A 57,671-nucleotide genomic window follows, 5' to 3' on the forward strand; every position below is an offset into this window, starting at 1 on the left:
CCTTGGCAACCAAACAAGGACGGCGGTAATCGTAACTATGAAGGCTATTATTTCTTGCAGCGTTTGAATACAGTTATCAAGCTGGCTCATCCAGATGTCATGATGATTGCTGAAGAGAGCTCGTCCGAAACCAAGATTACGGGCATGAGAGAGATGGGCGGTTTGGGCTTTGACTTCAAGTGGAATATGGGCTGGATGAACGATATTCTCCGGTTCTACGAAGAAGACCCGATTTACCGCAAGTACGATTTTAATCTGGTGACCTTCAGCTTTATGTATGCTTTTTCTGAAAATTTCCTCTTGCCTTTCTCTCACGACGAAGTCGTTCACGGCAAGAAGAGCATGATGCATAAGATGTGGGGTGACCGCTACAATCAATTTGCTGGTCTCCGCAACCTCTTGACCTATCAAATCTGCCATCCAGGCAAGAAATTGCTCTTTATGGGTTCAGAATTTGGTCAATTCCTAGAGTGGAAGTCAGAAGAGCAGCTGGAATGGTCAAATCTGGACGATCATATGAACAAGCAGATGCAAACCTTCACTTCTGCCCTCAATGCCTTTTATCGAGATAATCGTCCGCTTTGGGAGATCGATTTGAGCTATGATGGTATCGAAATCATTGATGCCGACAATACCGATCAGAGTGTCCTTTCCTTTATCCGTAAGACGGAAAAAGGAGATATGCTGGTCTGTGTATTCAACATGGTGCCAGTAGAGCGCAAAAACTTTACCATTGGTGTGCCAGTGGCAGCTATTTATGAAGAAGTATGGAATACTGAATTAGAGAAATGGGGAGGTGTTTGGAAGGAACACAACGAAACAGTTCAGTCTCAAGAGGGACTATGGAAAGATTATCCGCAGACCTTGACCTTTACGCTACCAGCTTTGGGAGCAAGTATTTGGAAAATCAAGCGTCGTGTGAATGTTCGTAAAAATGCTAAAAAAGATTCCACAAAGGAGTAGGATATGAAGAATGAAATGCTAGCTTTGATTCTTGCCGGTGGGCAAGGAACTCGTCTTGGAAAGCTCACACAAAGTATTGCGAAACCAGCAGTACAGTTTGGTGGTCGTTATCGTATTATTGATTTCGCGCTGTCGAACTGTGCCAACTCTGGGATTAACAATGTCGGTGTGATTACCCAGTACCAACCACTTGCTTTGAACAGTCACATCGGGAACGGTTCAAGCTGGGGTTTGGATGGTATCAACACAGGTGTATCCATTCTTCAGCCTTACTCTGCCAGTGAAGGAAATCGTTGGTTTGAGGGAACAAGCCACGCTATTTTCCAAAATATTGACTATATCGATAGTATCAATCCTGAATATGTTTTAATCCTATCTGGAGATCATATCTACAAGATGGACTATGATGATATGCTCCAATCCCACAAGGATAACAGCGCTAGTTTGACGGTTGCAGTCTTGGATGTGCCTCTCAAGGAGGCCAGCCGTTTTGGCATCATGAATACCGACGCTAACAATCGGATCGTTGAGTTTGAAGAAAAACCAGAAAATCCTAAATCTACCAAGGCTTCTATGGGAATCTATATCTTTGACTGGCAACGTCTCCGCAATATGCTGATTGCTGCTGAAAAGAGCAATGTAGATATGTCCGACTTTGGTAAAAATGTTATCCCTAACTATCTTGAATCTGGCGAAAGTGTTTATGCTTATGAATTTAACGGCTACTGGAAAGACGTTGGTACGATTGAGTCACTTTGGGAAGCTAATATGGAATACATTAGTCCAGAAAATGCTTTAGACAGTCGTGATCGTCAGTGGAAAATTTACTCACGTAACTTGATTTCACCACCAAACTACCTTGGTGCAAATGCTCATGTTGAGGATTCTTTGGTAGTTGACGGCTGTTTTGTGGATGGAACTGTTAAGCATTCTATTCTTTCAACAGGCGCTCAAGTTCGTGAGGGTGCAGAAGTCACTGATTCTGTCATTATGAGTGGCGCTATTATTGGTCAGGGAGCTAAGATTAAACGTGCGATCATTGGTGAGGGTGCTGTTATTTCTGATGGTGTGGAGATTGACGGGACAGATGAAGTGCAAGTAGTCGGATATAATGAAAAAGTGGGGGTACCAACAGATGAAGATTGATAAATATTCAGCGATTTTAGGAAATACGGTCGGTTTCCACGACATGTCAACCTTAACAGAACATCGTCCAGTTGCCAGTTTGCCATTTGGTGGGAAATACCGCTTGATTGACTTTCCACTGTCTAGCCTTGCTAATGCTGGTGTTCGTAGCGTCTTTGGTATCTTCCAGCAAGACAATATAAGCTCTGTATTTGACCATATTCGTTCGGGTCGTGAGTGGGGCTTGTCTACACTTTTGAGCCACTACTATCTAGGCATTTACAATACTCGTGTAGAAAGCAGCACAGTTGGTAAGGAATATTATGAACAGTTACTGACTTATCTGAAGCGCTCAGGCTCTAACCAAACTGTAGCCCTGAACTGTGATGTGTTGATCAACATTGACCTTAATCAAGTCTTCCACTTGCATAACACAACCCAGCAACCGATGACAGTAGTTTACAAGAAATTGCCATCTAAAGATATTTCAGATGTGAATGCAGTTCTGCAAGTCAGCGAAACAGACCATGTCCTAGGACATAAGCTGCATAGTGATAGAGACGAGGGCGAGCTCTTCAATATGTCTACAGATATTTTTGTAGTAGATACGCCTTGGTTGATTGAAAAATTGGAAGAAGAAGCCCAAAAAGAATTCCCACAAAAACTACGCTATGTTCTTCGGGACTTGGCAGCTGAAGTTGGAGCTTTTGCTTACGAGTACACAGGCTATCTAGCAAATATCTACTCTGTTGGTTCATATTATAAAGCTAACCTTGACATGCTTGAACAGAAGAAATTCTATTCTCTCTTCTCGCCAAATCACAAGATTTATACAAAGGTGAAAAACGAAGAGCCGACTTACTATGCAACAGGATCGAAAGTAAATCGCTCTCAGTTTGCGTCAGGTAGTATTGTAGAAGGTGAAGTTGTAAACTCTGTTATTTCGCGGAATACAAGAATTTTAGCGGGCAGCAGTGTCAAAGACAGTCTCCTCTTCCCACGCGTTGTCGTTGGAAAAAATGCAGTGGTAGAATATGCAATTGTGGACAAGGGCGTTGAGATTGCTGAAGGAGTTGTCGTTCGAGGGACAGCTGAACATCCAGTTGTACTGAAGAAAGGTCAAAAAGTTACAGAGGACATCGTTTCATGAAAATTTTATTTGTAGCAGCAGAAGGGGCCCCTTTTTCCAAGACGGGTGGTTTGGGGGACGTTATCGGCGCCCTCCCCAAATCCTTGGTCAAAGCTGGTCATGAGGTTGGGGTTATTCTGCCATATTATGACATGACGGATGCTAAATTTGGTGATCAAGTTGAAGATCTCTTCTCCTTTGAAGTCAGTGTCGGTTGGCGTCGGGAGTATGTCGGTGTCAAAAAGATTGAGTTGGAAGGTGTGAACTTCTACTTTATCGATAATCAGCATTATTTCTTCCGTGGACATGTCTATGGTGATTTTGATGACGGCGAACGTTTTGCTTATTTCCAATTAGCAGCAATCGAGCTGATGGAGCGCATTGACTTTATTCCAGATGTTCTCCATGTGCACGATTACCATACAGCTATGATTCCTTTCTTGGTCAAGGAAAAATACCGCTGGATTCAGGCCTATAACAACATCAAGACAGTACTGACTATTCATAATTTAGAGTTTCAGGGACAATTTCCGGATAGCATGCTTTGGGAACTCTTTGGTGTCGGCTATGAACGTTATGCGGATGGCACTCTCCGTTGGAATGACTGCCTCAACTGGATGAAGGCGGGCATTCTCTATGCAGATCGCGTGACGACTGTTTCACCGAGCTATGCCAACGAAATTCGGACAGCTGAGTTTGGCTGCGGTCTGGATCAGATTCTTCGGATGGAGTCAGGCAAGCTGGTCGGTATTGTCAATGGTATCGATACAGATATCTACAATCCAGAAACAGATAAATTGCTAGCTTATCACTTTAATAAAGATGATTTGACCGGGAAATTGGAAAACAAACGAGCTCTTCAAGCAAAAGTCGGCTTGCCAGTTCGGGACGATGTTCCTGTCGTTGGTATCGTCTCTCGATTGACACGTCAAAAAGGTTTTGATTTGGTGGTGGAAGAGTTGCATAATCTGCTTCAGGAAGATGTACAAATTGTCCTTCTTGGAACAGGAGATCCTGCATTTGAACGTGCCTTCGCTTGGTTTGGCCAGGCTTATCCTGAAAAATTATCCGCTAATATCCTTTTTGATGTTACTTTGGCTCAGGAGATCTATGCAGCTAGTGATATTTTCCTCATGCCGAGTCGCTTTGAACCTTGCGGTCTGTCGCAGATGATGTCCATGCGTTACGGTACACTGCCACTGGTTCACGAGGTTGGTGGTCTCCGGGATACAGTTGAACCTTTCAATGTCTATAGTGGACAGGGAACAGGCTTTAGCTTCAATAACTTCTCTGGTTATTGGCTAACATGGACTTTCAAAGAAGCCCTCAATCTTTACTGGCATGACCAAGAAGCTTGGCGTAGTCTGCAAACTCAGGCTATGGAAAGAGATTTCTCTTGGGATACAGCTAGTCGAGCATACAGTGATTTATATGAGTCACTACTCTAGTATGTTGCATTAGAACAGCAATCCTCTCTTGTTTCTGACAAGAGAGGATTTGTCGGGTAAGTGGTCTTTCTCATGTTGACATCTTATCCAGACGGATGCTTTTCCCTAAAAGAAAGGAAGTTGATTCGTAAAAATGGAATTAAATAAAGAACAGTTTATCCGAGATTTCAAGGATACTTTGCACGAACGACAGCTGATTAAGATTGCGGATGCTACACCTGCCGAGCTTTTTCAAGCCCTCGCTAGTACCATTCGTAAATATATCACGCCACTGTGGCTGGAGCGCCGCAATAAACTCGTGGAACAGCAGCAAAAAACAGCCTACTATTTCTCAATTGAGTTTCTGCCGGGACGTATGCTGGAAACCAATCTGCTCAACTTAGGTATCCTTGATACGGTCAAGGAAAGCTTTGCTGAGTTAGGAGTTGACTTTGAGGATGTAAAAAATGCTGAGCACGACATGGCTTTGGGAAATGGGGGCCTTGGTCGCTTGGCAGCAGCTTTCATGGACTCGCTAGCTACAACGGGCTATCCAGGTTTTGGAAATGGGATTCGCTATCGCTACGGTCTTTTCAAGCAGAGAATCGTGAATGGCTATCAGGTGGAAATTCCAGATGATTGGTTTGGCAGTCTAGGGAATGTCTGGGAAACCCGTAAGGATCACGGCATTGTGGATGTCAAAATCTTTGGTAATGTCTACTTGCGTGCCAATGAAGAAGGCCGCATTGTGCCGGTTTATGAGAATTCTAAAACTTTGCGTGCTGTGCCTTACGATGTGCCGCAGATTGGCTTTGGCAATGACAATGTCAACAATCTCCGGCTTTGGGATGTTGAAATTCCAGAGGAGCATGAACTGGACTACCCGACCATTGAAGCTCGTCGCCGGGTGCAAGACATCACTGCTATTCTCTATCCCGACGACTCTAGCTACGAAGGAAAAGAGCTGCGCTTGATCCAGGAATACTTCATGACCAGTGCAGGTCTGCAGACCATTATCAAATCCTACCTCAAGCAAAGGCGTCCGCTCAAAGATATTCATGAGAAGGTCTCTGTCCATATCAACGATACCCACCCAGCTGTCGCGCCGGCTGAGTTTATGCGTCTCTTGGTGGATGAGTACGACCTGGAATGGGCAGATGCTTGGAATGCTACGGTTAAAACCATGAGCTATACCAACCATACCATTCTGTCTGAAGCCTTGGAAAAATGGGATGCAGAGCTCTTTAAGAATGTCCTGCCGCGGGTTTATCAGATTATCCTAGAAATTGACAACCGCTATGTAGCTGAAATGGCTGGACGCAGCCTTGATCCGCAAGTCATCGAAAACACTCGGATTGTCAAGGATAATCAAATCCACATGGCTCACTTGGCTATCATCGGTGGTCATTCAATCAATGGTGTTGCCAAACTCCACACCGAATTGCTCAAAGAAGACACCTTGCGTGATTTTTACAGCATTTACCCAGAGAAGTTTAATAACAAGACCAATGGCATTATCCAGCGCCGCTGGCTGCAAATTGCGGACCAGCCTCTGTCAGCTGAGATTGATAAGCTGATTGGTAAGGGCTGGAGAAGTGATATCCATGAGCTGCGTAAGCTTTTGGAATTCAAGGATGATCAGCAAGTGCTGGGCGATTTCTACCGAGTGAAGCAGGAAGCCAAGGCCCGTCTGGCTGACTTCATCAAGGAATCAACAGGAGTGGAAGTCTCTACAGAAGCCATCTTTGATGTGCAGGTAAAACGCCTCCACGCCTACAAACGTCAGCTGCTCAACCTACTTCATATCATCAAGCTTTACTGGGACCTCAAGGACAATCCTGACAAGGATATGGTGCCACGCGTCTTTATCTTCGGTGCCAAGGCTGCTCCTGGCTACCACTTTGCCAAGTCGGTTATCAAACTGATTAATGAAGTAGCCAATCTGGTCAACAAGGATGAAAGTCTGCAAGGCAAACTCAAGGTTGTTTTCCTAGAAAACTACCGGGTCAGCCTGGCTGAGCTCATCATTCCAGCTGCGGATGTATCAGAGCAGATTTCTCTGGCTTCCAAGGAGGCTTCTGGCACTTCCAACATGAAGTTCATGATGACAGGTGCCATTACCCTAGCTACACTGGACGGAGCCAATATCGAAATCAAGGACGAGGTGGGTGACGACAACATTGTCATATTCGGGATGGACAAGGACCAAGTTTACGAGCACTATGCCCGCCACGATTACTACTCACGAGGTGTCTATGAAAGCAATCCAGACATTCGTCGAGTGGTCGACACCTTCGTCAACGGTACCATTCCAAACGTCCGTGAAGAAGGATCTGAAATCTACGAAGCCCTCATCACCCACAATGATGAATACTTCCTCTTAGAAGACTTCCATGCTTATGTGGAAGCTCAAGAGAAGATTGATGCTCTCTATCGTGACAAAGAAAAATGGGCCCGCATGAGCCTGATTAACATCGCTACATCAGACAAGTTCACTTCAGATAATACCATTGAGCAATATGCCAAGGAAATCTGGAACTTGGAGAAGTAATACCCTTCAGAAAATATGAATACTGAGAGATTGGGGCTTAAGTCTCAGTCTCTTTTGCTATCCATCTACCATCTTATCTAGAAATATGCTATAGTAGAGAAAGTATGAGAATTAAACTTTTTAAAAAGCAGGGTAAGCAAGCATGAAAGACTACACGATTTTTTATCAACAATTAACGGATCCCTTTCGCAGTCGTCCTAGGATAGTGAAAGGGATGGCATATTTTAATAGGGGGATGACTGTTTTTATGCCCCTGGTGTATGGATTGGTCTTGATTGATGCCTTTCTGATGGAGAGTTGGAAGGGGCTACTTGCTTTTTTTCTCCTTCCAGCTATTGGATTTGGTCTCTTGTCAGCGATTCGTAAATGGCTGAATCAAGCACGGCCTTACGAAAAATGGTCTATTCAACCCTTGCTGGCCAAGGATACATCAGGCAAGTCCATGCCCAGTCGCCATGTCTTTTCGGCAACTGTCATTTCCATGTGCCTGCTCTACTTTTTTTGGCTGCCGGGGCTTCTCTGCCTCTTACTTTCGGCAGGGCTGGCTCTAGTGCGCGTGATTGGCGGAGTGCACTATCCAAAGGATGTAGTGATAGGATACCTTTGCGGCATTTGCTGGGGAGCTTTAATCTTTTTATTATAAATGTCTGGCGAGAGCCAGATTTTTCTTTGTAAAGTAAGTTGAGGAGTAGACAAAGTGCCCGAGTCTATATTATAATGTAAGCAGTACCAAACTTTTATCATCAAGGATTGCCTGATTTTGGAAGATGAAAAATATGTAAGGAGACTATTATGTCAGAACCGTTATTTCTAGAGTCTGTGATGCAGGAGAAGATTTGGGGCGGCACTAAGCTGCGTGATGTTTTTGGCTATGAAATCCCCAGCGACCATGTAGGGGAGTACTGGGCTATCTCGGCTCATCCCAATGGTGTGTCAACCGTCAAGAACGGACGATTTGCCGGCCAGAAGTTAGATGTTCTCTATGCCGAACACCGTGAGCTCTTTGGCAATCGTCCAGAGCCTGTCTTTCCGCTTTTGACGAAGATTTTGGATGCCAATGACTGGCTTAGCGTACAGGTCCATCCAGATGATGCCTATGGACTAGAGCACGAAGGGGAGCTTGGTAAGACTGAATGCTGGTATGTCATTGCTGCAGACGAAGGAGCAGAGATTATTTATGGTCACAATGCCAAGAGCAAGGAAGAGCTGCGTCAGCAAATCGAGAGCAAGGACTGGGATCATCTTTTGACCAAAATTCCGGTCAAGGCTGGTGACTTTTTCTATGTGCCAAGTGGCACCATGCATGCTATTGGCTCAGGGATTCTGATTTTGGAGACTCAGCAGTCTAGTGACACAACTTATCGGGTCTATGACTTTGATCGTAAGGACGATGCTGGCAATCTTCGTGAGTTGCATTTGGAGCAATCGATTGACGTTCTGACTATCGGTGAGCCAGCTAATAGCCGTCCCGTTACCATTCAGGCTGACGATTTGACTTCTACTCTTTTGGTAGCCAATGACTTCTTTGCTGTTTACAAGTGGGACATTGCTGGTTCTGTTGAATTTAAAAAGACAGTAGATTACAGCTTGTTCAGTATCTTGGAAGGTGCTGGTGAGTTGACAGTGGATGGACTAGTGTATCCAATCAAAAAAGGCTCTCATTTCATCCTGCCGAGCGATGTTACAGAATGGACCTTGTCTGGCGACTTGCAACTGATTGTCAGCCATCCATAGTGAAAAAACAAATGAGAGTGGGACAGAAATCGGTAATTCGTTAGAATTCGATTTCGTCGTCCCACCTCCGCACAGTTGAGTAGGGCTGTAAAAGCTGATGAAATCAGCGTAGTAGAGCCCACTCAACCACTGCGTCTTGCTCGACAATCCAAAGACAATTGAGAGGCTGGGACTTTTGTCCCAGCCTCATTTTTCTTTATTTTAGCAGAATGGACAGAGAAAATAGGCCTTTAGATGCAATCGGTGAAAAAGTCCGATAAATAAGGCATTTCATCATGGTTGCTTGAAGAATTTTTTTTTGAAAAATGGTACAATGAAATGGAATATTCAAAGGAGTCGAATATGGAACACAAAGAAAAAGATTTTAGTTTGTCCTGGTTTTTTAGATGGTTCTTGGACAATAAGGCCATCACCGTATTTTTGGTGACTTTACTCATTGGTTTGAACATTTTTATTCTTAGCAAAATTAGCTTTATTTTTACACCGGTGATTGAGTTTATTGGTGTCATTATGTTGCCAGTGATTTTAGCTGGGCTGCTTTACTATCTGCTTAATCCCATTGTCGACTGGATGGAAAAGCGCAAGATTAACCGTGTGGCTGGGATTACAATTGTCTTTGTCTTGATTGGTGTTTTGATTGTGTGGGGCTTGGCGGTCGCTATTCCTAACTTGCAGCATCAGGTAGTGAGTTTTTCAAAAAATGTTCCCGCCTATCTCAAGCAAGCCAATAAAATGATTGATGATGTTTTGACCAATCATATTTCAGACGATTTGAAGCCACAAATCGAGCAAGTTACGAATAAGCTTTCGACTCAGATTACTTCATGGGCCAGCAATTTTTCATCTAAGGCAGTCAATTGGGCTAGCAATCTGATTAGTACGGCTTCACAAATCATTGTGGCTATCATCATCATGCCTTTTATTCTTTTCTATTTGCTGCGCGATGGGAAAAATCTCAAAGGCTATGTGGTTCAGTTCTTGCCAACGAAATTCCGCGAGTCATTTGGTCAGGTCATGACAGATGTGAATACCCAGTTGGCTAATTATGTTCGTGGTCAGGTGACTGTAGCGATTATTGTGGCCTTTATGTTTATGATTCTTTTCAAGATCATCGGCTTGCGTTATGGTGTGACTTTAGCGGTTGTGGCAGGAGTTTTGAACTTGGTGCCTTATTTGGGAAGCTTCCTTGCTATGTTGCCGGCTTTGGTTCTTGGATTGATTGCTGGTCCGATCATGCTGTTGAAAGTCATTATCGTCTTTATTGTGGAGCAGACTATTGAGGGGCGCTTCGTGTCTCCATTGATCTTGGGAAGCCAATTAAGCATCCATCCGATTACGATTTTATTTGTTTTGCTGACTTCAGGAACCATGTTTGGTATCTGGGGCGTCTTGTTGGGAATTCCAGCTTATGCCTCAGCCAAGGTTGCTATCACAGCACTCTTTAAGTGGTACAAGAAGGTTAGCGGTTTGTATGAAGAAAGTGTTCAAGAATTAGGAGAAGGCAGTGAGTAAGAGTGAACAAATGTTAACAGCCCTGCAAAATCAAGATTTAGGGCAGGCTGAAAAGTATTTTGAAGAGGCCCTGAGCCAAGATTCCAATCAAGAGTTATTAGAATTAGCCGATTACTTAGAAAGTATCGGCTTTTTCCCTCAAGCCAAACGAATTTATGAAAAATTGGCTCCGCTTTTCCCCGAGTCCTATATCAGTCTGGCAACGATTGCTGCTGATGATGGTGACTTGGAAGAAGCTTTTGCTTATTTAGAGGAAATTGACTCAGAAAGTGAATGGTATGTGGCAGCTCTCTTGGCCAAGGCTGACCTTTATCAGCTAGAGGGATTGCCAGATGTGGCGCGGGAGAAATTGCTGGAAGCTGCCAAACTGTCGGACGAACCTTTGGTGACTTTTGGTTTAGCAGAAATTGAGTTTGAATTGGAAAATTTTGCCCAGGCCATTAAGGAATATGCCCAGCTAGATAATCGGTCTATCTACGAGCAGACAGGCGTGTCCACCTACCAGCGTATTGGCCTTTGCTATGCCAGTCTGGGGAAAATCGAAGCAGCCATTGAATTTTTGACAAAGGCTGTGGAGTTAGAGTATGACGAAGAGACGGTCTACGAATTAGCAGCTATCTTGTACGAACAAGAGGAGTACCAAAAAGCTAATTTGTACTTCAAGCAGCTGGATACGATTTCGCCAGATTTTGAAGGCTATGAGTATGCCTATGCGCAGTCTCTCCATGCGGAGCATAAGACTGAGGAAGCTTTGGCAATGGCAGAGCAAGGCTTGACCAAAAATCCTTTCGAGACTCGCCTCTTGCTTCTTGCTTCGCAACTATCTTACGAACTGCATGATGTGGAAAAATCTGAGCACTACTTGCTAGCAGCTCAGGAAAATGCAGATGATGTAGAGGAAATTGCTCTACGCCTGACCAATCTTTATCTGGAGCAGGAACGCTACGATGAGGTCTTAGCTTTTGAGGATCAGGAAGTGGATAATGTCTTAACCCACTGGAATCTGGCACGGGCTTATCAGGCCTTGGAAAATCTGGAGAAAGCTGGGGAGCTTTATCAGGAACTGGCAGTTGACTTGCAGGAAAATCCTGAATTTCTGGAAGAATTTGTTCATCTCTTGCGTGAATTAGGGCGTGTGGAAGAAGCGAAAATACAGGCTGGTAAATATTTGCGTTTGGTTCCAGATGATACTACTATGGCAGATTTGTACGAAAGTTTATAGAATTTTATTGAAAAAGCTCTTTTGTACTGCCTTTCGGGTATATTAGGAAGAAGGTTTTCTTACTGACACGATAGTTTGATTAAAGGAGGAGTAGAGATATTGTCCCAACTGAAACGAATCCAAGAAATGGAAGAGCATTTGAATAAATACGCTCAGGCTCTGGCTGCGGCTCAATCTGCTTTGGCTGAGCTGGAGGCTAGCCAGAAGAATTATATCCAGCTTCGAGATTATTACACCAGCCAGGTTTTCTTTGACGATTTGGAATTTTCCAATCGACTAGACTTTCCTGAGGATGTGACCTGTGGAGTTTTGAGCGAAGATGCTGTTTATGACCTCATGGGAGAGCACTTTGAGACGGCGTTGCAGCTGCTAGACCTATCCAGTGCCATGCTGAAAGAAAGGTAAAGGCCTAGGATGAAATAAAATGGCTTCTGTCGAAAGGATAGAGCATGGACAATGTCAACGAAAGGATCGGAAATGTGGGAAATCTAAAACAAAGGCCGACCAACCGTTGGCATTATTAAAGGAACACAAGATTTGCAGAAAGGCGGACCAGCATGCGCGACAACCATCTTCATACCTATTTTTCCTATGATTCTGAGGCGGATTTTTCTGACTATCTGGACCATTACGAGGGCGAGATTGTCACCACTGAGCACTATGACTTGTCCAATCCCTACCCTTACCAAGCTGCCTCGCCCCATGATGATGTGCCTGACTATGCGGCCTATTCGGCAAAAATAGCAGAGCTGAACCAGCAATATGGCAACCGCATCAAAAAGGGGATTGAAATTGGTTACTATGCTCCGCGTAAGGCTGATATCCTATCTTTCCTATCTGACAAGGAATACGACTTGAAACTCCTATCTGTTCACCACAATGGTAGTTTTGACTATCTGGAAGAGCCTGTCTTGCAGCTGGACAAGATGGAGTTAATTCCCCGCTACCTGAGAGAGTTAGAAGAGGCCATCGAGGCTGTGCCAGCAGATGTCTTAGCTCACTTTGACTATGGCTTTCGCAAATTCGACCTTACCGTGGAGGAGTTAAAAACTTTTGAATCAGAGCTGCGACAGCTTTTGCAAAAGATGATTGATCATGATCTGGCCTTTGAACTCAACTGCAAGTCTATGTATCTCTACGGTCATGAAGACCTCTATATCTACGCTCTTGGTCTTGTCAAGGAGCTTGGTGGTCAGCGCTTTTCAGTTGGCTCCGATGGCCACAAACTAGAACATTTTCGACTTAAGTTTGACCGAGTGGCTCAAATCCTCGTTGATGTCGGTATTGAGGAAAGTCAGCTGATTTAAGGCATCACGTGCGGATTCTAATTGTCCATTAAACGCTTTTTTTGAATTTCAATCAGAATGTGATATACTTAAGTGAATTAGAAAATACAAAAATTTGTTGATGTAGGAGAAAAAATGGCAGAGCCAGTGAAATTATTTCAGTATAATACCCTAGGAGCCTTGATGGCTGGACTTTATGGTGGGAGCATGACGATTGGGGAGCTCCTGAAATACGGCGATTTAGGGATTGGTACACTGGATTCCATTGATGGGGAATTGATCGTTCTTGATGGTAAGGCCTATCAGGCTAAGGGATCTGGTAATGTGCCTGAAGTTGTAGAAGTTTCAGATGATGTAACGGTACCCTACGCTGCGGTTGTTCCCCACCAAGCGGAGGTCATTTTCCGCCAGCGCTTCGAAATGACAGATGAAGAGCTGGAAAAGCGAATTGAATCCTATTACGATGGGGAAAATCTATTTCGCTCCATCAAGATTCATGGAGAATTTTCCCACATGCATGTGCGAATGATTCCAAAATCGACTTCAGAGAAGAAGTTTGCTGAAGTAGCCGTAAGTCAGCCTGAGTACCATGCGGATAATGTTTCTGGAACTATTGTTGGCTTTTGGACACCCGAAATTTTCCACGGTGTCAGTGTAGCCGGCTATCATCTTCACTTTATTTCAGACGACCATACCTTTGGTGGTCACGTTATGGACTTTGTTATCAAGGAAGGGATTGTGGAGCTAGGTGCTGTCGATCAGTTGGATCAACGTTTCCCAGTTCAAGACCGTAAGTTCCTCTTTGCAAAATTCAATGTCGATGAAGTAAGATCGGACATGGACAAGGTTGAGTAGTCAATTACTGTGACAATTGTCTACTTCTGATAAAAAAAGAGGCTAGGACTCTGCTGTCCCAACCTCTGAAAGATAACTAGATTTTTAAATTCAGTAAGTTTGAGGAGCCAAGGCTCCTCTTTTATTGTTCAATATCCGCCAAATCGATATTTTAGAAACGGATTAGTTTACATTTTCATGCTGTTAATTTTTTCTTCATCTGGTGTGACGCGCAGCGTTTTCTGCCCTGTATAGGTGACAAATCCCGGCTTGCCACCAGTTGGCTTGTTGAGTTTTCTGACTTCAATCATGTCCACTTGGACCAGATTGGAGAGTCTGGCCTTGGAGAAGTAGGCCGCTAGCTCGGCAGCGTCTGTCTTGACTTCATCGCTGGGCTGAAGATTACCGGTGATGACCACATGGCTACCCGGAATATCCTTGGCGTGGAACCAAAGCTCGTCCTTCTTAGCCATCTTAAAAGTCAGTTCGTCATTTTGTAGGTTGTTACGCCCAACGAGGATAATGGTTTGACCGTCAGTTGCCAGATATTTCTCCGGTTTCTGCCTTTTCTGGATTTTCTCTCTTTGGCGTCGGCGGATAAAGCCAGTCTGGATTAGTTCCTCCCGAATTTCTGCAATCTCAGTCAGGCTGGCCTGAGCAAGGGCAGTTTCCACGCTCTCTAGGTAGAGAATCGTATTCCTTGTCTCCTCAATTAAGCTGGTCAGGTGTTTGACGGCTTCCTTGAGCTTCTGGTAACGTTTGAAATAGCGCTGGGCATTTTGATTGGGGGTCAAAGCCTTGTCAAGTGCGATGATAATCTTCTCACCCGTGTAGTAATTGTCCAGTTCCACTTGGTCCTGGTCGTTGGGTACCTGATGGAGGAAGGTGGTCAAGAGTTCCCCCTTTTGACGGAATTCTTCTGCATTCTCCGTTGCTAGGAGTTCTTCCTCTTGCTTGCCCAGTTTTTTCCGGTTCTTTTCCAACTCATTTTCTACCCTGCGAATCAGTTCGCTGGCCTGCTGGTTGACCCGATCGCGCTCAGCCTTATCCTTATAGAAAGTATCCAAAAGCTCGGATAGCGTGGACATTTGGGTCTTGCTGTCGGAAAATAGCAGAGCAGAGAAGGATTTTTCGGTCAGGCTAGGTTGAGTCGGACTGGCAAAAAATGCTCGGAAAGTTTTGAGCTTGTCAGCTGTCAAACGGCCACTGAGCTCAGTAGCCGTATCCCGACCCAAGCCCTGAAAAATCTGCTGCAGGCGTTTGGGCTCTAAGTCCTCTGTCTGTAGGATTTGGAAGAGCTTTTCATCATCCACAGTGAAAGGATTGAGGCTACCTGTCTGAGGTGGTGCGACATAGGTTGAGCCTGGCAGGATGGTTCGATAGCTATTTTGTGAAAATCCGACGTGTTTGATTGCTTCAATAATCTTGCCACTAGCCTTGTCCAAGAGAATGATATTACTGTGCTTGCCCATGATTTCGATGACCAGAGTCACAGCCACGCTATCGCCGATTTCGTTCTTATTGGAGACGCTGATTTCCAAAATCCGGTCATTCTCCACTTGCTGGATCGCTTCAATGACAGCACCCTGTAGGTATTTGCGCATGACCATGATAAAGGTATTAGGCACTGCTGGATTTTCAAACGTGGTATCTGTCAGCTGGACGCGCCCAAAGACAGAGTGGGCTGATAAGAGCAGCTTGTGGCTTTTACGGTTGCTGCGAATCTGTAAAACTAGCTCCTGTTCAAAAGGTTGATTAATCTTTTGGATGCGGCCGCCCAGCAGTTCGCGGCGCAGCTCCTCTGTCATATGGTGTAAAAAAAATCCGTCGAAAGACATGCTTTTCTCCTTGAAAGTTGCTACAGAAGATTATAACAAAAAACCAAGCCAAAAGCTTCTAAAGTCTCATCAAAAAGAAATTTATTTTTTGTCAATGATTATCAATATAAATAAAAACCGAACATTTTATAAAAAATTTCAAAAAAGCCTTGACATCCCTTCAGGAAAAATTTACAATATAGGAAATTAGAAAAGTAGTAGATGCATTTGTTTTTAGCGAGCTTGTGGTTGGTGGAAATGAGCAGCAAATCTTTACGAAATTGGGCTAATTGATAAAATGAATTTGAAACAATAAGAATTCGGTGCGCACACCTTACAGTGCAGCTTGTTTGATGACAAGACAGAGATATGGGGAATATTAGCTATTTTCCATAATTGAGGTGGCACCGCGATTTACGCCCTCACACAGAATACCTGTGTGAGGTTTTTTGTTGCTTATTATAAAAAATAAGGAGAAATGTCCATGTTTAAACGATGGCGTCCCTAGGGATTGAATAGAAAAAATGAATAAAGAAATGGAGAAAAAATATGAAAAATAAACGTTTAATGACTATTTTAGGCCTCTTGGCTATTTTGGTAATCGGTGGAATGGCTTATTCCAGCTTGAGTGGAAAGAGCAACGGATCTAAGACTGACGACGATAGTAAAACAGTCAAGGTTGGTGTCTTGCAGTATGTCAGCCACCCTTCGCTGGATTTGATTTACAAGGGGATTCAGGACGGTCTAGCTGAGGAAGGCTATAAGGGCGATAAGATCAAGATTGACTTTATGAATGCTGAGGGAGATCAGAGCAAGGTTTCTACCATGAGTAAGCAGTTGGTGTCCAATGACAATGATGTGCTGATTGGGATTGCCACTCCATCTGCGCAAGGACTAGCTGCGGCTACTAAGGACAAGCCTATCGTCATGGGAGCTATCACAGATCCAGTCGGAGCAAACCTAGTGAAAAATCTGGAAAAGCCAGGTGGTAATATCACAGGTGTTTCTGACCACAATCCAGCTAAGCAACAACTAGAGTTGATTAAAAAATTAACGCCAAATGTGAAAACAATCGGTGCCCTATATTCTAGCAGTGAAGACAACTCCAAAGCTCAGGTAGAAGAGTTCAAAAAATTGGCTGAAGAGGCAGGCTTCAAGGTAGAGGAATATTCTGTTCCTTCAACCAATGAAATTGCTTCAACCATGAATGTCATGACTGGCAAGGTTGATGCTATATGGATTCCAATTGACAATACCATTGCGTCAGCATTTGCGACAGTTGTGTCCAGCAATAAAGAAGCTAAGAAACCGATTTATCCAAGTGCGACAGCCATGGTAGAAGAAGGCGGCCTTGCCTCTGTCGTTGTAGACCAGTATGACCTCGGTGTTGCGACAGGTAAAATGGCTGCTAAAGTCCTTAAAGGTGCCAAGCCTGCTGATACTGCAGTAGATATTTTTGATAAAGGTAAATCTGTTATCAATACTAAAAATGCCAAAGAACTCGGTATCACTGTACCAGAAGATGCTCTCAAAGAAGCAGGACAAGTGATTAAATAGAAAGAAAGGAAGTCTGTTGCTCAACGGACTTCTTTTTCTTCTTGTAAATTCTATAACTGAGCTTGCGAAATGTTTAGAAATCTGTTAGAATGAATTATAATTGAATAGCAATCCGCAAGACCAGTAACCTAGGGGAAGTTTGACAGGGAGGGGAGCCAGCGACTGAGAGCTCTCTAGATGAAAGCTAGGCGAATTCACTTGCTTTGGGGTTGGTAATTAAGGTCTGGCTTGCCAGATAAAAAACGGATGGTACCGCGTGTCAACGCTCCGCTTCGGTGTGAGTGAGACCGCGGTTTTTATTTTGGAGGAACTATGTCAACAATTGAAGAACGATTGCAGAGTCTGCGTGAGGAAACTTTAGCCCAATTGCAGACCATTACTCTGGAAAATGCTAAGGATATGCAGGAGCTGAAAGTATCTGTCCTAGGGAAAAAAGGAAGTCTGACTGAGATTCTCAAAGGAATGAAGGATGTTTCTGCTGAGATGCGCCCTATTATCGGGAAGCACGTCAATGAAGCACGAGATGTACTGAATGCAGCCTTTGAAGAAGCAGCTCAAATCTTGGAAGAACAGAAAGTCGCAGCCCAGTTGGCCAATGATGCCTTGGATGTGACCCTGCCAGGCCGTAAGATTCCAGCTGGAAATCGCCATATCTTGACCCAAACGAGTGAAGAAATTGAAGATATCTTTATCGGTATGGGCTATCAGGTTGTGGATGGTTTCGAGGTTGAGTCAGACTACTACAACTTTGAGCGCATGAACCTGCCTAAAGACCATCCTGCTCGAGATATGCAGGACACCTTCTACATCACAGAAGAGATCCTCTTACGTACTCACACTTCTCCTGTCCAGGCTCGTGCGATGGATGCCCATGACTTTAGCCAAGGGCCACTTAAGATGATCTCTCCGGGACGTGTTTTCCGTCGTGATACAGACGATGCGACTCACTCACACCAGTTTCACCAAATTGAAGGTCTGGTCGTAGGGGAAAACATCTCCATGGCTGACTTGCAGGGAACCTTGCAGCTGATTATTCAAAAAATGTTTGGCGCGGATCGTAAGATTCGTCTGCGTCCATCTTACTTCCCATTCACAGAGCCATCTGTCGAAGTGGATGTATCTTGCTTTAAGTGTGGTGGTGCCGGCTGTAATGTCTGCAAGAAGACTGGCTGGATCGAAATCATGGGAGCCGGAATGGTGCACCCAAGTGTCTTGGAAATGAGTGGCATCGATTCAGAGAAATATTCTGGCTTTGCCTTTGGTCTCGGTCAGGAGCGGGTGGCCATGCTTCGCTATGGTATCAACGATATTCGTGGCTTCTACCAAGGCGATGTGCGCTTTTCAGAGCAATTTAAGTAAGAAGCTTATAATAGAACTTGATTTGAACAAGTCCATCACGACAAGCCTGATTAGCAATGTCTGCAAGCTTGAAATGCGCGGAAATGGTGTTCATCAGTTTAGCTTCCTATGAGACAATTTTAGCTGGGAATATCGCTCACAGCTGCTTCTGAGAAAGGGGTGCCCTATGTTAGTTAGAGTTCAGCCAGAAGATCTGGATATTTTGCGGGACTTAGAAGTGCAGACCTACCAAGAAACTTTTGGTCCTTTCATTAAGCAGGAGGACTTGGAGCATTATTTTGCCCATGAGCTGGCGCATGAAAGGCTGGCGCGGGAGTTGGCTAATTCTGAGTCTGAGCATTATTTTGTACTGGACAAGGAGCAAAAGATCGCTGGTTTTCTCAAGTGTAACTGGGGTCAGGCTCAGACAGAGCAGGAGTTGGAAGATTCCTTTGAAATTCAACGGATTTATGTGCTTGCCTCCCATCAGGGCCTCGGCTTGGGCAAGGAAATGTTTGAATTTGCCCTAGAAGAAGCCCAAAAACGTGGCTTTAGCTGGGCTTGGCTAGGTGTTTGGGAAAGAAATTTTAAGGCGCAGAATTTTTACTTTAAATATGGCTTTGAAAGATTTAGCCAGCATGAATATATCACTGGTGACACAGTCGATATTGACTGGCTTTTGAGGAAGAAATTAAACTAAAAAGACGATAGTATCGCTACTTATTGGGCTTTTAGTGAAAACAGAAATTTATAGAGAGGAATCAAATACGACCGAAGAGACGAATAGACTGGTTTTGTCAATGAAGTCAGAGTTGGTTCTGGTCGGTCGTAAAATCATAAATATGTTAGTTAGTTATAAATGGTTAAAAGAACTGGTTGATTTGGATGTGACGAGCGCCGAACTGGCGGAGAAAATGTCCACAACCGGTATTGAAGTAGAAGGAGTCAGCTCGCCAGCTGAAGGTCTTTCGAAAATTGTTGTCGGAGAAGTTCTGAGCTGTGAGGATGTACCTGAAACTCACCTGCACCTCTGTCAAGTCAATGTTGGTGAAGACGAGCCTCGTCAGATTGTCTGTGGCGCACCGAATGTACGTGCTGGAATCAAGGTTATGGTGGCTGTACCAGGCGCTCGCATTGCGGATAATTATAAGATTAAAAAAGGGAAAATCCGTGGCTTGGAGTCACTGGGCATGATCTGCTCTCTCGGTGAGCTGGGCATTTCGGATTCTGTCGTGCCAAAGGAAATTGCGGATGGCATCCAAATTTTGCCAGATAGTGCTGTACCAGGAGATGAGGTTTTCCCTTATCTAGACCTGGACGATGAGATTATCGAGCTTTCTATCACGCCAAACCGGGCTGACGCTTTGTCTATGCGCGGAGTGGCGCACGAAGTAGCAGCTATCTATGATAAGCCTGTTCATTTCAAAGAATTTCCTTTGACTGAAGGGGATAAAGAGGCTGCGGCTAGCTTGTCTGTTGCCATTGAGAGCGAAAAAGCACCGTTTTATGCAGCTCGCATTTTGGACAATGTGACCATTGCTCCGAGTCCTCAGTGGCTGCAAAATCTCCTCATGAACGAAGGAATCCGTCCGATTAACAATGTAGTGGACGTGACCAATTACATCTTGCTCTACTTTGGTCAGCCCATGCATGCCTTTGATTTGGATACATTTGAGGGCGACCAGATTGTCGTCCGGGAAGCGCGTACTGGTGAAAAGCTGGTGACGCTGGACGGCGAAGAGCGTGATCTGGAAGTCGGTGATTTAGTTATCACTGTGGCAGATAAGCCAGTGGCTTTGGCTGGTGTCATGGGCGGAGCGGCAACCGAAATCTCTGACAAGTCGACTCGTGTCGTTCTGGAAGTAGCTGTCTTCAATGGCAAGTCAGTTCGTAAGACAAGCAGTCGTCTGGGCTTGCGTTCGGAGTCTTCTTCACGCTTTGAAAAAGGGATTAATCTTGCAACAGTAACCGAAGCTTTAGATGCTGCTGCAAGCATGATTGTTGACTTGGCAGGTGCAACTGTTCATGCTGGTATTGTCCAAGCAGGACAGTTAGATACGACTGATAAGCAGGTTTCGACCAGCCTTTCAGATGTCAACCGAGTTTTGGGAACAGATTTGACGTATGCAGATATTGAAGATATTTTCCGTCGTCTAGGCTTTGGTCTTAGCGGATCTGCGGACTTGTTCACAGTCAGCGTGCCTGCTCGTCGTTGGGATATTAGTATTCCAGCAGATCTTTACGAGGAAATTGCTCGTATTTATGGCTATGACCGTTTGCCGGTTTCCCTGCCTCAAGATGCTGGAACGGCTGGTGAATTGACGCCTACTCAGAAGCTACGTCGTAAGGTTCGTACGGTGGCTGAAGGAGCAGGTCTGACCGAGATTATTTCCTATGCCTTGACCACACCAGAAAAAGCTGTCGAATTTACGCTTAATCCTACAAATCTAACGGAGCTTATGTGGCCTATGACAAGGGAGCGCAGTGTTCTCCGCCAAAATATGCTCTCAGGCATGTTGGATACTGTCAGCTACAATGTTGCTCGTAAAAATAAGGATTTGGCCCTTTATGAAATTGGGAAAATCTTTGAACAAACAGGTAATCCAAAGGAAGAATTGCCTAACGAAATCAATAGTTTTGCCTTTGCCCTAACTGGCTTGGTAAGTGAAAAGGATTTCCAAACGCCAGCGACTCCTGTGGACTTCTTCTACGCTAAGGGTGTGGTTGAAGCGCTCTTTGACCGCCTAGGATTAGAAGCTGATTATCAAGCAACTGACCAGCTTAAGAGTCTGCATCCGGGTCGGACAGCGCTGATTTCGATCAAAGGTCAACCAGTGGGCTATGTTGGGCAGGTTCATCCAGTGACGGCCAAGGCTTATGACATCCCAGAAACCTATGTGGCGGAGCTCAATCTGACGGCTATTGAGGCGAGTCTTGAGCCAGAACAGCCTTTTACAGAGATCACCAAATTCCCAGCTGTTACTCGCGATGTGGCCTTGTTGCTCAAAGCAGAGATCAGCCACAGACAGGTTGTTGAAGCGATTCAAGCTGCCGGAGTGAAACGTTTGACGGATATCAAGCTCTTCGATATCTTCTCTGGTGAAAAATTAGGTGTTGGCCTCAAGTCTATGGCCTACACTCTGACTTTCCAAAATCCAGAAGACAGCCTAACCGATGATGAAGTGGCTAAATACATGGAAAAAATCCAAAAATCCTTGGAAGAAAATGTCGGAGCAGAAGTAAGGTAGTAAACGATTCCCCAGTCTTTTGGCTGGGGATAATTTTATGTTAAAGTAAAAGTCAGTTTTATAATTATAGATTGTCAAAATTATATTATTTCTTGAGTTTTTAAACATTTAGAGTTACAATGATATTAATATAATATTCAACGAGGTGAACATATGAACGGAAAAATATTAGGGCTTGATATCGGTGTGGCTTCTGTTGGTGTTGGAATCTTAGACAAAGAAACTGGTGAAATTAGTCATGCTAGTTCTCGGATTTTCCCAGCGGCTACTGCTGACAGTAATGTCGAGAGACGAGAATTTCGCCAAGGGCGGAGATTAGGACGCAGAAAGAAGCATCGAAAAGTGCGTCTAGCCGATTTATTTAGTGATGCGGGGCTTATAACAGACTTTTCCCAAGTATCTATCAATTTAAATCCATACGAACTGCGCGTTAAGGGATTAAATGAAAAATTAACTAATGAAGAATTATTCATTGCTTTGAAAAATATTGTCAAAAGGAGAGGGATTAGCTATCTTGACGATGCTAACGAAGATAGTGAGTCTTCTTCTTCAGACTATGGCAAGGCTGTTGAAGAAAACTATGGCAAGGCTGTTGAAGAAAATAGAAAGCTTCTAGCAAATAAAACACCGGGACAGATTCAGCTAGAACGTTTTGAGAAATACGGACAGGTTCGAGGTGATTTTACTGTTGAAGAAAATGGAGAAAAACACCGTCTGCTTAATGTGTTTTCGACTTCAGCTTATAAAAAAGAAGCAGAGCGAATCTTGACAAAGCAGCAATACTATAATCAAGATATCACTGATGAATTTATTCAGGCTTATTTAACGATTTTAACTGGAAAACGTAAGTATTACCATGGACCAGGGAATGAAAAGTCTCGTACGGATTATGGACGCTTTAGAACAGATGGAACAACTTTGGATAATATTTTTGGTATTTTGATTGGGAAATGTACCTTTTATCCAGAGGAATACAGAGCTGCTAAAGCTTCTTACACGGCACAGGAATTTAATTTACTCAATGATTTAAACAATCTGACTGTTCCAACAGAAACTAAGAAGCTTAGTGAGGAGCAGAAGAGACAGATTATTGAGTATGCAAAAGGAGCTAAAACTTTAGGTGCTGCTACTTTGTTGAAGTATATAGCGAAATTGATTGACGCGTCAGTGGACGATATTAAGGGCTATCGGATTGATAAAAGTGAAAAACCAGAAATGCATACTTTTGATATTTATCGAAAAATGCAAACATTGGAAACGGTTGACGTTGAGCAACTATCTAGAGAGGTTTTAGATGAGCTGGCTCATATTCTTACACTCAATACAGAACGTGAAGGAATCGAAGAAGCGATTAAAGCATCATTTATTAAAGAAGAATTTGAGCAAGATCAGATTGCTGAATTAGTCTTATTTAGAAAGTCTAATAGCTCCTTGTTTGGAAAAGGTTGGCATAATTTTTCAATCAAATTGATGATAGAGTTGATTCCAGAGCTTTATGAAACATCTGAAGAGCAGATGACAATCCTTACACGATTGGGTAAACAAAAGACAAAGGCAAAATCTAAACGAACCAAGTATATTGATGAGAAGGAATTGACCGAAGAAATTTACAATCCAGTAGTTGCTAAGTCAGTCAGACAAGCAATTAAAATCATAAATCTTGCTACAAAGAAATATGGTATCTTTGATAATATCGTTATTGAAATGGCCCGTGAAAATAATGAAGAAGAAGCTAAGAAAGATTACGTAAAGCGCCAAAAAGCTAATGAAGATGAAAAAAACGCTGCAATGGAAAAAGCTGCTCATCAATATAATGGAAAAAAGGAACTGCCAGATAGTATTTTTCACGGGCATAAAGAATTGGCTACGAAAATTCGTCTTTGGCATCAGCAGGGCGAAAAATGTCTTTATACTGGGAAGAATATACCGATAGCAGATTTGATTGAAAATCAGTATAAATATGAGATTGATCATATTTTGCCACTATCTCTTTCTTTTGATGATAGTTTAGCAAATAAGGTACTAGTTTTAGCAACAGCCAATCAAGAGAAAGGACAGCGTACACCATTTCAAGCTCTTGATGGTATGGATGATTCTTGGTCATATAGAGAATTTAAATCTTATGTCAAAGCCTCTAAGGCACTTAGTAATAAAAAGAAAGATTACTTGCTCAATGAGGAAGACATTAACAAAATTGAAGTCAAACAAAAATTTATTGAGCGCAATCTAGTTGATACTCGCTATTCTTCTCGAGTAGTTCTAAATGCTCTTCAGGATTTTTATAAGTTAAATGATTTTGATACCAAGATTTCAGTGGTGCGCGGACAATTTACTTCTCAACTGAGAAGAAAGTGGCGGATTGGCAAATCGCGTGAAACTTATCACCATCATACAGTCGATGCATTAATTATCGCGGCCTCCAGTCAATTAAGACTTTGGAAAAAGCGGAATAATCCTCTGATTTCTTACAAAGATAACCAATTTGTGGATTCTGAAACAGGAGAGATTATTACATTGACTGATGATGAGTATAAAGAATTAGTATTTAGAGCTCCTTATGATCATTTTGTTGATACGCTAAGCAGTAAAAAATTCGAAGATAGTATTTTATTTTCCTATCAAGTGGATTCAAAATATAATCGTAAGATTTCTGATGCAACAATTTATGCAACGAGAAAAGCAAAGTTAGGTAAAGATAAGTCGGAAGAAACTTATGTATTGGGTAAGATTAAGAATATATATACTCAAACGGGTTATGATGCTTTCATAAAGCTCTATAAAAAGGATAAAAGTAAATTCCTGATGTACCAGAAGGATCCACTAACTTTTGAAAAGGTCATTGAGGAGATTTTAAAAACGTATCCTGATAGGGAACAAAATGAAAATGGAAAAGAAGTTGCTTGTAATCCCTTCGAGAAATATAGACAGGAAAATGGTCCTATTCGAAAATATAGTAAAAAAGGAAAAGGTCCAGAAATTAAGAGTCTGAAATACTATGATAAAAATATTCCAGAATCATTTGTTAATATAACTCCTCATAATAGCAAAAATAAAGTTATTCTTCGTCAATTAAATCCATGGCGTACAGATGTTTATTTTAATCCAGATACTAAAAAATATGAATTATTAGGATTGAAATATGCTGATTTGCAGTTTGAAAAGGGAACTGGGAACTACTCTATAACTCCAGAAAAATATTACGAAATCAAAGAAAAAGAAGGAGTAAGCGAACAATCAGAATTCAAATTTACCTTATATAAAAATGATTTGCTTTTAATTAAGGATACAAAGAGTCATGAACAACAAATTTTTAGATTTTTATCTAGAACTATGCCAAACCAAAAACACTATGTTGAATTGAAACCTTATGATAAAGGAAATTTTGAAGGTAAGGAAAAGATTAAAGTATTTATTACAACATCTAATGGTCGTTGTTTAAAAGGGGTAGGAAAAGAAAACCTCTCCATCTACAAAGTTCAAACAGATGTTTTAGGGAATAAACGTTTCATCAAAAAAGAGGGTGATGCTCCAAAACTCGAATTTTAAAATAATCTTTAAAAAGAGTTGCAAATAGCTCTGCAATATATTATAATAGCAATTGTAAGGGACGCCTTACACAGTTACTTAAATCTTGCAGAAGCTACAAAGATAAGGCTTCATGCCGAAATCAACACCCTGTCTCTTGGCGGGGTGTTTTCGTGTTGTAAAGGGGAAATTGATGACTTGGAGAATTGTACATGTATGTAAAAGTGAAAAAATGAGGTTAAAACTAGATAATCTCTTAATCAAGAAAATGGGAGAAGAATATACCATTCCTTTGAGTGATATTTCTATCATAGTAGCGGAAGGAGGAGATACAGTTGTAACGCTTCGTTTACTAAGTGCTCTAAGTAAATACAATATTGCTTTAGTCGTTTGTGACAATGAGCATCTGCCAACCGGTATCTATCATTCTCAAAATGGGCATTTCCGAGCTTATAAGAGGCTACAAGAACAATTGCTTTGGACGCAGGATCAAAAGGACAAGCTGTGGCAAATTGTTACTTATTTCAAAATTAATAACCAGCAAGATGTGTTAGCTATGTTTGAGAAGGATTTAGATTGTATTCAATTATTAGCTGACTATAAAGAACATATTGAGTTAGGCGATAAAACAAATCGAGAAGGTCATGCGGCTAAAGTTTATTTCAATGAATTATTTGGTAAAAAATTTGTGCGCGTAACCCAACAGGAAGCAGATGTTATCAATGCAGGTTTAAATTATGGTTATGCGATTATGAGAGCTCAAATGGCAAGGATTGTGGCTGGTTATGGATTAAATCCCTTGATTGGAATCTTTCATAAAAATGAATACAATCAATTTAACTTAGTAGATGATCTGATGGAACCTTTCAGGCAGATTATTGATGTATGGGTTTATCATCATCTAAGAGAAGAAGAATATTTGAAATATGAATTCCGATTAGCTTTAACAGATTTATTAAATGCAAAGATTCGTTATGGCAAGGAAAATTGTTCTGTAACTGGCGCGATGGATAAATATGTGAAAGGTTTTATCAAATGTATCGCGGATAAAGATACAACAAAATTTTACTGTCCGGTTATCTCAAGTTTGGAATGGAGTAAATAAGATGAGGTATGAAGCAATGAGATTGATTTGTTTTTTTGATCTTCCTATGGAAACTAATCAGGAAAAGCGAACCTACCGTAATTTTCGTAAAGAATTGATTGCAAATGGTTTTGAAATGCTCCAGTTTTCTGTATATTATCGAACTTGCCCTAATCGTAGTTTTGCTAGCAAATTCTACAAGAAATTAAAACAAAGTAATTTACCTAGTGGAAATGTTCGATTGCTGGCTGTGACGGAAAAACAGTTTTCTGAAATGGTTCTGATTATTGGTGGGAAGACGAAGCAAGAAGAAGTAGTCAGTGATAATAAGTTGGTAGTCATATGAAACTATATTTTAAGCATCCTTATAAGGAAAATCTAGCCATTAATTTTGGAAAATTTACGCAGGTTGTTGGTGAAGACCAACAGTTGAAGTATTATATTTGGCAATTATTAGTCTGGTATTTTGGTGGTAAAAAATACAACACAGAGGACTTAACACTCTTTGAACAGAGCGAGCCAGAAATTTGTACAAAAGAGATGATCATAAAAAGAAGTGAGTATAAGATTGTTTCGATTTCAAATATTCAGGATTTGATTGAGCAGATGGATTACAAAAAGGGAACAGTTGCATTTGATTTTTTAAAGTCTAAACTGGATAACCTAGAAGTGATAGAACAAATTGATTTTATCAATGATAAACTAGATCAAATATCGGCTATAGTAAATAAGCAACTCAATTTTCAAATTGGCGATATTGATTATCATACTGAAAGCGTCTATCTGAATGTAGAACAACTGATTTTAAAAAATTTTCTACCATATTTTGGAATGGGAGATAAAAATATTTCCTTTGAATTTGTCGAAAATGAAACCAAGTTTTTAATATTCTTGACCATGCTGCAAGAGACACTTTTAAAAACTAATCAGAAAATAATTTTGCTTTTGAGAAGTATGGATGATTATCTGACTTACCAATCTTTTGTAAAGTGTTGCAAACGCCTCCAAATGATGACAGAAAAATTTCCTAATATTTATGTGATATCTTTTCCTTCAAATGAAGGCTATCTTCATATCAACAGAGAAAATATGGAATTTGTTAATATTATTTCTGGTTTTATAGAGCATTACTATGAATTTCGGTTTATGTATGAAAGTTTTGTACAACGTTATCCATCCAACGAGATTCCCAATGAAGAAGAATTTTTAATTTCCTTGCAAAAAATTTCTCCTTATTTATTTAGCTCTGATGTGGAGCATATGAGTCTTTCGATTTATGATATGGTCACTTTAAAAATTATGAATAGCTTATACCAATATGATAAAATTATTGATTTTAAAGTACAGATGGCTAATCCATTATTAACAAATTTTTTAAAATATTAGACTTGACAAGCTTTTGGGGAGAATCTATAATCAGTATGAGAGTACAAAAAGCAAAAATTTTTAATTTGAGGTTTTTGTACTCTCAAGATTTAAGTAACTGTACAACAATCATAAAAAATAATCATATGTCTCATTCGTTTTTGTACTCTCAAGATTTAAGTAACTGTACAACATTTAGGCGTATAAGGGCCGAAGTAGTTCAGTTTTTGTACTCTCAAGATTTAAGTAACTGTACAACTGTTTCTCAAAACAGAGTCAGCGACATTGAGTTTTTGTACTCTCAAGATTTAAGTAACTGTACAACAGTGTTGTCATAAAATCAATAACATCAAGAGTTTTTGTACTCTCAAGATTTAAGTAACTGTACAACGGAGGAGACTATGGCACAGCGGAGGATGTTGTTTTTGTACTCTCAAGATTTAAGTAACTGTACAACCCTGTTCTTTACTCATAAAGTTTTGGTTCCGTTTTTGTACTCTCAAGATTTAAGTAACTGTACAACTTTTCTCCCGTAAATCTTCATTCTCGGATTGTTTTTGTACTCTCAAGATTTAAGTAACTGTACAACTAAATTTATTGATTTTATGATCGCTGAATAGTTTTTGTACTCTCAAGATTTAAGTAACTGTACAACTACGTGAAGTAGATGTTTCTTAAATCATTCGTTTTTGTACTCTCAAGATTTAAGTAACTGTACAACAAACTGTTCCTTTTACAGCCAATGATCCAGGTTTTTGTACTCTCAAGATTTAAGTAACTGTACAACGATTTCTCAGGATTCTATATTGCTTTCAGAGTTTTTGTACTCTCAAGATTTAAGTAACTGTACAACCCACATCAGAAATAATCCCTTTTTTCTTTTGTTTTTGTACTCTCAAGATTTAAGTAACTGTACAACCATCTTGCCTTGCGTGTTGACTGTAGCTTTTGTTTTTGTACTCTCAAGATTTAAGTAACTGTACAACAGAAGAAAACTAAGCGGGCTTGGTACTGGTCTCATAAAATTGATTTTTATCTTGACAAACTTATTACTGGGAACAAGCAATGTTGTAGATGGTTCTGGAAGAATTCGAAAGTTAAGATTAGAAGGAAAAGTAATTATGGAAAATTCAAACCAAATATCCCAATGTCAGACTCTTTGGGCTAAAAATAAGTATCTGGTGCTCAGTCATTCCAGTAAGATCTATCTGGAAATCCGTCAGTATCTGAAAAGCGATTTGGTGGAAGCAGCACATGTTCAAGACTTGATTGATCAGGCGGTAGCCCTGCCTGAAAATCGCGGTCAGGTCTGCAATGCCTTTCAGCATGTTTGGGGCTATTTTAAGAAAAAAGCCAGCCCAGCTGAAAAAGAAAACTTTATGCTATTTTTAGAGCGATACCAAGTAGGTCAGGTGAAGCAGGAGGTTTTGGTAGAAGCTGTGACAGATTTGCTTAGAAAGTACCCCAATCCCTATCTGCAACAGTCGACCTTGATATTTAGGGATGATGCAGAAGGCTCGTCCATCAAGGATGACTAGCTTTGATCCTCTAGAAGAAGCAATAGATTTTACATCTCCAGTCAAGTAAGGCTGGGGAATTTTTTATTTTTAGATAAAAAATGCTATATGATTGACAAACAAAACAGACAATTGTAGAATATAATTATAAACTACAAATGTAGAAAAAGGAGAAAGCAATATGACTGTTTCGAAAAAAGCCTTTACTGAAATCTTATCATTAACAGTCGCAGTTTTATTGACTGCTTGTTCAGGCAATGCTAATCAGGGAGGAAATGCTAACTCATCACAAAATACCCAAAGCCAAACATCACAGCCTGCGCAAGAACAGACTTCTTCATCCAATGCAGGTCAGACCAGCAATCTAAACGGACGCTACCAAGAAACCGACCATGATGGTGACCAACATGTCCTGGAAATCAATGGTAGGACTGGTACTTGGACTGAAACCGAGATCGACGGCAGTAAGGAAATCAAGCAGGTACAAGTAGATGCTGCTAACCAAAGACTAATTGTCGGTGACGATGTCAAAAGTTACCGACAAAATGGCAATCAGCTGATTGTGGATGAACTAGATGATGATCCAGACACTCTGACCTTTACCAAGCAATAAGGCGATTTTCAATCTGCTCTGGGAAAGAGAAAGTGCAGGTCAGATAGCGGTCGAAACCTAGAGAAAAGAAACAAGGCAAGCTTCGGTATATGAACTGAAGCCCTTGTTTCTTTTTATTTTATGAATTTCTTTCAAGGAATGTTTCTTATTTAGGGAATCGCTATACGACTTAGTGATTTTCGCCTGAATCTAGTCATTATTAGTCTCATATGTTTTTCTAGCTTGCTTCTTTATGATATAATGATCTTTAATATCTCAAAGGAGGACAGCTTTGTTTTTAGCTTTTAAAGAGATTGTCTACAGCCGTGGACGCTATCGTTTAGTGGTTGCTGTGGTCTTTCTCATTACCTATATGGTTTTCTTTTTATCTAGTCTTTCCGTCGGTTTGGCTAGGCTCAATCGCTTGGCTCTGGACCAATGGCAGGCTGAGTCAATCGTCTTGTCAGAGTATGCCAATAAGAATCTGGTTGCGTCGACTCTCAAGGAAGAGGAGTATAGTAGCCTGCTTCAAGGGGACTCAATCGCAGCTTTGGGACAGACGGCAGCAGTGGCCAATTATGAAGATGGGACTGATAAACTCAATGCTCAGGTTTTCGGTCTTTCTTGGGATAGTTTTCTGGCACCAGATATTATTGAGGGACGTCCTGTTGAGAATGCTCATGAAGTCATTGCGGATAAGCGCCTGCAGCAAAAAGGTCTAAAACTAGGCGATCAGCTTCAGCTCAATGGCAGTGAGCGCCTCTATCAGGTTGTTGGTTTCACAGAGGATAATACCTTCTTTACGCAACCTGTAATTTTTATGGATCTAGATGATTTCAGGGAATTAAAGTACGGCTCTAGTCAGGTTAAGAATATCAGCGCACTTGTGGTCAAAGATAGTCAAAAAATTGAAGAAACAGGGCTCAGTCAGCTTTCTATGAGTGATTTTATAGAAAATATCCCTGGTTATCAGCCTCAGGTTCTGACTTTTTCCTTTATGATTGGGGCCATGGTTCTGATTACCTTTTTAGTATTGGGGATTTTCATGTACATTATCACCATTCAGAAGACTCAACTTTACGGTATTATGCGGGCCCAAGGGATTGCCAGTGGGAAGATTATTGCTTCTATTTTCTGGCAGATTTTCATCCTATCCACTCTGGGAATCAGCTTAGCTGTCTTGGCTCTATTGGGAACCCAGCTAGTCTTGCCGGCTTCTATGCCTTTTTACAGTGACTGGCGATCCTATGCTGGTTTAATTATCCTCATTATTTCCATGTCACTGGCTGGCGGACTTTTGTCCATTCATCGGGTTCTGAAAATTGACCCTATCACAGCGATTGGAGGTGAGTAAATGTCAATCATAGAACTAAAAGGGGTTACAAAAGAATATGGTCAGGGACATACGCTGGTTCAAGCCCTGAAACCAACTGATTTCCAACTGGAAGCGGGGCAATTTGTAGCTATTATTGGGCCATCAGGCTCGGGTAAAACAACTTTTCTGACCTTGCTCGGGCATTTGCAAACTCCCTCAAAAGGACAGATTCTGCTGCATGGGAAAGATACTTCCCAGCTTAAGGAAAAGGAACGGGCTGCTATACGCTTCAATGATTTTGGCTTTATTTTGCAGGCCTCCAATCTCATACCTTTTTTGAAAATCGAAGACCAGTTCCAGCTGATTGACCGCTTATCTAAAAAGGAAAGGACGGATCTAGACAGTCTGATTGAGTTGCTAGATTTAAAAGGAACTCTCAAGCAGTATCCCAAAGAATTGTCCGGTGGGGAACGGCAGCGAGCTGCTATCGCCCGAGCGCTTTACAACAGCCCAGATATCATCTTGGCTGATGAGCCGACAGCTAGTCTGGATACGGAGCGGGCTAAGCGCGTGGTCCATCTGCTCAAAGAAGTGACTCAAAAATTCAACAAGAGCGTGGTCATGATTACCCATGATACCCGCTTGCTAGACGAGGTTGACAAGGTCTATGAGATGCAAGACGGAGTGCTGACTCAAGTTCGATGAAGATGTAGCCAAACAAAAAAATAGTTTGGGACAAGGAGAGTGCCACGATTCATGATCAGGCAAATCTTTAGCTGGATTGAATAGATAACCAAACACGGTTCCATTGTTCAGGAACCGTGTTTCATTTTCTTCGCTTTTTGGTGATTTTCAGGATTTATTTTGGTGGTGCGGGCTTTGTGAAGAAGAACCTCCAGCCAGCTACGTTTTTGGATACGCTCTCTGACTTGTCCATTCTTTCAGTTTTCTAGGTATTCGCCTAGATTTTCTGCTTTGATAAACTCTGTGATTCCCATATTATTTTCCTAGGCAGAATTGGCTGAAGAGCTGGGTGATAAGCTCATCTGGCGCAGCGTCACCAGTGATTTCACCAAGGATTTCCCAAGTGCGGGTCAGATCGACTTGGAGGAGATCCACAGGCATGCCTAGTTCCAGTCCCTGATTGACGGCTTGCAGGCTTTCAACAGCCTTTTCGATGAGAGAGATGTGACGGGCATTGGACAGATAGGTGGCGTCTTGCTCGACAATTCCAGCATTCTCAAAGAAGAGCTGGTTGATGCGATCCTCGATTTTATCAATATTTTGGTTGTGGAGAACGGATATCTTGATTGCATCTGCTGGCAGCTGGTCTAGTTCAATCTTCTCTTCAAGGTCAGTTTTGTTAAGTAGGACGATGCGATTGCTGTCTTGGCTGATTTCAAGCAATTGGCGGTCTTGGTCAGTCAGAGGCTCGCTGGCATTGAGAACCAAGAGAACCAAATCAGCTTCCTGTAAGGCTTTTTTAGAGCGCTCAACGCCAATCTGCTCCACAAGATCATCCGTTTCCCGAATCCCTGCAGTATCAATGAGCTTAAGCGGTACGCCGTTGATATTGACATACTCCTCGATCACATCACGAGTTGTTCCCTCGATGTCGGTCACAATGGCCTTGTCCTCACGCAGAAGGTTGTTAAGCAGGCTGGATTTACCAACATTAGGTCGACCGATGATGGCAGTGGAAATCCCTTCACGCAGAATCTTGCCGCGTCGCGCAGTTTTGAGAAGATGGGTCAGAAGTTGCTCGAATTCAAGTGTTTTTTCACGAATGATTTCCGTCGTTGCTTCCTCAACATCGTCGTACTCAGGATAGTCAATATTGACCTCGACCTGAGCCAGTGTGTTGAGGATTTCCTGGCGGGTGCTATTGATAAGGTCGGAAAGAGAGCCGTCCAGCTGCTTGACAGCATTGTTCATGGCTTTATCGGTCTTGGCCCGGATGATGTCCATGACAGCCTCAGCCTGAGTCAAATCCACGCGCCCATTGAGAAAGGCCCGCTTGGTAAACTCACCAGGTTCTGCAAGTCTAGCCCCCTCGCGGATAGCCAGCTGCAGGATTTCATTGGTGACCGCAATTCCGCCGTGGGTGTTGATCTCGATAATGTCCTCGCGCGTGAAAGTCTTGGGAGAGCGCATGGCCCCGACCATGACCTCGTCTAGAATCTCCTGATTTTGAGGGTCGATGATATGACCATAGTTGAGTGTGTGGCTGGCCACTTTGCTTAGATCCTTGCCTTTAAAGATTTTTTGTGCAATAGCAAAGCTGTCCGTCCCGCTTAGTCTGACGATACCGATGGCTCCTTCCCCAAGAGGGGTCGAAATCGCAGCGATGGTATCAAATTCTCGTGTTATCATGTATATCCTTTCAAATGGCTTATATAACAAGCTTTTTCTAATATTCCGCCCAAAATTCACCCAAAAAGTTTTTGAGACTTGTGCATCATTTTGTCCTTGCTTTGCATTGATTAATAAGTATAGTGGGAAAGTGGTAGTTAAATCCTTGTGCCTTAGTAAAATGAGATTGATGGCTAGAGTTTCTTCCTTGATTTTACCAATATTCATAAAAGAAAAACAGCTGTCGGGTAGGAAATTTATGTTATTCTAGACCTGTTCCTATCTTGCTAGTCAGTAGGAAAGAACCGTCTTCGTTTTTTGAAAAAGTTAGGATGACGGCTTGATATTTGCTCCCTCCTGGTAAGTAGGTGATGGTTTTTAATTCAGAGCCGCTGACAGTGGAAGTGGTTTCGTCAGTTGGTTTGCCGTGGTCGCGAATGACGTCGTCGTATTTTGTTCCGCCTGCACCTTTTTTCAAAATATCGCCCTCTTTGAGTGCATCAAATTCTGCTTTTGTCCATGTAAACGTCGTACTTTCTTCTTTTTCCTTCTCTTCTTCTCTTTCTGACGAATCAATATAGGAACGATAAGAGCTCGAAAGAGTATCAAACCTTTTTCCCATTTCATTGAACATACGGGAATAGAATGATAGAGTGACCAGTGCTATAATTAAGGAGAAAAAGGAAATGACAGAGCCAATTATAGCCAAAGTTTTCGGTTTCTTTTGGTTAATAATGAGACCGATAATAGCAAGGATAAGAGCAATAGTACCGATAAAAAAAGATAGATAATTGATGATTGGTATCCAGGAGCCAAGTAAAGCGATTGCTCCAAAGACAATGGCTAAAATACCTAAAACTTTATTTTCTTGCTGCATCATAACAACCTCCTCAGATTTTCTATAGCTTACTACTTGAAATATGTATTTCTTTTAGTAATTTGCCTATCTTCATTGTAGCGTAAAATAGAACTAGGAGCAAGATTTTAAGGAGATTTTCGTGAAATGGAGCACTGTTAAAGTGCGATGAACCGTTTAAAGAGCTGAAAACACTTTCAAATTTCAAAGAATTGTGATATACTAAACACAGTTGATTTGAGGAGGTGCTATGGAAACTCTAAAGAAACTAGCAGGCATCAAGGCTGCTGAATTTGTCGAAGACGGGATGGTGGTCGGTCTGGGAACAGGTTCGACTGCTTACTATTTTGTCGAGGAAATTGGTCGACGTATCAAAGAGGAAGGCTTGCAGATTACTGCAGTCACCACCTCTAGCGTGACTAGCAAGCAAGCAGAAGGCTTGGGCATTCCGCTGAAATCCATTGATGAAGTGGATCAGGTCGATGTGACCGTTGATGGAGCTGATGAAGTGGATCCTCAGTTCAACGGCATCAAAGGCGGAGGCGGAGCCCTGCTGATGGAGAAAGTTGTTGCGACACCTACCAAGGACTATATCTGGGTGGTTGATGAAAGCAAATTGGTTCAAAAGCTAGGTGCTTTCAAGCTGCCAGTCGAAGTAGTGCAATATGGTGCAGACCAAGTTTTCCGTCGTTTTGTAGAGGCAGGCTACAAGCCAAGTTTCCGTGAAAAAAATGGCAAACGTTTTATCACGGATATGCAGAATTTCATTATTGATCTAGATTTAGGTGTAATCGAAAATCCAGTCGAATTTGGCCGAGAATTAGATCATATCGTGGGCGTTGTTGAGCACGGCCTTTTCGCACAAATGGTCAACAAGGTGATCGTCGCTGGTCAAGGTGGCGTAAACATTTTAGAAGCAAATAACTAGAAAAGAGGTTTTCATGTCAAAATTTAATCGTATTCACTTAGTCGTTATGGACTCAGTCGGAATTGGGGCGGCACCAGATGCTAACAATTTTGTTAATGCAGGGGTGCCAGATGGAGCTTCCGATACGCTGGGACATATTTCTAAAGCAGTCGGTCTAGATGTGCCAAATATGGCTAAGCTGGGCTTGGGCAATATCGAGCGTGAGCAAGCCTTGAAAACTGTACCAGCTGAGGAAAATCCAAGTGGTTACTATACTAAATTGGAAGAAGTTTCTTTAGGTAAAGACACCATGACAGGCCACTGGGAAATCATGGGTCTGAACATTACTGAGCCTTTTGATACTTTCTGGAACGGCTTCCCAGAGGAAATCTTGACTAAAATTGAAGAATTTTCTGGCCGTAAAGTTATTCGTGAGGCGAACAAACCTTATTCTGGCACGGCAGTTATTGACGACTTCGGGCCTCGTCAGATGGAAACTGGCGAATTGATTATCTATACTTCTGCAGATCCAGTGCTTCAAATCGCGGCTCATGAGGAGATTATTCCTTTAGATGAGCTCTATCGTATCTGCGAATACGCTCGCTCTATCACCTTGGAACGACCTGCGCTTCTGGGACGGATCATCGCTCGCCCTTATGTGGGTGAGCCAGGTAACTTCACTCGTACAGCCAATCGCCATGACTATGCAGTTTCTCCATTTGAGCCAACTGTTTTGGACAAGCTCAATGAAGCTGGTATTGATACTTATTCAGTTGGTAAGATTAACGACATCTTCAACGGTGCAGGTATCAACCACGACATGGGCCACAACCAGTCCAATAATCATGGTGTAGACAATTTGGTCAAGGCTATTCAGTCTGAGGATTTCAAGTATGGCTTCTCATTTACCAACTTGGTAGACTTCGATGCTCTTTATGGTCACCGTCGTGATCCGCATGGCTACCGTGATTGTCTGCAAGAGTTTGACGCTCGCTTGCCAGAAATCATTGAAAACATGCGTGAAGACGACTTACTCATGATTACTGCTGACCACGGTAATGACCCGACCTATGCTGGGACAGACCACACTCGTGAGTACATTCCGCTCTTGGTCTTTGGTAAATCCCTCAAGGGGAATGGTCACTTGCCTGTCGGACATTTTTCGGATATTTCAGCAACCATCGCTGACAATTTCGGTGTCGACAAGGCCATGATTGGTGAAAGCTTCTTGGACAAATTGGTATAAGCGTAAGAGAGTGAGGAAAATATTTTATGACAACATTATCTGAGAAAATCAAAGAAACGGCCGCCTTTCTGAAAGAAAAAGGCATGACAGAACCTGAGTTTGGCTTGATTCTGGGATCTGGTTTGGGAGAATTGGCTTCTGAAATTGAAAATGCTGTTAGTCTTGACTATGCGGACATTCCAAACTGGGGTCGCTCAACTGTCGTTGGTCACGCTGGGAAATTAGTCTATGGAGACTTGGCAGGCCGCAAAGTTTTGGCACTGCAAGGCCGTTTCCATTTCTATGAAGGAAATCCTTTAGAAATCGTTACTTTCCCAGTGCGTGTGATGAAGGCTCTCGGTGCGACAGGTGTTATTGTGACCAATGCTGCCGGTGGTATCGGTTATGGCCCTGGTACGCTTATGGCCATCACTGACCATATCAACATGACAGGTCAAAATCCTTTGATCGGTGAAAACTTGGATGAATTTGGTCCACGTTTTCCTGATATGTCTAAATCTTATACACCAGAATATCGTGCAACTGCTCATCAAGTCGCTGATAAGCTTGGCATTAAGCTGGATGACGGTGTCTATATTGGTGTTACCGGTCCAACTTACGAAACACCAGCAGAAATCCGTGCTTATAAGACGCTCGGAGCAGATGCAGTTGGCATGTCTACTGTTCCCGAAGTGATCGTGGCTGCCCATTCAGGCTTGAAAGTTCTCGGAATTTCATGCATTACCAATCATGCTGCTGGATTCCAAGAAGAGCTTAATCACGAGGAAGTGGTTGAAGTGACAGAGCGTGTCAAAGGTGATTTCAAACGACTACTTAAAGCCATTCTTGCTGAATTGTAAGAAAATAAAATATTAAACGAAGGAAAGGTAGAGCGAAGCGTTCAGATTTGAACACGAGCGGAAAACTCGGAAAATAAATAATCTGACTGAGAAATCAGGATTTCTCGTCAGATTCCTAATTTTCAGTCGTTTTCTTGTCGCTCTTTGTATCATAAAATTATGTCTATCCATATTGCTGCTAAACAAGGTGAGATTGCTGATAAAATTCTCTTGCCGGGTGATCCGCTTCGTGCTAAGTTTATTGCAGAAAATTTCCTTGAAGATGCTGTTTGTTTTAACGAAGTACGGAACATGTTTGGTTACACTGGTACTTACAAGGGTCAGCGGGTTTCTGTTATGGGAACGGGCATGGGAATGCCGTCAATCTCTATCTATGCGCGTGAGTTGATTGTGGACTACGGTGTGAAAAAGCTAATTCGTGTGGGAACGGCTGGTTCGCTCAATGCAGATGTTCACGTTCGTGAATTGGTTTTAGCTCAAGCGGCTGCGACCAACTCAAACATTATCCGCAATGACTGGCCTCAGTATGATTTTCCGCAGATTGCCAGCTTTGACCTGCTGGACAAGGCTTATCATATCGCTAAAGATCTGGGCATGACGACCCATGTCGGAAATGTTTTGTCGTCAGATGTTTTCTATTCGAACTATTTTGAGAAAAATATCGAGCTAGGCAAATGGGGTGTGAAAGCTGTTGAAATGGAAGCTGCAGCCCTTTACTATCTGGCTGCCCAGCACCAAGTAGATGCGCTAGCTATCATGACCATTTCTGATAGCTTGGTCAATCCTGACGAAGATACGACAGCAGAGGAACGTCAAAATACCTTCACTGATATGATGAAGGTTGGTTTGGAAACCTTGATTGATTAAGCATGAATCTAGATTTAAAAGAGGAGATTCTCTTTGCGATTTCCCGTTATGACTATGCTTATGCCTATAAACTGGCGCAGAAGTTGATGGGAAGTTCCTCGATTGTAACTAGCCTGTTGGCTATTCTGGCAGAGCGCAGAGAGCTCAATATTCTGCCAGCCATGGATGAAGAGTTGAAGACTGCCTTGCAGACGCAAAGCGGTTTTCAGCTTTTTTGCCATACCGATTTGGCTGACGAGCAGTTGGCTAACTATCTCTATGATTTGGAAGCCAAATTGCGCAATGAGCAGATTATTGATTTCGTTCGAGCGGTCAGCCCAGCGATTTATCGGATTTTCATGCGCTTGATCAAGCTGGAAATTCCTGATATTGAGCACTTTATCCATAATTCTCGTGAAGCCAGCTATGACCGCTGGAAGTTTGAACGGATGCGAGAGTCGGATTATGCTGCCTTACAGGTCTTTCATGCGGAAAGCACGGTCAATTCATCTAGTCTGACAGAGTTGATTTTGCATTTGGATCTGCCAGAGTCTGTCAAGGAAGAGGTCAGACAGCTGCGGGAATTGGAAAAGTCAGTCCGAAATCCGCTGGCTCATCTGATTAAGCCCTTTGATGAGGCAGAATTATATCGGACAACCGGCTTTTCATCCCAGTATTTCATGGAGATTTTGGTAGATTTGGCGCGCTTTACAGGGATTGTCTACGATCGGGACCATTTTTATTTTGATGAGGTAAACCGCTTGGTTAGAGCTTTATTGACAGGAGAGGAAAATGGATAAAATACAGCAGTTGCAAGACATGATTGACCAAAGTCAGAATATCGTCTTTTTCGGTGGGGCGGGTGTCTCGACCGAGTCTAATATCCCTGACTTTCGCAGTTCGGATGGGATTTATAGTGTTAAGCTAGGTCGGCATTTTACGGCAGAGCAGTTGGTTTCGCATACCATGTTTGAGCGCTATCCGCAGGAGTTTTTCGACTTTTACAAGAAATATCTACTCTATCCAGATGCCAAGCCCAATGCGGCTCACGCCTATCTGGCTCATCTGGAGAAGACCGGCAAGCTCAAGGCTGTGGTGACGCAAAATATTGACAGCCTGCACGAAATGGCTGGTTCAAAAAATGTCCTCAAGTTGCACGGCAGTGCGGATAGAAATTTCTGTCTAAACTGTCAGCGATTTTACGATTTGGAGGCATTTCTAGCTCTGCCTGGAACGGTGCCCTACTGCCCTGACTGCGACGGCATGATCAAGCCTGATGTGACCCTCTATGAAGAGTCTTTGGATATGGAGACTTTCCAGCAAGCCGCGCAGGCCATTCATCAAGCCGACCTGCTGATCATCGGAGGTACCTCCTTGGTCGTCTATCCCGCAGCCAGTCTCATCCAGTACTTTGCTGGCAAGCATCTGGTCGTTATCAACAAGACCAGCATTCCACAGGACAAGCAAGCTGACCTCGTCATCGAAGGAAAGATAGGGGAAGTTTTGGGCAAATTACGACAATAAAAAAGAACACCTGATGTGAGCATTGGATGCTTGTTTCAGGTGTTTTACTTTACTTATCAAACTGTACTTCCTCAATCAGGTACTCGATAAAGCGCTCGCCCATCTTGGACAGGCTAGCTTTTTCGTGCTGGATATAGACCAGCTCGATCGGGTCATCGATGTCCAGTGGGATAGAGACGATATTGTCGCCGTTGAGGTTGCTGTTGAGAATACCGGTCGCAATCGTGTAGCCGTCCAGACCGATCAAAAGGTTAAAGAGGGTTGCACGGTCGCTGACGACGATAGATTTTTTATGGTGCTCCTGAGAGAGAATTTCCTCAGAAAAGTAGAAGGAATTGTGAGTCCCTTGGTCATAGCTGAGATAAGGGAAATCCTCCAAGTCCGACAGTTGTACCAGCTTTTTCTTGGCCAGCGGATTGGATTTGCTGACAAAGATATGGGGCTGAGCTGTGAAGAGGTGGGTCGCAATCAGATGGCTATCATCCAGCATTTTAGAGAGGACATCACGGTTATAGCTGTTGAGGAAGAGGACACCGATCTCGCTGCGGAAGTTTTTTACGTCGTCAATGATTTCCCAAGTCCGAGTTTCCCGCAGAAAGAGTTCGTATTTCTCCATATCGCTTTTTTTAAGCAGGGAGACAAAGGCATTGACCACAAAGGCATAATGCTGGGCAGAGACGCTGAAAAGCTCGCGGTGGGCGACAGGATTTTTGTATCGCTCCTCTAGAAGCTGAGTTTGCTCAACTACCTGACGGGCATAGGAAAGAAACTCCATGCCGTCTTTGGTCAAGGTAATTCCTTTGGGATTGCGAATGAAAATCTCGATGCCCATTTCATTTTCCAAATCTCGCACAGCGTTGGACAAGCTAGGCTGGGTGATAAAAAGTTGCTTGGCAGCCTCGTTCATGCTGCCGGTCTCGACGATTTTGATAATGTAGTGTAATTGTTGAATTCTCATAGGTCTATTTTATCATATTAGCATTGACAAAACACGGTTTAAGTTGTAAAATATTTTAAATTCAACCTTTAATCAAGTCCAGTGAGGCTGCAAGGTAGGAAAAACGGTATAAGGGGCAATTTGACTGCCTCGTTTTTTGCAAAACCTTGCTGCGGCGAGGTTTTTTCTTGTAGAAAGTGAGGTTGTCATGGTTAGTGACAGTTGTAAAAAGAGATTTGGCAAGATTATGCTGGAGCAGATGGAGCTGCTGGAGCAAGTAGAAATTGCGCCTCAGATTTTTTCGATGCGCCTGAAAGGCCAGATGGTGAGACAGATGCAGGTTGGGCAATTCCTGCATATCCGAGTACCAGATGATAGCAAGCTTCTGCGACGCCCGATTTCCATATCGGAGATTGACCGAGAGCAAGATATCTGCCGGATTATCTATCGGGTCGAAGGTGGTGGGACGGCCCTATTCTCTCAGCTTCCTGTCGGTAGCTATCTTGATGTCATGGGACCTCAGGGAAATGGCTTTGATTTGTCTCCGGCAGAAAAGGGCGACAAGGTCTTGATTATTGGTGGTGGTATCGGTGTGCCTCCTCTCTTGCAAACAGCGAAAGAACTGTATGCCAAGGGAGTCCACGTTACAGCAGTATTAGGATTTGCCAATCAATCTGCGGTTATTTTGGAAGAAGAATTTCGTGAGTGCAGTCAGTTGTTTATCACTACAGATGATGGTACTTATGGTCAAAAGGGCTATGTATCAACCATTGTCGATGAGCTGACAGAAGAGTTTGCTGCGGTTTATTCTTGTGGGGCGCCCGGTATGCTCCAGTATGTGGATCGAAAATTTCATGATCATCCCCATGCCTATCTATCGATGGAGTCTCGGATGGCTTGTGGCATGGGTGCCTGCTATGCCTGCGTCGTTCATGTAGCAGGTCAGGATGAAGCGGTCAATAAGCGGGTTTGTGAAGACGGTCCAGTTTTTGAGACTGGGACCATTGTGCTTTAGGAGGATAAGGAAATGACTGAAAATCGTTTGAAAATTTCTTTGCCAGGATTAGAGCTGAAAAATCCAATCATTCCAGCTTCAGGCTGTTTTGGCTTCGGTCAAGAGTATGCCAAATACTATGATTTGGATCTACTGGGCTCTATTATGATCAAGGCGACGACGCAACATCCCCGCTTTGGCAATCCAACGCCCCGTGTGGCTGAGACGCCAGCTGGCATGCTCAATGCTATCGGCCTCCAAAATCCAGGTGTCGATGCCGTTTTGGCTGAAAAACTTCCTTGGCTGGCTCAGCACTATCCAGACTTGCCGATTATTGCCAATGTGGCTGGTTTCTCCAATGAAGAATATGCTTATGTATCTGGGAAAATCTCCCAAGCTCCTAATGTCAAAGCGATTGAGCTAAATATTTCCTGCCCCAATGTGGACCATGGCAATGCGGGGCTTTTAATCGGACAAGTCCCTGAGCTAGCCTATGAAGCGGTAAAAGCAGCAGTTGCTGCCTCTCAAGTCCCAGTCTATGTCAAATTGACCCCCAGTGTAGCAGACATTACCCAAGTGGCCAAGGCGGCTGAAGATGCGGGCGCGAGTGGTCTGACCATGATCAATACCCTGGTGGGAATGCGTTTCGACTTGAAAACGAAGCGGCCAATCATTGCCAATGGAACGGGAGGCATGTCTGGTCCAGCTGTCTTTCCCGTGGCGCTCAAGCTGATTCGTCAGGTTGCGCAGTTTACCAAACTGCCAATTATTGGTATGGGCGGAGTTGACTCGGCAGAGGCAGCGCTAGAGATGTTTATCGCCGGTGCATCAGCTATCGGAGTCGGGACGGCGAATTTTACCGATCCGTATGCCTGCCCCAACATTATAGGAAACTTGCCGCAAGTCATGGATAAATACGGCATTGAAAACCTAGAAAGCTTGAGAAAAGAAGTCAGAGAAAATTTACTTTAAGCTCGATTTTCTCTTGACAAACTTCCCAGTAAATTATAGAATGTTTAAGATAAAACCTTTAAAGAAGTCCAGAGAGGCTCTAAGGCGCATACGTTTAAAATGGCAGATTTTGCCACATTTTCGTGTAACCTTGCTCTCGGGCAAGGTTTTTTCTATGATTGTAATCATCTTTATAGTTAGTACAAAGCAAGGAGAAGAACCGTATGCGTGAAGAACGTCCTATTATCGCCCTAGACTTTCCATCTTTTGATGATGTCAAAAACTTTCTGGAGCATTTTCCTGAAGATGAAAAGCTGTACGTCAAAATCGGCATGGAATTCTTTTATGCCATTGGTCCAGAAATTGTGCATTATCTGAAAGGCTTGGGACATAGTATTTTCCTCGATTTGAAATTGCACGACATCCCTAATACCGTGCGTTCAGCTATGTCTGTTTTGGGAACATTTGGGGTTGACATGGTGACGGTTCATGCGGCTGGCGGCGTTGAGATGATGCGGGAGGCTAAAAAGGTCCTCGGTGACAATGCGAAGCTAGTAGCGGTGACCCAGTTGACTTCGACCAGTGAAGAAGATATGCGCGACTGCCAAAATATCCAAACAACTGTGCAGGAGTCGGTTGTTAATTATGCCCGCAAAGCCAAGGAAGCTGGACTGGATGGGGTTGTTTGCTCGGCCTTGGAAGTTGAGCTCATCAAGGCAGCTACGGCGGACGATTTTCTTTGCGTGACGCCGGGTATCCGGCCAGCAGGTGCTGAAATCGGTGACCAAAAGCGGGTCATGACACCGCAGGAAGCCCACCAGATTGGCAGCAATTATATTGTAGTTGGTCGTCCGATTATTCAGGCTGAAAATCCTTGGGACGCCTATCACGAAATTAAGAAACAGTGGGATAGCTAAGTAAGAATTTCAAATGAAACCGTCAACGAAACGAATAGCTTAAAAACAGATTTATAAGGAGTGAAAAATGACTTTAGCCAACGATATTGCACGTGACTTGTTGAAAATCAAAGCAGTTTACTTGAAACCGGAGGAGCCTTTTACTTGGGCTTCTGGGATTAAATCACCGATTTACACAGATAATCGAGTGACTTTGGCCTACCCAGAGACTCGGACTTTGATCGAAAATGGCTTTGTCGAAAAAATCCGTGCGGAATTTCCTGAAGTGGAAGTGATTGCGGGCACGGCAACGGCGGGTATTCCTCACGGTGCTATCATTGCCGACAAGATGAATCTGCCTTTTGCCTATATCCGTAGCAAACCAAAAGATCACGGAGCGGGCAATCAGATTGAAGGCCGAGTGGCTCCTGGTCAAAAGATGGTTGTGATTGAAGATTTGATTTCCACTGGTGGCTCTGTTTTGGATGCTATCGCGGCAGCCAAGCGTGAAGGAGCAGATGTGATTGGTGCTGCAGCTATCTTCACCTACGAATTGCCAAAAGCGGATAAGAACTTTGCAGATGCGGGCGTGAAGTTGGTGACCTTGTCAAACTACACAGAGCTTATCCATTTGGCTGAGCAAGAAGGCTACATCAATGCAGAAGGATTGACTTTGCTGAAGAAGTTCAAAGACGATCAAGAAAACTGGCAAAATTAAGAAGGTACGAGGAGGCGGGACTAGCATGTTCCTGTCTCTTTTTTAGGATTTACTTGGCCTCTGCCCACTTTTTAAAATAGCAAAAAGTGCCTGATTTTGTTATAATAAAGCCATGTCTAAGATTTATCATATCACTTTTTTGATTCTACAAAAAATCATGCTGGTATTGAGTCTTCATTGGCTGTTTACAGCTATTTTTCATGTGTCGCAGTTGAGTAGCTTGGCTCTGATTTTGTTTGGAGTCTTGGCAATCTTAGCGAATCGCTATCGGCTTCAGCTTAAAAAGTTTTATCATTTTTTGATGAGGCACAAGCTTGCCATTGCTTTAGCAGCTCTCCTTTTTCAGCTCATCATGCTCTTATCGGCTGAGCTTTTGATTCGACGGGATGCAGCGGTGGTTTTCACAGGGGCTTTTAAGTACCTGAAGGAGTCCTCTATTTCCAGCTACCTGACGCGCAATCCTAATAATCTGCCCCTCTTTCTCTATGAGCGTTTCTTCTTTAATCTCTTTGGCGAAGCAGCTCTTTGGATTATGCAGGGACTCAATCTGTTTTACGTCAATATTGCGTCTTGGATCCTCTACAAAGGCTGTCAGCGATACTTTTCGCAGGCTACAGCAGATGCGGTTTTTAGCCTCTATACGGTTTTGGTCGGATTTTCTCCTTACTACATGTCCATGTACACGGACATTCCTCCCTTGCCTTTGATTAGTCTACAGATTTTTCTGGCTCTGAGTCTGTTGGAAAATGAGGGGAATAGTCGTCAAATCATTTCTAGAAGCCTTATATTAGGGATTCTGACTAGTCTTGCCTTTTTGATTCGTCCGACAGTGATGATTCTGTTGATTGCTGTTTTTGGAGTTTTGTTTTTGCGACAAAACTGGAACAAGTTTTTCTTGACTGCTGCGTTCTTTGCTCTAAGCTTTTCGGCAGGCTACCTTCCACTTCATTATGGTCTGGCTCACCAGACAGAAGTGCCGATCATCCAAGGCCAAGGACTGGCCAAAGGGCCACTACTTTTCATCAATCTGGGCCTAACCAATATCGGTCACGATCAGGAAGACATGAAGGAAGGGCTCTTGCAATACGTGGAACCTGATAAGCGGGCTGACTACAATAACGGTATGTTTGCCAAGGAAAATGTCATCAAAGAAATCAAGCGTCGTCTGAAAGAATACACTCCGCTGACCTTTCTACAGCACCTATATTATAAACACTCTTTGACGGTTGCTGAAGGGAACTTGGGTTGGCTCTATCGCAGTGTTGAAAATGAAAAGACACCTTATATTTCACCGCTTTATGAGTTCACAAAAGACAATGCATTCGCCCAGTTTATCCGTGATTTCTTCCTCAATTCTGATAAGAATAGTTTTCGTTTTTATTCGCTGCTCAAGCAGGCAGTTTGGATTATTATGGCTTTGGGGCTGGTCTTTGCCCTTTGGAAATACCGACCAAACGATTCCTTGAATTTCTTAAGCTTGGCAGTCTTTGGCGGTCTACTCTTTTTGCAAATTTTTGAGGGAGGCAAGACCCGTTATCTGATTCAGTTTTTGCCACAGATTTTGATTCTGTCAGCCCTAGGATTAGCCCAGTATCCACAAGCTCTAGGGAAGTTCCGCTTTTGGACTAGAAAGAAGGAGTCTTTAGAATGAAAAGACCTGTTCCTATCTATGAACCGCTTTATAGCTTGAAGCCTATTGCCGAGAATATCTGGATTGTTGACGGTGATTTGATTGAGATGGATGCGGTGGTGACAAATCTGCCTTTTTCTACCCGCATGACTGTTATTAAGTTAGCAAATGGCCAGCTCTGGTGTCATTCACCAATTCAGACAAATCAAGCCTTGTTTGACCAGTTAGACGCTTTGGGACCAGTCGCACACCTCGTTTCACCTAATAAGATTCACTATGCTTATATAGCTGACTGGAAGAAGCGTTATCCTGAGGCAATTGCTTGGTCTAGCCCAGGAGTGGAAGAGAGAGCAGCCAAGCAGAAAATACCAGTCTCTTTTGATGAAAAGCTGACGGATGAGGCTCCTGAAGCTTGGGCAGACCAGATAGATCAGTTGGTTTTCAAGGGAAGTGCTTATATTGAGGAAGTTGTCTTTTTTCACAAGGGCAGTCAAGCCTTGATTTTGACAGATTTGATTGAGAATTTTGAAACAGAGCGTTTTCCAAATCCTTTTCGCAGCAAGGTTTATAAGTTAGTTCGTGTTGCAGCTCCGGATGGCCAGACGCCTATTGACTACCGTATGACCTTTATCGGTCATCAAAAAGAAGCTAAGGAGTGTTTGAAGCGAATGCTGGCTTGGCAACCAGAAAAAATCATCCTAGCCCATGGTTCTTGTTTTCTAGAAAATGGCACCACAGAACTAAGAAGAGCACTTAGGTGGATTAGATAAAAAAAGAAAATGCTTATTGCTTTGTTCCAAGGAGGTTATCTCTAAAATATTATGATAAAGAGAAGTTTATTTTTAAATTTTATATATAAAATTTTCTTTCTATTACTTTTGATCTTGCTGACTGTTTTTGCTTTTTCCTATTTGAATTATATAGGAAGTGGATTTGTATGGGAAGAAGCAAGTAAGAGCGAGAGAAAAAGTGCTTTTGTAGAGGTTGTTTGTGGAATTATTATTTCTGGTTACGCTTTTGTTCGATTTCTTGAATTAACTGAGCATATCAGCAGGCATAGAAAATATCTTAAAAGAATGACGGAGGAATTATCTCCAACTCCTGATTTTGAAACAATAGAAGAGGAGGCTGACTTTCATGACAAAGAATTAAAGCTTTTGATTTATAAGAATTGCCTCATTACTTATCATAACTATTTCTGTTTTAGGAAGATGGATTCTCAAATTTGGCAGATTTTCTTGAATAAATATCAGAAATATAGTCGATACAAGGGCAAGAAAAGCAAGTCTCTTTTGCCGCCGAAGTTCTTCCTTATTGTCAGAAATCAAGACTATAGGGAACAGTTTATGCCACTTAAGTACAAAGAGAAAAATTGGAGTCGCTTTAGAACTTATCTAGCTGACCATTATCCGGCCATAGAGCTAGATGAACAAGTTCGTGAAATCGAGACGTAAGGAGACAGATATGCAGCATTCAGCTTGGCATGCTTTGATTAAGGAACAGCTGCCGGAAGGTTATTTTGCAAAAATCAATCATTTTTTAGATGAAGTGTATGCTTCTGGGACCATTTACCCACCTCGGGAAAAGGTGTTTAATGCAATTCAGACGACAGATTTAGCGGATGTCAAGGTGGTTATTTTAGGGCAGGATCCCTACCACGGACCGAGACAGGCACAGGGCTTGAGTTTTTCTGTACCCGATGACATTCCGGCTCCGCCTTCTTTGCAGAATATTCTCAAAGAACTGGCAGACGATATCGGAGTGAAAGAGTCGCATGATTTGACTTCCTGGGCTCAGCAAGGTGTTCTCTTGCTCAATGCCGGTCTGACAGTGCCTGCTGGCCAGGCCAATGCCCATGCTGGCTTAATCTGGGAGCCTTTTACAGATGCTATTATCAAGGTCGTCAATTCAAAGACCGATCCAGTTGTCTTTATACTCTGGGGATCTTACGCCCGCAAGAAAAAAGCCCTGATTAGCAATTCCCAACATTTGATAATCGAGTCAGCTCACCCAAGTCCACTGTCTGCGTATCGTGGTTTCTTTGGTAGTAAACCTTTTTCACGGACTAATGATTTTCTGGTGGCTAAAGGCTTGGAACCTATCGATTGGTTAGCTTAGGAGGTAGTATGGTTCAGTTAGCAACGATTTGTTATATCGATAATGGCCGGGAGTTTCTTATGTTGCATCGCAACAAAAAGCCTAACGATGTTCACGCTGGGAAGTGGATTGGTGTCGGTGGCAAGCTAGAGCGTGGAGAAACCCCGCAGGAATGCGCGGCACGAGAGATTCTAGAGGAAACAGGACTAAAGGCAAAGCCTGTCCTAAAAGGTGTTATTACTTTTCCAGAATTCACTCCCGACTTGGATTGGTACACCTATGTTTTCAAGGTGACGGAGTTTGAGGGGGAACTGATTGACTGCAATGAAGGGACTTTGGAATGGGTGCCTTACGATCAGGTTCTTTCAAAGCCGACTTGGGAAGGAGATCATACCTTTGTTGAGTGGCTACTGGAGGATAAGCCCTTCTTTTCAGCCAAATTTGTTTATGATGGTGATAAACTGCTCGACACGCAGGTCGATTTTTACGAATAAAGGAGATACAAAATGCTACTAATCAAGAATGGCCGTGTAATGGACCCTAAGTCTGGTCTGGATCAAGTGTGCGATGTGCTGGTGGAGGGCAAGAAAATTGTCAAAATTGGCCAAAATCTGGAAGCGGCTGATGCCCAAGTCCTAGATGCTAGTGGTTTGGTCGTTGCCCCCGGTCTGGTCGACATTCACGTTCACTTCCGGGAGCCAGGCCAGACTCATAAGGAAGATATTCATACGGGGGCTTTGGCAGCAGCAGCAGGTGGCTTTACGACAGTTGTTATGATGGCCAATACCAATCCGACTATCTCTACGGTTGAAACTCTGAAAGAAGTACTGGAGTCGGCTAGTCGGGAAAATATCCATATCAAGTCGGTTGCAACAATTACAGAGAATTTTGATGGCCAGCATCTGACAGATTTTCAAGGTCTCTTGGCAGCTGGTGCGGTTGGCTTCTCAGATGATGGTATTCCGCTGACCAACGCTGGCATTGTCCGCCAAGCCCTGATCGAAGCACGTAAAAATGATACTTTTATCAGTTTGCACGAGGAAGATCCCAATCTCAACGGCATCCTCGGTTTCAATGAGCATATCGCCAAAGAGCATTTTCATATCTGTGGCGCGACAGGTGTTGCAGAATACAGTATGGTTGCCCGCGATGTTATGATTGCTTATGATGCCAAGGCTCATGTGCATATCCAGCATTTGTCCAAGGCTGAGAGTGTAAAGGTGGTGGAATTCGCTCAGAAGCTAGGAGCTCAAGTCACCGCTGAAGCAGCACCTCAGCATTTCTCTAAAACGGAAGCTCTGCTATTGACCAAGGGCAGCAATGCTAAGATGAATCCGCCTCTGCGCTTAGAATCGGACCGTCTGGCGGTTATCGAAGGGCTCAAGTCTGGTGTCATTTCTGTCATTGCAACGGACCATGCTCCACATCACGCTGATGAGAAAAATGTTGAAGACATCACTAAAGCGCCTTCTGGTATGACTGGCCTTGAGACCTCGCTTTCTCTAGGGCTGACCTATCTGGTGGAGGCAGGGCATCTTAGCCTCATGGAGCTCTTAGAAAAGATGACGGTCAATCCAGCTATTCTCTATGATTTTAATGCTGGTTTTCTAGCCGAAGAAGGCCCAGCTGACATCACTATTTTCGATCCTAAGGCTGACCGTTTGGTCTCCGATCATTTTGCCTCCAAGGCAGCCAATTCACCTTTTGTTGGCGAAGAGCTGAAAGGTCAAGTCAAATATACTATCTGCGATGGAGAAATCGTCTTCCAAGCCTAGCAGATATTCATAGAAAATCAACGTTCCATTTCATTTTGGAACGTTTTTTTATCAGAAAAAAGATTAGCCTGAAATAGCATTTCCTTTTTACAAAAAAAACAGTATAATAGTAGAAAAAACATAGACTGGAGCTTTTATTTATGAAAAAGAAGCATCTTATTTTACCTGTTTTGTCAACGGTTCTGTTAGCACCTGCCTTTTTGGACCATCAAGTTGCTGCGGATGAGGTTCAGCCAGCAACTGCTGTGGCAAATGTGAACGAACCAGCTCAAAAACCGGCTGAAACGGATTTGGCACAAGCAGGTGGAGTTTCTGCTGATGAAGCTAGCGTCAATGCGGCCATCGCAGCTAATGCTCAAGATGTATCAGGAGCGTCTGACGCAAGCTTGCCTGAAGCTACCATTCTTCATACAAACGATGTGCACGGTCGTATCGTCGAAGAAAAAGGTGTTATCGGAGATGCCAAACTTGCAACGGTTATCAAGGAAGAACGTGCGAAAAATCCTCAAACGCTAGTCGTAGATGCAGGAGATGCTTTCCAAGGCCTACCAATTTCTAATAGCTCCAAAGGGGAAGAACGCGCGAAGATCCTCAATGAAATCGGCTATGATGCTATGGCGGTCGGAAACCATGAATTTGACTTTGGTTTGGATGAGGCTAAAAAATATAAAGAAATCCTTAATTTCCCACTTCTCAGTGCTAATACTTATGCCAACAATGCCCGTGTGTTCCAAGCATCAACTATCGTGGACAAGGATAAAAATGTAGAAGGTGATGAATTTGTCGTGATCGGGGTCACCACTCCTGAGACAGCCACAAAAACTCACCCCAAAAATATTCAAGGTGTGACTTTCGCGGATCCAATCACAGAGGTTAATCGGGTGATTGACGAAGTTGAAGCGCGTGCAGCAGCTGAAGGCAAGACTTACAAAAACTATGTCGTTCTGGCTCACTTGGGTGTGGATACTACGACACCGGTTGAATGGCGCGGCTCTACCTTGGCTGAAGCCCTTTCTAAAAATGCCAAGCTGAAGGGCAAGCGCGTAACAGTGATTGACGGCCATTCTCACACAGTAGAGTCCACTACTTATGGTGAAAATGTAACCTACAACCAGACTGGTAGTTATTTGCATAATATCGGTAAAGTTACTTTCAAGGCCAACCAACTTCTGGGCAATCCTCAGCAAATCCCAGCTGCAACAGCTAAAAAAGCTAGTCCAGACCCAGTTGTAGCAGAGATGGTCAAGAAGATCAAGGAAAAATACGATGCAGAAAATGCCAAGGTAATTGTAGCCAATAGTCCTGTTGAGCTTAACGGTGACCGTGAAAATGTCCGCGTTCGAGAAACCAATCTGGGAAATGTGGTAGCCGATGCCCTCTACAAATATGGCCAAACAGGCTTTGCTAACAAAACAGACTTGGCTGTGACCAACGGTGGAGGCCTACGGGAAACCATTGCCAAAGACAAACCCATCACAAAGGGAAATGTCATCGCTGTATTGCCATTTGGAAATACCATTTCACAAATCAAGGTAACAGGTCAGAATATCGCAGACATGTTTGCCAAATCTTTGGGCTCAATCCTGCAAGAAAAAGATGGAAAACCTGTCTTGGATGAAAACGGTCAACCATTGCTAGAGCCAAGTGGCGGTTTCTTGCAAGTTTCTGGTGCTAAAGTTTACTATGACACAACTCTGCCAGCAGAGAAACGGATCCTTCGCATTGAAATCAAAAACAAAGAAACAGGTGCTTATGAAGCCCTTGACTTGGCTAAGACCTATTACCTGACAACCAATGACTTCCTAGCAGCAGGTGGTGATGGTTATACCATGCTGGGTGGTGCGCGTGAGGAAGGGCCGTCTATGGACGTGGCCTTTGCAGAATATCTGGAAAGTGCAGATTTGACAGCCTATGCAGCAATTAATCCAAATTCTCGCACGATTTCTATGTCTGCTAGCAAGGATACAGATGGAGATGGTTACACAGATATCGAGGAAATCCAGCAGGGTACTGATCCAAAAGATGCTGCCTCTAAGCCTGGACAAAGCAATCCAGCAAACCCAACCAATCCTACTAACCCAGCAAATCCTACTAACCCAACTAATCCAACAGTTCCAACAAGACCAAGCAATCTAGTGGTTCCGAGCCAACCTAATCATCCAGTTGTGCCTGAGACAAAACCACAAGAAGAACCTTCTGTTGAGAAGCCAAATACAGCTCAGCCAGTAGCAAATAAGGCAACCTATCAAGCTCCAGCACAGGTTCGTCCGACAGAACTAGCAAGCAAACAAGGAACTCTTCCGAAAACAGGAAGCAAGAATCCTTTCCTTCTTTCTATGTTTGGCTTGGTATTTGGAATGCTGGGTGCAGCAGGCCTGAAAAAAACTCAAAAAGATTAAAAAAATGAGGCTGGGACAAAAGTCCTAGCCTCTCAATTGTTTTTTTGAATTGTCGAGCAAGACGCAGTGGTTGAGTGGGCTCTACTACGCTGATTTCATCAGCTTTTACAGCCCTACTCAACTGTGCGGAGGTGGGACGACGAAATCGAATTCTAACGAATTACCGATTTCTGTCCCCCTCTCATTTTTTTGGATTTTGCTTGGTCAGGTTGATGCCCCAAGGGATTAGGTTTTCGGTTTTATTTCGAATTCGCTGGATATTGTCCCGATGGCGAAGGATGATAATAGCTGCTAAGAGAATGATAATCAGGGTAAAGAGGAAATCATAGCTAGGTAGGATAAAGCCTAAAGCAGGAAAAATCAAGACAGACAGGATAGCCACGCTTGCAGAAATCACACTGGCGAGGGAAATCATACTTCCCAGATAGAGGGTTGTCACAAAGACCAATATCAGATAGACAAAGAAAGCGGGTGAGAAGCCCAGAACAGCTCCTGCACTAGTCGCTACGGCTTTGCCACCCTTAAAGCCAGCAAAGATTGGGAAGGTATGTCCAATCACAGCCAAGAGGCCAAAAATCAGTGGTGAAATCCCTTCAATATGTAGGAAAAGCGGCAGCAGCGTTGCCAGTGTACCTTTGAAAAAGTCAATGGTAAAGGTGGCAGTGCCGGCCGTCTTACCCAAAATCCGGAAAGTATTGGTCGTGCCGGTATTGCCACTACCGTATTCGCGGAGGTTCTTTTTAAAGAAAATCTGTCCAATCCACAGACCTGTCGGAATGGAGCCCAGTAAATATGCTAGTAATAATCCAATTATCGTGTTCATCATGATTTTATTATACCATGATTTGGAACTTGGACAAAGGACTATGATAAGAATATTTTAAGTGAATTGTCTAGTCTGACGCTTGCAGCTAGGCTGCCTTTCTCCAAAATCACTTAAAATCCAGATTCTATCGGTCTTTAAAGGGTATTTTGTAGAAAAAAGCTTTGCAAAATTTATCAAAAACTTGTAAGATAATAAGGATGACTATCATGCAGGAGGTTCCTTGTGGCAAAAAAGGAAATCAATATTAACAATTACAATGACGATGCCATTCAGGTATTAGAAGGGTTGGATGCTGTCCGCAAACGTCCGGGGATGTATATCGGATCGACCGACGGAGCGGGGCTCCACCATCTGGTCTGGGAGATTGTGGACAATGCAGTCGATGAAGCCCTGTCAGGCTTTGGTGACCGGATCGATGTGACCATCAACAAAGACGGCAGTCTGACCGTCGCTGACCATGGACGCGGAATGCCGGTCGGCATGCACGCGATGGGCATTCCCACGGTTGAGGTCATCTTCACCGTTCTCCACGCTGGAGGGAAGTTCGGCCAAGGTGGCTATAAGACCTCGGGTGGTCTCCACGGTGTAGGCTCCTCTGTTGTCAATGCCCTGTCCAGTTGGCTGGAAGTGGAAATTACGCGCGACGGGGCTGTTTACAAGCAACGCTTTGAAAATGGCGGAAAACCTGTCACCACGCTCAAGAAAATCGGCACCGCGCCTAAGTCCAAGTCTGGAACCAAGGTGACCTTCATGCCGGACGATACGATTTTTTCAACGACGGACTTTAAGTACAACACCATTGCGGAGCGGCTTAAGGAATCAGCCTTCCTGCTCAAGAATGTCCGCCTGTCGCTGACCGATGCGCGGACTGGCGAAGAAGTAGAGTTTCACTATGAGAATGGGGTCGAAGACTTTGTCAGCTATCTCAACGAAGACAAGGAAACCCTGACGCCTGTCCTCTATTTCGAGGGCGAGGAGAGCGGCTTCCAAGTTCAGGTGGCTCTCCAGTACAACGACGGCTACTCTGACAATATCCTGTCCTTTGTCAATAACGTCCGCACCAAAGACGGTGGAACGCATGAGACAGGACTCAAGTCAGCCATTACTAAGGTCATGAACGACTATGCGCGTAAGACGGGGCTCCTCAAGGAAAAAGATAAAAATCTTGAAGGTTCAGATTACCGTGAAGGTTTAGCAGCCGTTCTTTCTATTCTGGTGCCTGAAGAACACCTCCAGTTTGAGGGTCAGACCAAGGACAAACTTGGAAGCCCACTAGCTCGTCCAGTTGTGGATGGGATTGTGGCTGATAAGTTGACCTTCTTCCTAATGGAAAATGGTGAATTGGCATCTAACCTTATCCGCAAGGCTATCAAGGCCAGAGATGCCAGAGAGGCGGCCCGCAAGGCGCGTGACGAAAGTCGAAATGGCAAGAAGAATAAAAAAGACAAGGGCTTGCTCTCTGGTAAGCTGACTCCAGCCCAGTCTAAGAACCCAGCCAAGAACGAACTCTATCTGGTCGAGGGAGATTCTGCCGGTGGCTCTGCCAAGCAAGGCCGTGACCGTAAGTTCCAAGCCATCCTGCCCCTGCGCGGTAAGGTTATCAATACTGCTAAGGCTAAGATGGCTGACATTCTCAAGAACGAAGAAATCAACACCATGATTTACACGATTGGAGCGGGTGTTGGGACAGACTTCACCCTTGAGGATGCCAACTACGACAAGATCATCATCATGACCGATGCGGACACCGACGGTGCCCATATCCAGACCTTGCTGCTGACCTTTTTCTATCGCTATATGCGCCCGCTGGTCGAGGCTGGCCGTGTCTATATCGCCCTGCCCCCTCTCTACAAGATGTCCAAGGGCAAGGGCAAGAGCGAAGTTGTCGAGTATGCCTGGACCGATGGTGAGCTGGATGACCTGCGCCGCAAGTTTGGCAAGGGTGCCATGCTTCAGCGCTACAAGGGGCTCGGTGAAATGAACGCCGATCAACTCTGGGAGACCACCATGAATCCAGACACTCGCACCCTCATCCGTGTCACCATCGAAGACCTAGCCCGCGCCGAACGCCGTGTCAATGTCCTTATGGGCGACAAGGTCGAACCACGCCGCAAGTGGATCGAGGATAATGTCAAGTTTACCTTAGAAGAAACGACAGCGTTTTAAGGGATGTGAATAATGGCTCTATACTTAGTTTTTCTTTTATTAGTTTCTTTGCCCTCAATTTTTCTTGCAATCAACATGAATCGTCGAGGAATTAGGCTTTTAGGCTTGTATGCACCGGTAGTCTTTACTCTATGCATGCTAAAGGTACTTGAATCCAATATTAGACTCCCGGAATCTGGTTCTTTAGAGGCATCCTTTCTCATGATGTTATATGGCTTCCCCTTGATAATTGGATCCTTAGTCTTTACACTGATTCGTTTGTGTTTCGTCTATTCGGAAAAACTCTGGAAGGCATTTTTGATTTTCCTATCTTATATCTTGGGTCCCTTACTTGTAGGTGTTTTGGCCATATATGTGCAATCGATATTTCAGATCGATCATTTCATTTACGTAATCATTTTTTCGATGATTCTGGTGTCCTATCTTCCTCCGATCTATCTCTATTATTTCGACCGAGATCAGTAGGACACAGGATGATTACTTGATAAGGTCTAGTCGTTGTTTGTTTAGCTAATGTTCAGAGGTAATCGCTGGTTTATTGCTTTATACCGTTAAAAAAAAGCTAACACCTCTGAGTGATGGAGGAGTGAAAGATGAGAACTGATACAGAAATGATGAAACTGATTGAGCAAATTGCTGAAACCCTCCAAGTGGAAGCAGTGGCCTTATCTGGCTCACGAACCACTACAGATTCCCCAAAAGATGAGTTTCAGGATTATGACGTGGTCTATATAGTTGAGAATCTGGAAGAGCTGATTTCAGATTTATCTTGGCTAGACCAGTTTGGTAACCGTCTAATTGAACAGCACAATGTCCTAGAACATCGTCATCTTTATCTCATGCTCTTTGAAGATGGCAACCGCATCGATTTGACACTCTGTCCCAAGGAACACATCCAAGAGTGGGTGGATAGCGAGGCAGGTTTCAGAGTCTTAAAAGACGACAAAGGCTTGTTTGAAGACTATCTGCCTAATCCGAAGCGCTACTGGACTGTTTTGCCCTCTGAAGAGGAATTTGTAGCATCCTGCAATGAATTTTGGTGGGTATCGACTTATGTCGTAAAGGCCATTCGAAGAAATCAGCTGATCTATGCGACTGACCACCTCTATGGCATTTGCCAGCAAGAGCTCTTGAAGGTCTTAGCTTGGCAGGTAGCAAGTGATCGGGGACCCGTAGACATCGGAAAGAACTACAAGTATCTCTTCCAATATCTACCAGCGGAGCAAGAGAAGGAGTTCTCTAATCTGCTTGATTTATCTAGTTTGGAGAAGGTCACTCAGTCTTTGTTTTCTACCATGAAGTTATTCGATTGTGAAGCGCAAGAATTGGCTAAAAAGATGGGGTTTGCATACGGTCACAAAGAGGCTAAGAAGATGATAACTTACGCTGAGGAAAAACTGTTGAATCATTGATTCGATAATCTATTTTAAACACTTTAAACTACAGAAAGGATCGTTTAGTTATTTGTAGTAACTGAATTCCTTTTTCTAAAAAATTCTACTCTACATTCTTTGAAAGGAGTTGAACACGCCCTAAATACTGTGTGGAAAAGATAGATTCTCTTTAGAGCATTGCTCACTGCAAAAATTTCCTATTTTTACTTTGTATTTTACGGGCTCTGTATCCTATATGAGTAATATTCAAAACATGTCCCTTGAGGACATCATGGGAGAGCGCTTTGGTCGCTACTCCAAATACATCATTCAAGAGCGGGCCCTGCCAGACATTCGAGATGGCTTGAAGCCTGTTCAGCGCCGTATTCTTTATTCGATGAACAAGGACGGCAATACCTTTGACAAGGGCTACCGCAAGTCTGCCAAGTCTGTCGGGAACATCATGGGGAATTTCCATCCTCACGGTGACAGTTCTATCTACGATGCCATGGTCCGTATGTCTCAGGACTGGAAAAATCGCGAGATTCTCGTTGAGATGCACGGAAACAACGGTTCCATGGACGGTGATCCACCGGCGGCTATGCGTTATACTGAGGCGCGTCTGTCTGAAATGGCTGGCTATCTTTTGCAGGATATTGAGAAAGATACCGTTCCTTTTGCTTGGAACTTCGACGATACCGAGAAGGAGCCGACTGTTCTGCCGGCAGCCTTTCCTAATCTTTTGGTTAATGGAGCAACTGGGATTTCTGCTGGTTATGCGACGGATATTCCACCTCATAATCTAGCCGAAGTCATTGACGCGGTCATCTATATGATTGACCATCCGTCTGCCAAGGTGGACAAACTCATGGAGTTTCTGCCTGGTCCAGACTTCCCAACAGGAGCCATCGTCCAAGGACGTGATGAGATTAAGAAGGCTTACGAGACTGGAAAAGGTCGAGTTGTAGTCCGCTCCAGAACTGAGATTGAAAAGCTGAAGGGTGGTAAAGAGCAAATCGTCATCACCGAGATTCCTTACGAGATAAATAAAGCGGTCTTGGTCAAGAAGATTGACGATGTTCGAGTCAACAACAAGGTGGCCGGCATTGCTGAGGTGCGGGACGAGTCCGACCGGGACGGTCTTCGCATTGCTATCGAGCTCAAGAAAGATGCCAATACCGAGCTGATTCTCAACTAT

General features: G+C 43.2%; 49 protein-coding genes and 1 CRISPR repeat array (2 of these 50 cut by a window edge). Of the genes, 44 read left to right on the forward strand and 5 right to left on the reverse strand.

Annotated elements, in window-relative coordinates; genetic code table 11:
• From glgB to budA, 12 genes are all read left to right on the forward strand, one after another.
• Nucleotides 1-963, forward strand: the 3' portion of a protein-coding gene (glgB, locus tag D8793_RS05035) for a 1,4-alpha-glucan branching protein GlgB (protein WP_125371013.1). It extends 951 nt beyond the left edge of the window; only the last 963 of its 1,914 coding nucleotides appear in the window; its start codon lies beyond the left edge, outside the window; the stop codon is at nucleotides 961-963.
• 3 nt (nucleotides 964-966) lie between these two features.
• Nucleotides 967-2,109: a glucose-1-phosphate adenylyltransferase gene (locus tag D8793_RS05040; RefSeq protein WP_045496498.1), complete on the forward strand. Its 1,143-nt coding sequence runs from the start codon at nucleotides 967-969 to the stop codon at nucleotides 2,107-2,109.
• Nucleotides 2,099-3,238 carry a glucose-1-phosphate adenylyltransferase subunit GlgD gene (gene glgD / locus D8793_RS05045; RefSeq protein WP_125371087.1) on the forward strand — a complete coding sequence of 380 codons (1,140 nt, stop codon included), beginning with the start codon at nucleotides 2,099-2,101 and terminating at the stop codon, nucleotides 3,236-3,238. The genes D8793_RS05040 and glgD overlap by 11 nt, the downstream gene beginning before the upstream one ends.
• Entirely contained in the window at nucleotides 3,235-4,665 is a 1,431-nt protein-coding gene (gene glgA / locus D8793_RS05050; RefSeq protein ID WP_125371014.1) for a glycogen synthase GlgA, read from the forward strand. Before glgD ends, glgA begins: the two co-directional genes overlap by 4 nt.
• Nucleotides 4,666-4,798: 133 nt before the next feature.
• Nucleotides 4,799-7,195: a glycogen/starch/alpha-glucan phosphorylase gene (locus D8793_RS05055; RefSeq protein ID WP_125371015.1), complete on the forward strand. Its 2,397-nt coding sequence runs from the start codon at nucleotides 4,799-4,801 to the stop codon at nucleotides 7,193-7,195.
• Between the two features lie 142 nt (nucleotides 7,196-7,337).
• The gene (locus D8793_RS05060) at nucleotides 7,338-7,838 is read left to right on the forward strand and encodes a phosphatase PAP2 family protein (protein ID WP_125371016.1); all 501 of its coding nucleotides are present in this window, start codon (nucleotides 7,338-7,340) and stop codon (nucleotides 7,836-7,838) included.
• A gap of 149 nt (nucleotides 7,839-7,987) precedes the next feature.
• Nucleotides 7,988-8,929 carry a mannose-6-phosphate isomerase, class I gene (gene manA / locus D8793_RS05065; protein WP_125371017.1) on the forward strand — a complete coding sequence of 314 codons (942 nt, stop codon included), beginning with the start codon at nucleotides 7,988-7,990 and terminating at the stop codon, nucleotides 8,927-8,929.
• A gap of 342 nt (nucleotides 8,930-9,271) precedes the next feature.
• On the forward strand, nucleotides 9,272-10,441 hold the full coding sequence (locus D8793_RS05070; protein WP_039975113.1) for an AI-2E family transporter: 1,170 nt from the start codon (nucleotides 9,272-9,274) through the stop codon (nucleotides 10,439-10,441).
• Entirely contained in the window at nucleotides 10,434-11,663 is a 1,230-nt protein-coding gene (locus D8793_RS05075; protein WP_125371018.1) for a tetratricopeptide repeat protein, read from the forward strand. Before D8793_RS05070 ends, D8793_RS05075 begins: the two co-directional genes overlap by 8 nt.
• Nucleotides 11,664-11,762: 99 nt before the next feature.
• Nucleotides 11,763-12,068: a DUF4298 domain-containing protein gene (locus tag D8793_RS05080; RefSeq protein ID WP_125371019.1), complete on the forward strand. Its 306-nt coding sequence runs from the start codon at nucleotides 11,763-11,765 to the stop codon at nucleotides 12,066-12,068.
• Nucleotides 12,069-12,220: 152 nt separating this feature from the next.
• Nucleotides 12,221-12,970, forward strand: coding sequence for a PHP domain-containing protein (locus D8793_RS05085; protein ID WP_125371020.1), 750 nt, complete (start codon nucleotides 12,221-12,223; stop codon nucleotides 12,968-12,970).
• A 114-nt stretch (nucleotides 12,971-13,084) separates the two neighbouring features.
• Nucleotides 13,085-13,804, forward strand: coding sequence for an acetolactate decarboxylase (gene budA / locus D8793_RS05090; protein WP_061910878.1), 720 nt, complete (start codon nucleotides 13,085-13,087; stop codon nucleotides 13,802-13,804).
• 167 nt (nucleotides 13,805-13,971) lie between these two features.
• Here the strand turns inward: budA and fbpA are convergent, their stop codons facing one another.
• Complete coding sequence (gene fbpA, locus D8793_RS05095) at nucleotides 13,972-15,621, reverse strand: Rqc2 family fibronectin-binding protein FbpA (protein ID WP_125371021.1); 1,650 nt, start codon at nucleotides 15,619-15,621, stop codon at nucleotides 13,972-13,974.
• 528 nt (nucleotides 15,622-16,149) lie between these two features.
• Between fbpA and trpX the strand changes: the two genes are divergently transcribed.
• From trpX to D8793_RS05155, 12 genes are all read left to right on the forward strand, one after another.
• Nucleotides 16,150-17,157 carry a tryptophan ABC transporter substrate-binding protein gene (gene trpX, locus D8793_RS05100; RefSeq protein WP_125371023.1) on the forward strand — a complete coding sequence of 336 codons (1,008 nt, stop codon included), beginning with the start codon at nucleotides 16,150-16,152 and terminating at the stop codon, nucleotides 17,155-17,157.
• A 312-nt stretch (nucleotides 17,158-17,469) separates the two neighbouring features.
• Nucleotides 17,470-18,516 (forward strand): phenylalanine--tRNA ligase subunit alpha, encoded by a 1,047-nt coding sequence (pheS, locus tag D8793_RS05105; protein WP_005589611.1) that lies wholly within the window; start codon nucleotides 17,470-17,472, stop codon nucleotides 18,514-18,516.
• A gap of 166 nt (nucleotides 18,517-18,682) precedes the next feature.
• Nucleotides 18,683-19,195: a GNAT family N-acetyltransferase gene (locus D8793_RS05110; protein ID WP_125371024.1), complete on the forward strand. Its 513-nt coding sequence runs from the start codon at nucleotides 18,683-18,685 to the stop codon at nucleotides 19,193-19,195.
• A 34-nt stretch (nucleotides 19,196-19,229) separates the two neighbouring features.
• The gene (pheT, locus tag D8793_RS05115; protein ID WP_376739344.1) at nucleotides 19,230-21,743 is read left to right on the forward strand and encodes a phenylalanine--tRNA ligase subunit beta; all 2,514 of its coding nucleotides are present in this window, start codon (nucleotides 19,230-19,232) and stop codon (nucleotides 21,741-21,743) included.
• 153 nt (nucleotides 21,744-21,896) lie between these two features.
• Entirely contained in the window at nucleotides 21,897-25,289 is a 3,393-nt protein-coding gene (gene cas9 / locus D8793_RS05120) for a type II CRISPR RNA-guided endonuclease Cas9 (protein ID WP_125371025.1), read from the forward strand.
• Between the two features lie 172 nt (nucleotides 25,290-25,461).
• Nucleotides 25,462-26,373: a type II CRISPR-associated endonuclease Cas1 gene (gene cas1 / locus D8793_RS05125; RefSeq protein WP_125371026.1), complete on the forward strand. Its 912-nt coding sequence runs from the start codon at nucleotides 25,462-25,464 to the stop codon at nucleotides 26,371-26,373.
• Nucleotide 26,374: 1 nt separating this feature from the next.
• Nucleotides 26,375-26,698, forward strand: a complete 324-nt coding sequence (gene cas2, locus D8793_RS05130) for a CRISPR-associated endonuclease Cas2 (RefSeq protein WP_037618041.1) — start codon at nucleotides 26,375-26,377, stop codon at nucleotides 26,696-26,698.
• Nucleotides 26,695-27,738, forward strand: coding sequence for a CRISPR-associated protein Csn2-St (gene csn2-St / locus D8793_RS05135; RefSeq protein ID WP_125371027.1), 1,044 nt, complete (start codon nucleotides 26,695-26,697; stop codon nucleotides 27,736-27,738). Before cas2 ends, csn2-St begins: the two co-directional genes overlap by 4 nt.
• Before the next feature lie 70 nt (nucleotides 27,739-27,808).
• A CRISPR array of direct repeats spans nucleotides 27,809-28,703; the repeat unit is 36 nt; unit sequence GTTTTTGTACTCTCAAGATTTAAGTAACTGTACAAC.
• Nucleotides 28,704-28,838: 135 nt separating this feature from the next.
• A complete protein-coding gene (locus tag D8793_RS05140; RefSeq protein ID WP_125371028.1) occupies nucleotides 28,839-29,255 on the forward strand; it encodes a YbgA family protein in 417 nt (138 codons plus the stop codon).
• A gap of 160 nt (nucleotides 29,256-29,415) precedes the next feature.
• Nucleotides 29,416-29,847 carry an SP_0198 family lipoprotein gene (locus D8793_RS05145; RefSeq protein WP_125371029.1) on the forward strand — a complete coding sequence of 144 codons (432 nt, stop codon included), beginning with the start codon at nucleotides 29,416-29,418 and terminating at the stop codon, nucleotides 29,845-29,847.
• A 271-nt stretch (nucleotides 29,848-30,118) separates the two neighbouring features.
• On the forward strand, nucleotides 30,119-31,180 hold the full coding sequence (locus D8793_RS05150) for an ABC transporter permease (protein ID WP_185760558.1): 1,062 nt from the start codon (nucleotides 30,119-30,121) through the stop codon (nucleotides 31,178-31,180).
• A complete protein-coding gene (locus D8793_RS05155) occupies nucleotides 31,181-31,846 on the forward strand; it encodes an ABC transporter ATP-binding protein (protein ID WP_125371030.1) in 666 nt (221 codons plus the stop codon).
• Nucleotides 31,847-32,140: 294 nt separating this feature from the next.
• Here D8793_RS05155 and mnmE read toward each other — a convergent pair whose 3' ends face one another.
• Both mnmE and D8793_RS05170 read right to left on the reverse strand, forming a co-directional pair.
• The gene (gene mnmE / locus D8793_RS05165; protein WP_125371031.1) at nucleotides 32,141-33,514 is read right to left on the reverse strand and encodes a tRNA uridine-5-carboxymethylaminomethyl(34) synthesis GTPase MnmE; all 1,374 of its coding nucleotides are present in this window, start codon (nucleotides 33,512-33,514) and stop codon (nucleotides 32,141-32,143) included.
• Between the two features lie 241 nt (nucleotides 33,515-33,755).
• Nucleotides 33,756-34,370, reverse strand: coding sequence for a CD20-like domain-containing protein (locus D8793_RS05170; protein WP_125371090.1), 615 nt, complete (start codon nucleotides 34,368-34,370; stop codon nucleotides 33,756-33,758).
• Between the two features lie 229 nt (nucleotides 34,371-34,599).
• Between D8793_RS05170 and rpiA the strand changes: the two genes are divergently transcribed.
• From rpiA to D8793_RS05200, 6 genes are all read left to right on the forward strand, one after another.
• Nucleotides 34,600-35,277 (forward strand): ribose-5-phosphate isomerase RpiA, encoded by a 678-nt coding sequence (gene rpiA / locus D8793_RS05175; protein WP_125371032.1) that lies wholly within the window; start codon nucleotides 34,600-34,602, stop codon nucleotides 35,275-35,277.
• 13 nt (nucleotides 35,278-35,290) lie between these two features.
• Nucleotides 35,291-36,502, forward strand: coding sequence for a phosphopentomutase (locus tag D8793_RS05180; protein WP_125371033.1), 1,212 nt, complete (start codon nucleotides 35,291-35,293; stop codon nucleotides 36,500-36,502).
• A gap of 26 nt (nucleotides 36,503-36,528) precedes the next feature.
• On the forward strand, nucleotides 36,529-37,341 hold the full coding sequence (locus D8793_RS05185; protein ID WP_125371034.1) for a purine-nucleoside phosphorylase: 813 nt from the start codon (nucleotides 36,529-36,531) through the stop codon (nucleotides 37,339-37,341).
• A gap of 159 nt (nucleotides 37,342-37,500) precedes the next feature.
• Nucleotides 37,501-38,208, forward strand: a complete 708-nt coding sequence (deoD, locus tag D8793_RS05190; protein WP_015604594.1) for a purine-nucleoside phosphorylase — start codon at nucleotides 37,501-37,503, stop codon at nucleotides 38,206-38,208.
• A gap of 2 nt (nucleotides 38,209-38,210) precedes the next feature.
• On the forward strand, nucleotides 38,211-38,987 hold the full coding sequence (locus D8793_RS05195) for a Gbs1250 family HEPN protein (RefSeq protein ID WP_125371035.1): 777 nt from the start codon (nucleotides 38,211-38,213) through the stop codon (nucleotides 38,985-38,987).
• Nucleotides 38,980-39,711, forward strand: coding sequence for an NAD-dependent protein deacylase (locus D8793_RS05200; protein ID WP_125371036.1), 732 nt, complete (start codon nucleotides 38,980-38,982; stop codon nucleotides 39,709-39,711). The genes D8793_RS05195 and D8793_RS05200 overlap by 8 nt, the downstream gene beginning before the upstream one ends.
• 49 nt (nucleotides 39,712-39,760) lie before the next feature.
• On the opposite strand, the gene D8793_RS05205 is transcribed toward D8793_RS05200, so the two are convergent.
• Nucleotides 39,761-40,669 carry a LysR family transcriptional regulator gene (locus D8793_RS05205; RefSeq protein ID WP_005589634.1) on the reverse strand — a complete coding sequence of 303 codons (909 nt, stop codon included), beginning with the start codon at nucleotides 40,667-40,669 and terminating at the stop codon, nucleotides 39,761-39,763.
• Nucleotides 40,670-40,856: 187 nt separating this feature from the next.
• On the opposite strand from D8793_RS05205, the gene D8793_RS05210 reads away from it, so the two are divergent.
• The 11 genes from D8793_RS05210 (at nucleotide 40,857) to nt5e (ending at nucleotide 52,108) form a co-directional block, all read left to right on the forward strand.
• Entirely contained in the window at nucleotides 40,857-41,663 is an 807-nt protein-coding gene (locus tag D8793_RS05210; protein ID WP_125371037.1) for a dihydroorotate dehydrogenase electron transfer subunit, read from the forward strand.
• Nucleotides 41,664-41,675: 12 nt separating this feature from the next.
• Complete coding sequence (locus D8793_RS05215) at nucleotides 41,676-42,614, forward strand: dihydroorotate dehydrogenase (RefSeq protein ID WP_125371038.1); 939 nt, start codon at nucleotides 41,676-41,678, stop codon at nucleotides 42,612-42,614.
• A gap of 203 nt (nucleotides 42,615-42,817) precedes the next feature.
• The gene (gene pyrF / locus D8793_RS05220; RefSeq protein ID WP_125371039.1) at nucleotides 42,818-43,510 is read left to right on the forward strand and encodes an orotidine-5'-phosphate decarboxylase; all 693 of its coding nucleotides are present in this window, start codon (nucleotides 42,818-42,820) and stop codon (nucleotides 43,508-43,510) included.
• A 67-nt stretch (nucleotides 43,511-43,577) separates the two neighbouring features.
• On the forward strand, nucleotides 43,578-44,207 hold the full coding sequence (pyrE, locus tag D8793_RS05225) for an orotate phosphoribosyltransferase (protein ID WP_125371040.1): 630 nt from the start codon (nucleotides 43,578-43,580) through the stop codon (nucleotides 44,205-44,207).
• A gap of 112 nt (nucleotides 44,208-44,319) precedes the next feature.
• Nucleotides 44,320-45,858 carry a glycosyltransferase-like membrane protein gene (locus tag D8793_RS05230; protein WP_125371041.1) on the forward strand — a complete coding sequence of 513 codons (1,539 nt, stop codon included), beginning with the start codon at nucleotides 44,320-44,322 and terminating at the stop codon, nucleotides 45,856-45,858.
• Nucleotides 45,855-46,607, forward strand: a complete 753-nt coding sequence (locus D8793_RS05235; RefSeq protein WP_125371042.1) for a DUF4336 domain-containing protein — start codon at nucleotides 45,855-45,857, stop codon at nucleotides 46,605-46,607. The genes D8793_RS05230 and D8793_RS05235 overlap by 4 nt, the downstream gene beginning before the upstream one ends.
• 51 nt (nucleotides 46,608-46,658) lie before the next feature.
• Nucleotides 46,659-47,291, forward strand: coding sequence for a hypothetical protein (locus tag D8793_RS05240; protein WP_125371043.1), 633 nt, complete (start codon nucleotides 46,659-46,661; stop codon nucleotides 47,289-47,291).
• A gap of 10 nt (nucleotides 47,292-47,301) precedes the next feature.
• Nucleotides 47,302-47,955, forward strand: a complete 654-nt coding sequence (locus D8793_RS05245) for a uracil-DNA glycosylase (protein WP_125371044.1) — start codon at nucleotides 47,302-47,304, stop codon at nucleotides 47,953-47,955.
• 8 nt (nucleotides 47,956-47,963) lie between these two features.
• Nucleotides 47,964-48,428, forward strand: a complete 465-nt coding sequence (locus tag D8793_RS05250; protein WP_002904550.1) for an NUDIX hydrolase — start codon at nucleotides 47,964-47,966, stop codon at nucleotides 48,426-48,428.
• A 12-nt stretch (nucleotides 48,429-48,440) separates the two neighbouring features.
• A complete protein-coding gene (locus tag D8793_RS05255) occupies nucleotides 48,441-49,709 on the forward strand; it encodes a dihydroorotase (protein ID WP_125371045.1) in 1,269 nt (422 codons plus the stop codon).
• Nucleotides 49,710-49,849: 140 nt separating this feature from the next.
• Entirely contained in the window at nucleotides 49,850-52,108 is a 2,259-nt protein-coding gene (gene nt5e / locus D8793_RS05260) for a cell surface ecto-5'-nucleotidase Nt5e (RefSeq protein WP_125371046.1), read from the forward strand.
• A gap of 181 nt (nucleotides 52,109-52,289) precedes the next feature.
• Here nt5e and plsY read toward each other — a convergent pair whose 3' ends face one another.
• The gene (gene plsY / locus D8793_RS05270; RefSeq protein WP_125371047.1) at nucleotides 52,290-52,934 is read right to left on the reverse strand and encodes a glycerol-3-phosphate 1-O-acyltransferase PlsY; all 645 of its coding nucleotides are present in this window, start codon (nucleotides 52,932-52,934) and stop codon (nucleotides 52,290-52,292) included.
• A gap of 222 nt (nucleotides 52,935-53,156) precedes the next feature.
• Here plsY and parE point away from each other — a divergent pair, with 222 nt between their 5' ends.
• The 3 genes from parE to parC all read left to right on the forward strand — a co-directional run.
• On the forward strand, nucleotides 53,157-55,100 hold the full coding sequence (gene parE, locus D8793_RS05275; protein ID WP_125371048.1) for a DNA topoisomerase IV subunit B: 1,944 nt from the start codon (nucleotides 53,157-53,159) through the stop codon (nucleotides 55,098-55,100).
• 593 nt (nucleotides 55,101-55,693) lie between these two features.
• Entirely contained in the window at nucleotides 55,694-56,512 is an 819-nt protein-coding gene (locus D8793_RS05285; protein ID WP_125371050.1) for an aminoglycoside 6-adenylyltransferase, read from the forward strand.
• Between the two features lie 217 nt (nucleotides 56,513-56,729).
• Nucleotides 56,730-57,671 carry the 5' portion of a DNA topoisomerase IV subunit A gene (gene parC / locus D8793_RS05290; protein WP_125371051.1) on the forward strand. The gene runs 1,509 nt beyond the window's last position, so 942 of the gene's 2,451 nt are visible here — the first part of the coding sequence; its start codon is at nucleotides 56,730-56,732; its stop codon lies beyond the right edge, outside the window.

The organism is Streptococcus cristatus (assembly GCF_003943465.1).
Classification (GTDB): Bacteria; Bacillota; Bacilli; order Lactobacillales; family Streptococcaceae; genus Streptococcus; species Streptococcus cristatus_C.

What these genes read in the sequence shown, in the direction of transcription:
- D8793_RS05210 (WP_125371037.1), top strand. Translation starts at nt 40,857, where the DNA reads ATGGTTAGTGACAGTTGTAAAAAGAGATTTGGCAAGATTATGCTGGAG.
- D8793_RS05145 (WP_125371029.1), top strand. Translation starts at nt 29,416, where the DNA reads ATGACTGTTTCGAAAAAAGCCTTTACTGAAATCTTATCATTAACAGTC.
- pyrF (WP_125371039.1), top strand. Translation starts at nt 42,818, where the DNA reads ATGCGTGAAGAACGTCCTATTATCGCCCTAGACTTTCCATCTTTTGAT.
- D8793_RS05180 (WP_125371033.1), top strand. Translation starts at nt 35,291, where the DNA reads ATGTCAAAATTTAATCGTATTCACTTAGTCGTTATGGACTCAGTCGGA.
- D8793_RS05205 (WP_005589634.1), bottom strand. Translation starts at nt 40,669, where the DNA reads ATGAGAATTCAACAATTACACTACATTATCAAAATCGTCGAGACCGGC.
- D8793_RS05215 (WP_125371038.1), top strand. Translation starts at nt 41,676, where the DNA reads ATGACTGAAAATCGTTTGAAAATTTCTTTGCCAGGATTAGAGCTGAAA.
- D8793_RS05040 (WP_045496498.1), top strand. Translation starts at nt 967, where the DNA reads ATGAAGAATGAAATGCTAGCTTTGATTCTTGCCGGTGGGCAAGGAACT.
- cas1 (WP_125371026.1), top strand. Translation starts at nt 25,462, where the DNA reads ATGACTTGGAGAATTGTACATGTATGTAAAAGTGAAAAAATGAGGTTA.
- D8793_RS05110 (WP_125371024.1), top strand. Translation starts at nt 18,683, where the DNA reads ATGTTAGTTAGAGTTCAGCCAGAAGATCTGGATATTTTGCGGGACTTA.
- nt5e (WP_125371046.1), top strand. Translation starts at nt 49,850, where the DNA reads ATGAAAAAGAAGCATCTTATTTTACCTGTTTTGTCAACGGTTCTGTTA.
- D8793_RS05240 (WP_125371043.1), top strand. Translation starts at nt 46,659, where the DNA reads ATGATAAAGAGAAGTTTATTTTTAAATTTTATATATAAAATTTTCTTT.
- glgD (WP_125371087.1), top strand. Translation starts at nt 2,099, where the DNA reads ATGAAGATTGATAAATATTCAGCGATTTTAGGAAATACGGTCGGTTTC.
- deoD (WP_015604594.1), top strand. Translation starts at nt 37,501, where the DNA reads ATGTCTATCCATATTGCTGCTAAACAAGGTGAGATTGCTGATAAAATT.
- D8793_RS05070 (WP_039975113.1), top strand. Translation starts at nt 9,272, where the DNA reads ATGGAACACAAAGAAAAAGATTTTAGTTTGTCCTGGTTTTTTAGATGG.
- D8793_RS05060 (WP_125371016.1), top strand. Translation starts at nt 7,338, where the DNA reads ATGAAAGACTACACGATTTTTTATCAACAATTAACGGATCCCTTTCGC.
- mnmE (WP_125371031.1), bottom strand. Translation starts at nt 33,514, where the DNA reads ATGATAACACGAGAATTTGATACCATCGCTGCGATTTCGACCCCTCTT.
- D8793_RS05155 (WP_125371030.1), top strand. Translation starts at nt 31,181, where the DNA reads ATGTCAATCATAGAACTAAAAGGGGTTACAAAAGAATATGGTCAGGGA.
- D8793_RS05235 (WP_125371042.1), top strand. Translation starts at nt 45,855, where the DNA reads ATGAAAAGACCTGTTCCTATCTATGAACCGCTTTATAGCTTGAAGCCT.
- rpiA (WP_125371032.1), top strand. Translation starts at nt 34,600, where the DNA reads ATGGAAACTCTAAAGAAACTAGCAGGCATCAAGGCTGCTGAATTTGTC.
- fbpA (WP_125371021.1), bottom strand. Translation starts at nt 15,621, where the DNA reads ATGTCTTTCGACGGATTTTTTTTACACCATATGACAGAGGAGCTGCGC.
- D8793_RS05140 (WP_125371028.1), top strand. Translation starts at nt 28,839, where the DNA reads ATGGAAAATTCAAACCAAATATCCCAATGTCAGACTCTTTGGGCTAAA.
- D8793_RS05250 (WP_002904550.1), top strand. Translation starts at nt 47,964, where the DNA reads ATGGTTCAGTTAGCAACGATTTGTTATATCGATAATGGCCGGGAGTTT.
- csn2-St (WP_125371027.1), top strand. Translation starts at nt 26,695, where the DNA reads ATGAAACTATATTTTAAGCATCCTTATAAGGAAAATCTAGCCATTAAT.
- pyrE (WP_125371040.1), top strand. Translation starts at nt 43,578, where the DNA reads ATGACTTTAGCCAACGATATTGCACGTGACTTGTTGAAAATCAAAGCA.
- D8793_RS05285 (WP_125371050.1), top strand. Translation starts at nt 55,694, where the DNA reads ATGAGAACTGATACAGAAATGATGAAACTGATTGAGCAAATTGCTGAA.
- cas2 (WP_037618041.1), top strand. Translation starts at nt 26,375, where the DNA reads ATGAGGTATGAAGCAATGAGATTGATTTGTTTTTTTGATCTTCCTATG.
- D8793_RS05200 (WP_125371036.1), top strand. Translation starts at nt 38,980, where the DNA reads ATGGATAAAATACAGCAGTTGCAAGACATGATTGACCAAAGTCAGAAT.
- glgA (WP_125371014.1), top strand. Translation starts at nt 3,235, where the DNA reads ATGAAAATTTTATTTGTAGCAGCAGAAGGGGCCCCTTTTTCCAAGACG.
- D8793_RS05170 (WP_125371090.1), bottom strand. Translation starts at nt 34,370, where the DNA reads ATGCAGCAAGAAAATAAAGTTTTAGGTATTTTAGCCATTGTCTTTGGA.
- budA (WP_061910878.1), top strand. Translation starts at nt 13,085, where the DNA reads ATGGCAGAGCCAGTGAAATTATTTCAGTATAATACCCTAGGAGCCTTG.
- D8793_RS05245 (WP_125371044.1), top strand. Translation starts at nt 47,302, where the DNA reads ATGCAGCATTCAGCTTGGCATGCTTTGATTAAGGAACAGCTGCCGGAA.
- cas9 (WP_125371025.1), top strand. Translation starts at nt 21,897, where the DNA reads ATGAACGGAAAAATATTAGGGCTTGATATCGGTGTGGCTTCTGTTGGT.
- pheS (WP_005589611.1), top strand. Translation starts at nt 17,470, where the DNA reads ATGTCAACAATTGAAGAACGATTGCAGAGTCTGCGTGAGGAAACTTTA.
- trpX (WP_125371023.1), top strand. Translation starts at nt 16,150, where the DNA reads ATGAAAAATAAACGTTTAATGACTATTTTAGGCCTCTTGGCTATTTTG.
- D8793_RS05185 (WP_125371034.1), top strand. Translation starts at nt 36,529, where the DNA reads ATGACAACATTATCTGAGAAAATCAAAGAAACGGCCGCCTTTCTGAAA.
- D8793_RS05085 (WP_125371020.1), top strand. Translation starts at nt 12,221, where the DNA reads ATGCGCGACAACCATCTTCATACCTATTTTTCCTATGATTCTGAGGCG.
- D8793_RS05195 (WP_125371035.1), top strand. Translation starts at nt 38,211, where the DNA reads ATGAATCTAGATTTAAAAGAGGAGATTCTCTTTGCGATTTCCCGTTAT.
- D8793_RS05255 (WP_125371045.1), top strand. Translation starts at nt 48,441, where the DNA reads ATGCTACTAATCAAGAATGGCCGTGTAATGGACCCTAAGTCTGGTCTG.
- plsY (WP_125371047.1), bottom strand. Translation starts at nt 52,934, where the DNA reads ATGATGAACACGATAATTGGATTATTACTAGCATATTTACTGGGCTCC.
- D8793_RS05230 (WP_125371041.1), top strand. Translation starts at nt 44,320, where the DNA reads ATGTCTAAGATTTATCATATCACTTTTTTGATTCTACAAAAAATCATG.
- manA (WP_125371017.1), top strand. Translation starts at nt 7,988, where the DNA reads ATGTCAGAACCGTTATTTCTAGAGTCTGTGATGCAGGAGAAGATTTGG.
- D8793_RS05055 (WP_125371015.1), top strand. Translation starts at nt 4,799, where the DNA reads ATGGAATTAAATAAAGAACAGTTTATCCGAGATTTCAAGGATACTTTG.